Origin of the sequence: Antrihabitans spumae (assembly GCF_043944905.1) — a bacterium.
GTDB classification, from domain to species: Bacteria; Actinomycetota; Actinomycetes; order Mycobacteriales; family Mycobacteriaceae; genus Antrihabitans; species Antrihabitans spumae.
In genome coordinates this window covers 56,131-113,801 of record NZ_JBIMSN010000072.1, presented here as the reverse complement: position 1 = coordinate 113,801, position 57,671 = coordinate 56,131, and the positions used below count along the sequence as shown (strand labels likewise).

The 57,671-nt window shown below is 64.3% G+C and carries 39 protein-coding genes and 1 pseudogene (2 of these 40 only partly in view); 24 read left to right on the top strand and 16 right to left on the bottom strand.

The features are described from left to right. The 7 genes from glf to ACHIRB_RS17500 all read left to right on the top strand — a co-directional run. Positions 1-1,051, top strand: partial view of a UDP-galactopyranose mutase gene (glf, locus tag ACHIRB_RS17530; RefSeq protein ID WP_395114052.1) — the 3' portion only. The gene continues 167 nt to the left of window position 1, outside the view; 1,051 of the gene's 1,218 nt are visible here — the last part of the coding sequence; the start codon falls outside the window, past its left edge; it ends in the stop codon at positions 1,049-1,051. Beyond that, positions 1,048-2,967, top strand: a complete 1,920-nt coding sequence (locus ACHIRB_RS17525; protein ID WP_395114050.1) for a glycosyltransferase — start codon at positions 1,048-1,050, stop codon at positions 2,965-2,967. Before glf ends, ACHIRB_RS17525 begins: the two co-directional genes overlap by 4 nt. Continuing rightward, positions 2,951-3,508, top strand: a complete 558-nt coding sequence (locus tag ACHIRB_RS17520; protein WP_395114049.1) for a phosphatase PAP2 family protein — start codon at positions 2,951-2,953, stop codon at positions 3,506-3,508. The genes ACHIRB_RS17525 and ACHIRB_RS17520 overlap by 17 nt, the downstream gene beginning before the upstream one ends. Next, positions 3,505-4,431, top strand: a complete 927-nt coding sequence (locus tag ACHIRB_RS17515; protein WP_395124192.1) for a decaprenyl-phosphate phosphoribosyltransferase — start codon at positions 3,505-3,507, stop codon at positions 4,429-4,431. Before ACHIRB_RS17520 ends, ACHIRB_RS17515 begins: the two co-directional genes overlap by 4 nt. Positions 4,432-4,549: 118 nt before the next feature. After that, positions 4,550-6,415 carry an arabinofuranosyltransferase AftB family protein gene (locus tag ACHIRB_RS17510; protein ID WP_395124203.1) on the top strand — a complete coding sequence of 622 codons (1,866 nt, stop codon included), beginning with the start codon at positions 4,550-4,552 and terminating at the stop codon, positions 6,413-6,415. A gap of 233 nt (positions 6,416-6,648) precedes the next feature. Next, positions 6,649-7,722 (top strand): alpha/beta hydrolase, encoded by a 1,074-nt coding sequence (locus ACHIRB_RS17505; protein WP_395124191.1) that lies wholly within the window; start codon positions 6,649-6,651, stop codon positions 7,720-7,722. Positions 7,723-8,057: 335 nt separating this feature from the next. Then, complete coding sequence (locus ACHIRB_RS17500; RefSeq protein ID WP_395114046.1) at positions 8,058-9,083, top strand: alpha/beta hydrolase; 1,026 nt, start codon at positions 8,058-8,060, stop codon at positions 9,081-9,083. Positions 9,084-9,162: 79 nt separating this feature from the next. Here ACHIRB_RS17500 and ACHIRB_RS17495 read toward each other — a convergent pair whose 3' ends face one another. After that, entirely contained in the window at positions 9,163-9,729 is a 567-nt protein-coding gene (locus ACHIRB_RS17495) for a hypothetical protein (RefSeq protein ID WP_395124190.1), read from the bottom strand. Positions 9,730-9,944: 215 nt separating this feature from the next. On the opposite strand from ACHIRB_RS17495, the gene ACHIRB_RS17490 reads away from it, so the two are divergent. The 7 genes from ACHIRB_RS17490 to ACHIRB_RS17460 all read left to right on the top strand — a co-directional run bounded on the left by ACHIRB_RS17490 (position 9,945) and on the right by ACHIRB_RS17460 (position 23,440). Then, entirely contained in the window at positions 9,945-11,801 is a 1,857-nt protein-coding gene (locus ACHIRB_RS17490) for an alpha/beta hydrolase-fold protein (protein WP_395114044.1), read from the top strand. A gap of 158 nt (positions 11,802-11,959) precedes the next feature. Next, positions 11,960-12,487 carry a DUF732 domain-containing protein gene (locus tag ACHIRB_RS17485; protein ID WP_199704706.1) on the top strand — a complete coding sequence of 176 codons (528 nt, stop codon included), beginning with the start codon at positions 11,960-11,962 and terminating at the stop codon, positions 12,485-12,487. A gap of 6 nt (positions 12,488-12,493) precedes the next feature. Further along, complete coding sequence (locus ACHIRB_RS17480) at positions 12,494-13,468, top strand: cutinase family protein (protein ID WP_395124189.1); 975 nt, start codon at positions 12,494-12,496, stop codon at positions 13,466-13,468. 172 nt (positions 13,469-13,640) lie between these two features. Further along, the gene (locus ACHIRB_RS17475) at positions 13,641-14,642 is read left to right on the top strand and encodes an LLM class F420-dependent oxidoreductase (protein ID WP_395114042.1); all 1,002 of its coding nucleotides are present in this window, start codon (positions 13,641-13,643) and stop codon (positions 14,640-14,642) included. A gap of 202 nt (positions 14,643-14,844) precedes the next feature. Then, positions 14,845-16,743, top strand: a complete 1,899-nt coding sequence (gene fadD32, locus ACHIRB_RS17470; protein WP_395114041.1) for a long-chain-fatty-acid--AMP ligase FadD32 — start codon at positions 14,845-14,847, stop codon at positions 16,741-16,743. 144 nt (positions 16,744-16,887) lie between these two features. Further along, positions 16,888-21,891: a polyketide synthase Pks13 gene (pks13, locus tag ACHIRB_RS17465; protein ID WP_395124202.1), complete on the top strand. Its 5,004-nt coding sequence runs from the start codon at positions 16,888-16,890 to the stop codon at positions 21,889-21,891. Between the two features lie 46 nt (positions 21,892-21,937). Continuing rightward, positions 21,938-23,440: an acyl-CoA carboxylase subunit beta gene (locus ACHIRB_RS17460; RefSeq protein WP_395124201.1), complete on the top strand. Its 1,503-nt coding sequence runs from the start codon at positions 21,938-21,940 to the stop codon at positions 23,438-23,440. A 57-nt stretch (positions 23,441-23,497) separates the two neighbouring features. Here ACHIRB_RS17460 and ACHIRB_RS17455 read toward each other — a convergent pair whose 3' ends face one another. Both ACHIRB_RS17455 and ACHIRB_RS17450 read right to left on the bottom strand, forming a co-directional pair. After that, on the bottom strand, positions 23,498-24,451 hold the full coding sequence (locus tag ACHIRB_RS17455) for a hypothetical protein (protein ID WP_395114040.1): 954 nt from the start codon (positions 24,449-24,451) through the stop codon (positions 23,498-23,500). 149 nt (positions 24,452-24,600) lie between these two features. Continuing rightward, a complete protein-coding gene (locus ACHIRB_RS17450) occupies positions 24,601-25,251 on the bottom strand; it encodes a TetR/AcrR family transcriptional regulator (protein WP_395114039.1) in 651 nt (216 codons plus the stop codon). 66 nt (positions 25,252-25,317) lie between these two features. On the opposite strand from ACHIRB_RS17450, the gene ACHIRB_RS17445 reads away from it, so the two are divergent. Further along, positions 25,318-26,619 (top strand): glycosyltransferase, encoded by a 1,302-nt coding sequence (locus ACHIRB_RS17445; protein ID WP_395114038.1) that lies wholly within the window; start codon positions 25,318-25,320, stop codon positions 26,617-26,619. Between the two features lie 61 nt (positions 26,620-26,680). On the opposite strand, the gene ACHIRB_RS17440 is transcribed toward ACHIRB_RS17445, so the two are convergent. Both ACHIRB_RS17440 and ACHIRB_RS17435 read right to left on the bottom strand, forming a co-directional pair. Further along, positions 26,681-29,986 carry an arabinosyltransferase domain-containing protein gene (locus ACHIRB_RS17440; RefSeq protein WP_395124188.1) on the bottom strand — a complete coding sequence of 1,102 codons (3,306 nt, stop codon included), beginning with the start codon at positions 29,984-29,986 and terminating at the stop codon, positions 26,681-26,683. A gap of 22 nt (positions 29,987-30,008) precedes the next feature. After that, entirely contained in the window at positions 30,009-33,281 is a 3,273-nt protein-coding gene (locus ACHIRB_RS17435; protein ID WP_395124200.1) for an arabinosyltransferase domain-containing protein, read from the bottom strand. 229 nt (positions 33,282-33,510) lie between these two features. Here ACHIRB_RS17435 and ACHIRB_RS17430 point away from each other — a divergent pair, with 229 nt between their 5' ends. Both ACHIRB_RS17430 and ACHIRB_RS17425 read left to right on the top strand, forming a co-directional pair. Continuing rightward, positions 33,511-35,250, top strand: a complete 1,740-nt coding sequence (locus ACHIRB_RS17430) for a sensor histidine kinase (RefSeq protein WP_395124187.1) — start codon at positions 33,511-33,513, stop codon at positions 35,248-35,250. Positions 35,251-35,323: 73 nt separating this feature from the next. Continuing rightward, complete coding sequence (locus tag ACHIRB_RS17425; RefSeq protein WP_395124186.1) at positions 35,324-36,955, top strand: protein kinase domain-containing protein; 1,632 nt, start codon at positions 35,324-35,326, stop codon at positions 36,953-36,955. Here the strand turns inward: ACHIRB_RS17425 and ligD are convergent. The 3 genes from ligD to ACHIRB_RS17410 all read right to left on the bottom strand — a co-directional run bounded on the left by ligD (position 36,930) and on the right by ACHIRB_RS17410 (position 40,002). Continuing rightward, the gene (ligD, locus tag ACHIRB_RS17420; RefSeq protein WP_395124185.1) at positions 36,930-37,904 is read right to left on the bottom strand and encodes a non-homologous end-joining DNA ligase; all 975 of its coding nucleotides are present in this window, start codon (positions 37,902-37,904) and stop codon (positions 36,930-36,932) included. The genes ACHIRB_RS17425 and ligD overlap by 26 nt on opposite strands. A gap of 28 nt (positions 37,905-37,932) precedes the next feature. After that, complete coding sequence (locus ACHIRB_RS17415) at positions 37,933-38,205, bottom strand: DUF4242 domain-containing protein (RefSeq protein WP_395114034.1); 273 nt, start codon at positions 38,203-38,205, stop codon at positions 37,933-37,935. 129 nt (positions 38,206-38,334) lie between these two features. Next, positions 38,335-40,002, bottom strand: a complete 1,668-nt coding sequence (locus tag ACHIRB_RS17410) for a LuxR C-terminal-related transcriptional regulator (protein ID WP_395114032.1) — start codon at positions 40,000-40,002, stop codon at positions 38,335-38,337. A 266-nt stretch (positions 40,003-40,268) separates the two neighbouring features. On the opposite strand from ACHIRB_RS17410, the gene ACHIRB_RS17405 reads away from it, so the two are divergent. The 3 genes from ACHIRB_RS17405 (at position 40,269) to ACHIRB_RS17395 (ending at position 41,498) form a co-directional block, all read left to right on the top strand. Continuing rightward, positions 40,269-40,820, top strand: a complete 552-nt coding sequence (locus ACHIRB_RS17405) for an HNH endonuclease (protein WP_395114031.1) — start codon at positions 40,269-40,271, stop codon at positions 40,818-40,820. A 66-nt stretch (positions 40,821-40,886) separates the two neighbouring features. Beyond that, the gene (locus tag ACHIRB_RS17400; RefSeq protein ID WP_395114030.1) at positions 40,887-41,141 is read left to right on the top strand and encodes a WhiB family transcriptional regulator; all 255 of its coding nucleotides are present in this window, start codon (positions 40,887-40,889) and stop codon (positions 41,139-41,141) included. Between the two features lie 66 nt (positions 41,142-41,207). Beyond that, positions 41,208-41,498, top strand: a complete 291-nt coding sequence (locus ACHIRB_RS17395; protein WP_395124184.1) for a DUF1905 domain-containing protein — start codon at positions 41,208-41,210, stop codon at positions 41,496-41,498. Here the strand turns inward: ACHIRB_RS17395 and ACHIRB_RS17390 are convergent. Beyond that, on the bottom strand, positions 41,491-43,692 hold the full coding sequence (locus tag ACHIRB_RS17390) for an MMPL family transporter (protein ID WP_395124183.1): 2,202 nt from the start codon (positions 43,690-43,692) through the stop codon (positions 41,491-41,493). The two genes, ACHIRB_RS17395 and ACHIRB_RS17390, sit on opposite strands and share 8 nt — an antisense overlap. A 91-nt stretch (positions 43,693-43,783) precedes the next feature. Between ACHIRB_RS17390 and ACHIRB_RS17385 the strand changes: the two genes are divergently transcribed. Continuing rightward, a complete protein-coding gene (locus ACHIRB_RS17385; RefSeq protein WP_395124182.1) occupies positions 43,784-44,713 on the top strand; it encodes an SGNH/GDSL hydrolase family protein in 930 nt (309 codons plus the stop codon). 51 nt (positions 44,714-44,764) lie between these two features. Here ACHIRB_RS17385 and ACHIRB_RS17380 read toward each other — a convergent pair whose 3' ends face one another. Genes ACHIRB_RS17380 through ACHIRB_RS17370 form a run of 3 tightly spaced genes read right to left on the bottom strand, consistent with a single transcriptional unit; the run spans position 44,765 to position 48,896 of the window. Continuing rightward, positions 44,765-46,675: a galactan 5-O-arabinofuranosyltransferase gene (locus ACHIRB_RS17380; protein WP_395114024.1), complete on the bottom strand. Its 1,911-nt coding sequence runs from the start codon at positions 46,673-46,675 to the stop codon at positions 44,765-44,767. A gap of 4 nt (positions 46,676-46,679) precedes the next feature. Then, entirely contained in the window at positions 46,680-47,441 is a 762-nt protein-coding gene (locus tag ACHIRB_RS17375; RefSeq protein ID WP_199704725.1) for a decaprenylphospho-beta-D-erythro-pentofuranosid-2-ulose 2-reductase, read from the bottom strand. A gap of 15 nt (positions 47,442-47,456) precedes the next feature. Then, the gene (locus ACHIRB_RS17370; RefSeq protein ID WP_395124181.1) at positions 47,457-48,896 is read right to left on the bottom strand and encodes an FAD-binding protein; all 1,440 of its coding nucleotides are present in this window, start codon (positions 48,894-48,896) and stop codon (positions 47,457-47,459) included. 39 nt (positions 48,897-48,935) lie between these two features. On the opposite strand from ACHIRB_RS17370, the gene ACHIRB_RS17365 reads away from it, so the two are divergent. Next, on the top strand, positions 48,936-49,397 hold the full coding sequence (locus ACHIRB_RS17365; protein WP_307829645.1) for a GtrA family protein: 462 nt from the start codon (positions 48,936-48,938) through the stop codon (positions 49,395-49,397). Here the strand turns inward: ACHIRB_RS17365 and ACHIRB_RS17360 are convergent. The 4 genes from ACHIRB_RS17360 to ACHIRB_RS17345 are packed head-to-tail and all read right to left on the bottom strand — an operon-like array spanning position 49,390 to position 54,884. Beyond that, on the bottom strand, positions 49,390-50,010 hold the full coding sequence (locus ACHIRB_RS17360) for a pyridoxamine 5'-phosphate oxidase family protein (RefSeq protein ID WP_395124180.1): 621 nt from the start codon (positions 50,008-50,010) through the stop codon (positions 49,390-49,392). The two genes, ACHIRB_RS17365 and ACHIRB_RS17360, sit on opposite strands and share 8 nt — an antisense overlap. A gap of 45 nt (positions 50,011-50,055) precedes the next feature. After that, on the bottom strand, positions 50,056-50,712 hold the full coding sequence (locus ACHIRB_RS17355; protein WP_199704728.1) for a Crp/Fnr family transcriptional regulator: 657 nt from the start codon (positions 50,710-50,712) through the stop codon (positions 50,056-50,058). After that, positions 50,709-52,697 (bottom strand): adenylate/guanylate cyclase domain-containing protein, encoded by a 1,989-nt coding sequence (locus ACHIRB_RS17350; RefSeq protein ID WP_395127733.1) that lies wholly within the window; start codon positions 52,695-52,697, stop codon positions 50,709-50,711. Before ACHIRB_RS17350 ends, ACHIRB_RS17355 begins: the two co-directional genes overlap by 4 nt. Positions 52,698-52,703: 6 nt before the next feature. Further along, positions 52,704-54,884 (bottom strand): molybdopterin-dependent oxidoreductase, encoded by a 2,181-nt coding sequence (locus ACHIRB_RS17345; protein ID WP_395124178.1) that lies wholly within the window; start codon positions 54,882-54,884, stop codon positions 52,704-52,706. Between the two features lie 171 nt (positions 54,885-55,055). Here ACHIRB_RS17345 and ACHIRB_RS17340 point away from each other — a divergent pair. After that, positions 55,056-55,343: pseudogene (locus ACHIRB_RS17340) on the top strand (AAA family ATPase); the annotation flags it as partial. Positions 55,344-55,495: 152 nt separating this feature from the next. Beyond that, on the top strand, positions 55,496-57,671 hold the 5' portion of the coding sequence (locus ACHIRB_RS17335) for a LuxR C-terminal-related transcriptional regulator (RefSeq protein WP_395124177.1). 2 nt of this gene lie beyond the right edge of the window; 2,176 of the gene's 2,178 nt are visible here — the first part of the coding sequence; the start codon lies at positions 55,496-55,498; its stop codon straddles the right edge of the window (only 1 of its three bases is visible, at position 57,671).

Here is a 57,671-nt window from a genome sequence, read left to right as displayed (position 1 = left end):
GGCCGAACCACAAACCGGCATCGAGGTCCACAAGTACGGCGCGCACCTTTTCCACACGTCGAACAAGCGGGTCTGGGACTACGTCACCCAGTTCACCGAATTCACCGGCTACCAGCACCGCGTCTACGCGATGCACAAGGGCCAGTCCTATCAGTTCCCCATGGGCCTCGGCCTGATCTCGCAGTTCTTCGGCCGCTACTACTCGCCTGAGGAAGCCCGCACGCTGATCGCCGAACAGGCTGCCGAATTCGACACCAAGGACGCGGCGAACCTGGAAGAGAAAGCGATCTCGCTCATCGGCCGCCCGCTCTACGAGGCGTTCATCCGGGACTACACCGCCAAGCAGTGGCAGACCGACCCGAAGGAACTGCCCGCAGGCAACATCACGCGACTGCCGGTGCGCTACAACTTCGACAACCGCTACTTCAACGACACCTACGAGGGTCTGCCCGTCGACGGCTACACCAAGTGGCTGGAAAACATGGCCGCCGACGAGAAGATCGAGGTTCGCCTCGACACCGACTTCTTCGACATCCGCGACCAGTTGATCGCCGAGAGCCCGGATGCACCGATCGTCTACACCGGACCGCTCGACCGCTACTTCGACTTCAGCGAGGGCGAGCTCGGGTGGCGCACCCTCGACTTCGAAACCGAAGTGCTGGAGACGGGTGACTTCCAGGGCACCCCGGTGATGAACTACAACGACGCCGACGCGCGCTTCACCCGTATTCACGAGTTCCGGCACTTCCATCCCGAACGGGAATACCCGAAGGACAAGACGGTCATCATGCGGGAGTACTCCCGCTTCGCCGAGAGTGGTGACGAGCCGTACTACCCGATCAACACCGCGGAGGACCGCGCGAAGGTGAACGCCTACCGCGCACTTGCCAAGCAGGAGATGGCAACTCGCAAGGTGCTGTTCGGCGGTCGCCTCGGTACCTATCAATACCTCGACATGCACATGGCGATCGCCAGCGCGCTTTCGATGTTCGAGAACACACTGCGCCCGCATTTCGAAACCGGGGAAGCGCTGCACGGAGAAGACGTATGAGCCCGAAGCACGAGTTGATCGCGACGGTCGATTCGCCGTTGTTCGAGGCTGCGGCCGATTCCAAAGGCAAGTCGCTCCTGCAGCGAATCCTGCTGCCGCGACCGGGTGAGCCGCTCGACGTACGGACCCTCTACTTGGAGGAGGCGACGACGAATGCCCGTCGCGCACATGCCACGTCGCGGACCTCGCTGACCATCGGTCTCGAATCGGAAGTGTCGTTCTGTACGTACTTCAACGCGTTCCCTGCCAGCTACTGGCGGCGCTACAGCGTCCTGAAGTCGGTGGTGCTTCGCATCGAGCTCACCGGCCACTGCCGCGTCGACGTCTACCGCTCCAAGGCCGACTCGTCTCGAATTCATGTGCAGGGCAACGAAAGTGCAGGCGGTCTCCTCGAATTCGAGATCGAGCTCGCGCCGTTCGAAGACGGTGGCTGGATCTGGTTCGACATCACTTCCGACACCGAGGTCCAGTTGCTGTCGGCAGGCTGGTTCGCGCCGATCGAAGCGCCGGGTGAGGCGAGTATCGCGGTCGGTATCCCGACCTTCAACCGCCCGACCGACTGCGTCAAAGCCCTTGTGGCACTTGGCTCCGACCCGGCGGTCCTCGACAAGATCAAGGCCGTGATCATCCCGGATCAGGGCACCCGTAAGGCACGCGACGAGCCGGGGTTCGCCGAAGCCGCTGCAGCCCTTGGTGATCGGCTTGCCGTGCACGACCAGCCGAACCTCGGCGGGTCCGGCGGCTACAGCCGCATCATGTACGAGGCGCTGAAAACAACCGACTGCCAATTCATTCTCTTTATGGACGACGACATCGAGATCGAACCCGACTCGATTCTGCGAGCGTTGGCCTTGTCCCGGTTCGCGAAGAAGCCGACCCTCGTCGGCGGCCAGATGCTCAACCTCCAGGAGCGCTCGCACCTGCACTCCATGGGTGAAGCCGTCAACCGCGGCATCTTCATGTGGACCTCTGCGCCCAACGTCGAATACGACCACGACTTCGCGAAGTACCCGCTCAGCGACCGCGAGAACTCGAAACTGCTGCACCGCCGCATCGACGTCGACTTCAACGGCTGGTGGATGTGCATGATTCCGCGCGTCGTCGCCGAGGAACTGGGTCAGCCGCTGCCACTGTTCATCAAGTGGGACGACGTCGAGTACGGACTGCGGGCCAGGGCAGCCGGCTACCCGACCGTCACGATGCCGGGTGCCGCGATCTGGCACATGGCGTGGAGTGACAAGGACGACGCGATCGACTGGCAGGCGTATTTCCACCTGCGCAACCGCCTTGTCGTTGCATCGCTGCACATGCCGGGCAACGGTCGCGGGCTTGTCGTCAACACCGTCAAGGCCACCCTCAAGCACCTGCTCTGCCTCGAATACTCGACGGTCGCGATCCAGAACCTCGCGATCGCCGACTTCATGGCCGGCCCCGACCGGTTGTTCGAGCTTTTACCGACGGCTCTCGGAACGGTCCACGACCTGCGCAAGCAGTTCCCGGATGCCGTCGTCGTGCCGTCGTCGACGGACCTGCCGCTGGCATCGGGAGCCGGCGTCGGCGCTGTCGGTGAACCGGGCAATGCCGTCGCGAAGGTCGCGCGCCTCGGCAAGGGGATCGCGCACAACCTCAAGCCAGCCGACCCCGAACATCACGATCGTCCGCAGCTCAACGTGCCGACGCTCGATGCACGCTGGTACCTGCTTTCCCAGGTCGACGGCGTCACCGTCACAACCGCGGACGGCCGTGGCGTCGTGTTCCGAAAGCGCAGTCCACGCAAGGCGCTCGAGCTGTTCAAGGAAGCGATGCGGCTACGTAAGGAACTGGCCAAACGTTTCCCCGAACTCAAAGCCGAGTACCAGGCAGCGCACCCCGAACTGACGAGCAGGAAGCGGTGGGCCGATGTCTTCGGAATCTGACATCTCCGGGTTCGACAGCCAACCGGTTCCGCGCGAAGTCGCGGTCCTGCAAGCCGTGCAATCAGGCATCGGTGGCAACCCGTCGGTCATCTCGGCTGCCCGCGGCATGTCGCATTTCGGCGAGCACGCACTCGGCTGGGTCGGGCTTGCCGCGATCGGCTGGGTCGCCGACAAACCTCGCCGCCGCCAGTGGGCAGGCGTCGCCGTCGGAGCGGTCGGTGCGCACGCTGCGTCGATCGTCATCAAAAGGGTTGTGCGCAGGCCGCGCCCGAACCATCCCAGCGTTGCCGTGAACGTCTCGACGCCGAGCAAGTTGAGCTTTCCGTCATCGCACGCCACGTCCACCACCGCGGCTGCTGTGCTGATGGGTCGCCTCACCGGGCTACCCTTGCCAGCGTTGCTGGTTCCGCCGATGTTGCTGTCGCGGGTGGTGCTCGGCGTGCACTATCCGACCGATGTGCTCGCAGGCTCCGCACTGGGCGCGGCGTCGGCTGCGGCAGTTCTCGCTGCCGACAAGAAGTTTGGAGACAGACCCCGATGAGCGAAGAGCCCACAGGCCACGATCTCGAAGAAGGCGTGACCAAGGGCCCGCCGAAGACGCTGGCAGGCGGCATCGTCAAGGCCGTCCGCCCACGGCAGTGGGTGAAGAACGTCCTGGTGCTTGCCGCACCGCTCGCAGCTGGTTCGGCGACCCAACTCGACGTGCTCGGCCCTGTCGCCATCGCGTTCGTCGCGTTCTGCATGGCAGCGTCGGGCATCTACCTCGTCAACGACGCGCTCGACGTCGAGGCCGACCGCGCACACCCGACCAAACGTTTCCGCCCGATCGCCGCAGGTGTCCTTCCGGTCAATCTGGCGTATGCGATGTCGGTCGTGCTGCTGGTCGGGTCGATCGCACTGTCTTTCGTCGCGAACTGGCATCTCGCCGTCGTGATGGCCGTCTACATCGTCGTTCAGATCGCGTACTGCCTCGGCCTGAAGCATCAACACGTCATCGACATCTGCATCGTGTCGTCGGGGTTCCTGCTGCGCGCCATCGCAGGTGGCGCTGCCGCGGATATCCCACTGTCGCAGTGGTTCCTGCTGATCATGGCGTTCGGTTCGCTGTTCATGGCAGCGGGCAAGCGCTATGCAGAAATTCAGATCGCGATCAACACGGGCGCAAAGATCAGGAAGTCGCTCGAGTCCTACACGCCGACCTACCTGCGCTTCGTGTGGACGCTGGCGGCGACGGCTGTCGTCGTGTTCTACGGTCTGTGGGCCTTCGAGCAGGACCGTCTGATGGACACCAACTGGTTCGCAATTTCGATGGTTCCGTTTACCATCGCTATTTTGCGTTACGCGGTCGACGTCGATGGGGGCGAGGCCGGCGAACCCGAGGAGATCGCATTGGGCGACCGCGTCCTGCAGCTCCTCGCGATTGCTTGGATCGGAGTGGTTGGTGTCGCTGTCTACCTCGTCTGACGACGTGTCGGAAGCAGGCACGACGCGTCGGCACAGTCGCCGCGCGGACCGTCGCACAGTCGGCGATACGGCAGCGGCCGACAACGGGTCGGTCGGCGCGAAGGCCGGTCGCAGCACACTGGCCCGCGGAGTGTTCTACGCAGGCATCGTTGTCACCGGCCTGATCTTCCTGACCGGCGCTTGGCAGCGACGTTGGATCGCCGACGACGGGCTGATCGTGCTGCGTACGGTCCGCAATCTGCTCGCAGGCAACGGACCCGTCTTCAATGCAGGCGAGCGGGTCGAGACCAACACGAGTGCCGCGTGGACCTACATCGTCTACACCTTCAGCTGGCTGTCCGATGCGAGGCTCGAGTACGTCGTCCTGACGATCTCGCTGACGCTGTCGGTGGCTGCGATCGCGCTTGCGATGCTCGGCGCTGGTCGGCTGTGGGGTCGCTCGGCAATCGGTTCGGGTTCTGTACTTCTGCTCCCCGCGGGCGCTCTCGTCTACATCGCGGTGCCGCCTGCTCGTGACTACGCGTCCTCCGGGCTGGAAAGCTGCCTCGTCATCTTCTGGCTGGCGCTGCTGTGGGTGCTGCTGCTGCGCTGGGCCACTGCAGATCGGCCGAGTCTGACGTCGATTCTCGTCGTATCGTTCGTCGCCGGGCTCGGTCCGCTGGTTCGGCCCGAGATGGTGCTCGTGTCCGTCCTCGTGCTCGCGCTTGTGTTCCTCGCGCCGCAGCGGAAGTGGACCGTTCGCGCGGCAATGGTCGCCGTCGCAGGAATCCTGCCGGTGGGTTACCAGATCTGGCGGATGGGCTACTACGCGCTGCCCTATCCGAACACTGCCGTCGCGAAGGACGCCGCAGGGGCCAAGTGGGGCCAGGGCTTCGCCTACCTCTGGAACCTCGCGGGTCCGTATGTGTTGTGGCTGCCGTTGGCGATCCTGCTCGTCGGCGCAATCGTGCTTGCCAGGCTGACTGCTGCGAAGGCTGTCAAGCCGGTCAAGGCCAAAGATCGCTCCCCTCGCGGGGTGTGGACTCGTGTGCAGGCCGAGCTGCGCTCACCGAGGTTCGTGGTCGGCCTGTTCCTGTTCAGCGGGTTGCTCCTCACCGTGTACGCGTTGCGCGTCGGTGGCGACTTCATGCACGGCCGCATGCTGCTGCCGCAACTGTTCATCTTCCTGCTCCCCGTCGCCGTCGTTCCGGTACCCGTGCCGACCGCATTTCGGGCGTCCGCGGACACGAGGTCCGGCAATATGGCGATCTTCGGGGTCGCCGTCGTCGTCTGGCTGTCGACGGTCGTCTGGGCGAGCCTGGTTGCCTTCACAGGCGGATCCGCGGCCGGCACCACGATCGGCAAGTCCGGAATTGTCGACGAGCGGGCGTTCTACGCCCTCAATACCGGCCATGAACATCCGATCCGGGCTTCGGACTACCTCGACTACCCGCGAATGCGTGCGATGATCAGGACGATCGACGACAACCCCAACGGCGGTCTGCTGATCAACACCCCGTCGTTTATGTATTGGGATCTCGTTCCGCCTCCCGAACCGATTCCGCCGGGCGGCGCCGGACACACCGTGTACTTCCTGAATCTGGGCATGACGAGCATGAACGTCGGCCTGGACGTCCGTGTGCTCGACCAGATGGGGCTTGCCTATCCGTTGGCTGCGCATACCGATCGACTCGAGGACGGCCGAATCGGGCACGACAAGAACCTGTACGCCGACTGGGTGATCGCCGACCTCGCGATGGTCGACATGCATCCATGGATGCCTGCCTACTTCGACGAGGAGTGGGTCGACGAGGCTCAGGTCGCCGTCATGTGTCCGGAGACCCAGGCGCTGATCACGTCGTACCGATCGGAGCTGACCTTCGACCGCTGGAAGCAGAATTTCAAGCGTGCGCTCGAATTCGCGGACTACCGGATCGACAGGGTGCCGAAATACGAGATCCAACGGTGCCATCTGACCCCACCGGTTGCTACGAATGGAAACTGATGGAACTGTCATCACGGGATTTATCTCCGAGGCGCAGCGGTTCGGTATCGTTCGCGGTACTTTGAGTCTCGGTTCGATAACGCATGATGTCTTTTCGACGATGTACCTAAAAGATGTTGCCAGACGCAACATCAGTCACTCTGGCACCGGGGGCCACACGGGCTGATGTGAATCTCCCGGCGCGAAGAACTTCGCGGCCTCAGTTGGTCGCGTGAATTGAAAGGGCGAAGTAGATGCGAGTATTCGCACACCGCACCAGGGAGCCCGGCGCCCGCCGGACTTCTCGATCATGGTTGAGGCGGTCCGCCGCGGCACTGTCGCTGGCCCTCCTGTCACCGCTCGCCGTGGCCGTGGTCGGTACGACCGCCCCAACTGCGCAAGCTGCGTTCAATCCGTCGGGCATCGACTTCTGGGTCGACTCCTCGATGGGACCGATCAAGTCGCGCGTCTTCCGCGCGAACGACGGCAACACCAACCGCGTCGTGTACGCCCTCGACGGCCTGCGTGCGCGTGACGATCTGAACGGCTGGGAGATCGACACCAACGTCGTCGTCGAGCTGCAGAAGTGGAATATCAACGTCGTCATGCCCGTCGGCGGTCAGTGCAGCTTCTACTCCGACTGGATCGCACCGAGCAACTTCTTCGGCATCGGCACCGGATCGTCCTCCGGCTCCGCAACCGGATCCTCGGGCGCCGTCGGTCAGCGCAACACCTACACGTGGGAAACCTTCCTCACCCAGAACCTGCGCTTCGCTCTGCGCGACCGGCTCGGCTTCAACCCGAACCGCAACGGCATCTTCGGCCTCTCTATGGGCGGCAGTGCGGCCCTGACGATGGCTGCCTACCACCCGGACCAGTTCTCGTACGCGGGATCGTTCTCCGGCTACCTCAACGTGTCCGCCCCCGGCATGAAGGAAGCGATGCGCCTCGCGTTCCTTACCCAGAACGGGTTCAACATCGACGCGATGTGGGGTCCGCCGTGGGATCCGCGTTGGTTGCGTAACGACCCCTTCGTGTTCGCACCGCGCCTGAAGGCTCAGAACACGCGTCTCTACATTGCGGCAGGCAGCGGCATTCCCGGCGTCTACGATCAGCCGCGGTCGTTCGTCGATCTGTACAACACCGCCAACGGCATGGGCTTGGAAGCTATCTCCCTGGCCAACACCAAGGCGTTCCAGCTCCGTATGGCATCCCTCGGCTACGGAAACGTCGTCTACGACTTCCCGCCGGTTGGTACACACAGCTGGCCGTGGTGGGCGGACAACGTCTACCGCATGATTCCGGACCTCAGCAACTTCATCGGCTGATGCCGACCCGGTAAGCGATTTCGAAACCGGCCCTGCCACTCGGCAGGGCCGGTTTTGTTTTGTCCGGCCGTGTCAGGCCATGGTTATCAAGTCGTGACCGAAAGTGGTTGTCGCAACACGGGAAGGACAAGCTAGGGTCACCAACCAATAACGGACAAATGCGTCTGGACCGCCGGGGGCTCGGTTGCCTCGGCGGGCAATGTCGAATATTGTCACCGAGAGAGTGTGACCGGAACGTTATTGCACTACCCGCCTGCGTAATGGCGGTCGTGTCCGTTGGAAGTTGGTAGAGCCGCCCTGGCGGACACCGCAGTAGCAGAAAGAGAGCTCTATTCATGCGTCTTGGCAACGCGACGTCGTCCGGAAGTCGGGGCGTTTCCCGCAGTTGGAAACAGCGGGTCCTCGGCCTGACTGCCGCAGCGCTCGTGCTGCCGGTGACGGCTGGTATCGCCGGTGGCGTCGCCACCGCGTCGCCGATCCATGGCGCACCGGTTCTCAGCGCGCCCTCGGGCGGCTTCGAAGAGCTGATCGTCCCGTCGGGCATGGGTCCGATCAAGGTGCAGGTCCAGTGGGCGGCTCGCGGTGGCAACGCGGCGCTCTACCTGCTCGACGGACTCCGCGCTCGCAACGATCGCAACGCCTGGTCGTTCGAGACGAACGCACTGCAGCAGTTCGCGGGCGACAACGTCACCCTCGTCATGCCCGTCGGTGGACAGTCGAGCTTCTACAGCGACTGGTACGCGCCAAGCAACTTCAACGGTCAGAAGACGACCTACAAGTGGGAGACGTTCCTCACCAAGGAACTCCCCGCATTCCTTGCCAACTACGGCGTTTCGCCGACCAACAACGCGATCGCCGGCCTTTCGATGGGTGGCAGTGCAGCGCTGACCCTCGCCGCGTACCACCGCGATCAGTTCAAGGCGGCTGCCGCGTACTCCGGCTACCTGAACATCTCGGCACCGGGTATGCGTGAAGCGATTCGAATCGCGATGCTCGACGCAGGTCGTTTCAACGTCGACTCCATGTGGGGTCCGCCGTGGAGCCCGAACTGGCTGCGCAACGACCCGTTCGTTTTCGCACCGAAGCTCAAGGGCCTCCCGCTCTACATCTCCGCTGCAAGCGGTCTCCCGGGTCCCTACGACCGTCCGACATCCGCGCTCGGCGTCTACAACACGGCCAACGGCATGGCGCTCGAAGCGCTCGCACTCGTGAACACCCGCGCCTTCCAGATCCGTCTCGCGACGCTCGGTGTCCCGGCCCGCTTCGAATTCCCTGCTGCCGGCACGCACTCATGGAAGTACTGGGAAGCGGAGCTGTTCAAGTCCCGCGACATGTTCCTGGACGTTCTCAACGCACGCTGACCGAAACGGTCGAACCGAACGCCGAACCGCCCCGCGCAATCTCGACGATTGCGCGGGGCGGTTGTTTGTGTCGGGGGTGTCAGCTCACGACGAAGGCAAGCAACAGTGGCGAGATTGCTGGATCACGCCACCAGGAAAGCCCGAACCAGACACCGGGTGAGACTTCCCGAATCTCGTCGAGGAGTGGCGGCGTCGGTGAGGGTGCGTAGTTCAGTATCCAGGCCGGTTCGTTATCCACCTTCGAGGTTCCGAGGTAGACGTCTGCGACCCAGCCTTCGATGCCGGCACCGGTGATGCGGTTCTGCAGGTGCCCGCCGTTGCTTCCGGTGTAGAACGTCTTGCCGATCCACAGTGGCGGCGCCATTGCGGCCATGATTGCAGGCCGAGTGACCCAACCACTCGTCACACCGCTGGGTGTGGAACCGGCGGCAGCGGACACGTAGATCTCGTCCTGCTGCTCGACGCTGCATTTGAACCGCAGCGCGTCGATGGTGGCAGCCCGGTCGTGGGGGTACACCGCACAGCCGTTGCCGTAGTCGGTGGGTTCCGCGCTCGCATTGCCGACCGCTGTGAACGGGGCAAGCGCCACAACGGTTCCGAGCGCAAACGCAAGACTTCGAAATCGGTATCTTGGCTGTTCGGTCATGTCCTTCGTATCGTTACCGAGACGAACTTTGTCACTACCTATTACGTTCGATGTGGTCCGAGCCATAGTTTCATGCACCAATTGCAACATCCGTCACATTGGAAACTACCCGTCCCCTGCGCGTCGTCCCCGGAATGGCCTCTTTCGACGTGTAGAACAGAGCTTGCATGCGGGTGCCGAAGGGTGCCCATTGGACGGAAAGTGAGGCCACGCCGATGCGACGCGCACCCGGTTTACGCTCTCGAGCCTTTGGGATGTGTGCGGCGGTGCTGGTCCTGCCACTCGCCGCCGGACTCACCTCCGCGACGGCGTCGGCGACGCCACTCGCTCCCGCATACGAAGCCCCGCCGCTTGCGAAAGCACCTGGCGCTGCGGCGATCACCAACGTCACGTGGTTCACGGATCGTCGCGTTTCGCTCTGGGTCGAATCACCGTCGATGGCAGCTCCGGTCCAAGTGCAGCTGCTGCTGGCCCGTGATTGGAACGCCCGCCCCGAGTCGAAGTTCCCCGCGCTGTTCATGCTCGACGGCCTCCGCGCGCAGGACGGCGAGAACGGCTGGACGCTCGACGCGAAGGCGGAGACCTTCTTCGCCGACAAGAACGTCAACGTCGTACTTCCCATCGGTGGCCAGTCCAGCTTCTACTCCGACTGGCTCGAACCCGACAACGGCAAGAACTACCAGTGGGAGACGTTCCTGACGAAGGAACTCCCGCCCCTGCTCGAAAGCCAGTGGCGCACAACCAATGTCCGCGGTGTGCAGGGCTTGTCGATGGGTGGCACATCCGCGATGTTCCTCGCAGCGCGCAACCCCGACTTCGTGAAATACGCGGCGTCCTACTCCGGCTTCCTTACGACCACGTCGCTCGGCATGCCGCAGGCCATTCAATACGCGATGAACGACGCGGGTGGCTTCAACTCCGGAGCGATGTGGGGTCCGCCGAACAGCGCGGACTGGACCGGCCACGATCCCTACATGCTCGCCGACAAACTCAAAGGCATCAGCCTCTACGTCTCCAGCGGCAGCGGCATGACCGGACCGTTCGACCAGCCGTCCGGAATCCCAGGGGTCAGTACCAACTTCGCGGGTATGGGCCTGGAAATTCTGGCACGCCTCACGTCGCAGAACTTCGCGACGAAGCTCAATCAGCTCGGAATTCCGGCACAGGTCAACTACCGCCCGTCGGGCACGCACTCCTGGCCGTACTGGGATTTCGAGATGCGACAGTCGTGGCCGCAGGCGGCGAGCGCACTCGGCGTCGAGGCCGACAAGCCGGCCTGCAACCCGGCGGGCGCGATCGCGGGCTTGGCATCGGCCAACAACTGGCTCGGTGACTGCCTCACCGGCGAATACAACGTCGCGGGTGGCGTCGCACAGGACTTCCGCTTCGGCCGGATCTTCTACTCGTCGACCGGTGGGACCCAGGTTGTCGCAGGCCGAATCGGTGGCGACTACGAGGCCAACGGTGGCGCAGGCGGACCGCTCGGGTTGCCGATCAGCGAAGAGCGCGGCGCACCGGACGGCCGTGGCCGCTACCAACTCTTCGAGCGCGGCAGCATCTACTTCACGCCGCAGACCGGCGCGCACGCGATCCGCGGATCGATCCTCGACGAGTGGTCGAAGCAGGGTTACGAAGGCGGACCGCTCGGCTACCCGGTGGCAGAAGAAGTGAAGACGCCCAACAAGGACGGAGTCGTCCAGGGCTTCGAAATCGGTGCCATGTATTACAGCCCCAATAACGGCACACACCGGGTGCAGGGCATGATCATGGGCAAATACGGCGCCCTCGGTTACGAGGACAGCTGGCTCGGCTTCCCGAAGGGCAGCGAGCAGTCGGTCAAGGACTTCGGCAAATTCAACGAGTTCGAGGGCGGCAACATCTACTGGAGTCCGTTGTCGGGTGCATGGGCCATCAAGAACGGACCCATCTTCGACGCCTGGAAGAGCGTCGGCTACGAGAACGGCAAGCTCGGGTTCCCGACCGGCGATCAGTTCGACATACCGGGCGGAACGCAACAGAACTTCCAACTCGGCTACATCACGGTCAAGGACGACAAGGCGGAGATTCACTAGCAGGGCGCTTCGCGCCTCGTGAGTCTTTTCGGAGGGTGGAGCCTCCTGAAAGACTCACGAGTCTCGAATCACTGCCAGAGTTTCGTCAATTTCGCTCTGTAGCCTGTACGAAAGCCTGTACGAAACTGACCAGCCACGACTGCTTAGGAAACGAAAGAATGCCGCGCTTCTCCCTTGTCCGTTCCATGTCCGCTGTTGCGGTTGCCGCCGCTGCGTGTGGGTTGTTGGCCGGTTGCGGCGGAGACGATTCGACGGCTACGGGCAATCCGACGCCGACCACGCAGGCCGTACCGACGAGTGCGGAAACGTCGGCACCCGAAGCGTCGGGAGCCCAGCCGTCGTCGGCACCGGTGACGAGCCCGGGTGCAGCCGCAACGGCACCACCCGAGGAACCGCAGCCGGTACCGAGCGGATTCCCCGGACCGACGGAGGCTCCGAAGCCGGTCGCGCGTGACGAGGCGATGCTGGCCGAGCTGAAGAAGGGTGGCATCACGACGTCGCAGGAGAGCGCGACCGTCATGGCCAACTACGTCTGCCAGTCGCAGCAGGAGAACGGCGACCCGGCAACCGTCAAGGCGACCGTCGTCGCCTACGTCGGCGGCGACCCCGCAACCGAGACGACGCTGACGCCCGAGGACGCCGCCCAGGTGTTCATCGATGCCGCGAAGACGTCGTACTGCAAGTAGTCCGTGATGGCGTCGCGAACAACTCGTAAACGGTCGAGAGGCAAGCTCTTCGGTCTGATAGGCGTGCTTGCCGTCGGGTTGCTGATCCTGCTCGTCATCCTGTTGGTCTGGTATCTGCTCGCGGGTCGGTTGCCGAGTCCTACGCCGGGGCCAACCGAACCACCGCGACCGGACACGCAATCAGCGGACTGCCCCGATGTGCGGGTACTTGTCATTCCAGGCACCTGGGAATCGAACGCCGCAGACGACCCGTTCAACCCGGCCGCGAACCCGATCTCGTTGATGCTCAACGTAAGTCGGCCCCTGCAGCAGCAGTTTCCGGTGTCTCGCACCGATGTCTTCACGGTGCCCTACGTCGCGCAGTTCTCGAACCCGATCGCGTTGCCACCGGACGGTCAGCAGTCCTACAACAACAGTCGAACGCAGGGCGCTCAGAAGGCGACCGAAGCCCTCGTCGACATGCATGCCAGATGTCCGCTGTCGAGCTTCGTGTTAGCCGGATTTTCGCAGGGTGCCGTGATCGCAGGCGATCTTGCGGCGCAGATCGGTGCAGGCAACGGACCCGTACCCGCTGACCTGGTTCTCGGTGTGACCCTTATCGCAGACGGCCGTCGCGATCCTGCGCAGTCGATTCCGATCGGACCCAATCCGGCGGGTGTCGGTGCCGAAGTGTCCTTGCGCGGCATCGAAGTTCCCGGTATCTCGATGACAGGAGCCCGACCCGGCGGCTTCGGACAGCTGTCCGACCGCACGTTCTCCATTTGTGCACCGGGAGATCTGATCTGCGACGCACCCCGAGCTGCGTTGAATCCCTTCAACATTCTGCCGAGTCTCGCAGCTCTGGCAGGTGCGGCAGGCAATCCCGTCCACACGCTCTACAACGGCTTCGTCGTCGATCCAGCGGGCACGACAGCGACGCAGTGGACGACCCAGTGGGCGATCGATTTGGTGAACAACGCCCCGAAGCCGGCGCATTCGTGATCGGCTCGGATCAGCGTGTTCGAAGTCACGGACCGCCGATTCGGCGTAACAGTATGTGTGACGGAGCGGAAATAGGTTCGAGAGCGCGCACCCGCTAGAGTGGCGCACTGGCTGGCTGCCACCGTGGCCGTGCCTACTGACCAGCACCAATAGTCGAGGAGAGCGTGAATCGATGACCTCCGCCGTCGAGCCGGGTAGCCCGCCGTTGCGAAAGTTCCGTTTCGCTGCGGGTGGCGAAGGCAACGCCGAAGAGGGCGGTGCACGCAAGTTCATCAAACTCGCGCAGCAGGCCGAAGAATACGGTTACGACAGCTTCATGATTCCCGATCACCTCGGCAATCAGGTCGGACCGATCGCGGCTCTCGGCGCTCTCGCTGTTGCCACGGACAAGATCCGGCTCGGCACAGCTGTGCTGGCAAACGGCTTCAGGCATCCGGCAGTACTCGCCAAGGATGCTGCGACGATCGACGTTCTTTCGCGTGGCCGCCTCGAACTCGGTATCGGCGCGGGCTGGATGAAGGAAGAGTTCGACAAGGGTGGCATTACGTACGACAAGCCGTCGGTGCGCATAGAGAAGCTCGACGAAACACTCACCATTCTCGATGTGCTGCTGCGTGGCCAGGAGTGCAACTTCGAGGGCAAGCACTATCAGATCAAGGGTTTGAAGGGCAGTCCTCGTCCGCGTCAGGGTCCTCGTCCGCCGATCGCGGTCGGCGGCGGCGGACCCAAGATGCTCGCTCTGGCTGCCAAGCATGCCGACATCGTCTCCGTTGTCCCCGTTACGACGAAGGAAGGCAAACTCCTGCTTTCCGGAATCACGATGGAGAAGACGATCGAGCGCGTCGACCTGATTCGTCAGGCCGCAGGCGACCGTTTCGCTGACATCGAGCTCAACTGGGCGATCACCACGATCGTCATCACAGACGACCGCGAGCAGATCGCCGAGATGGCACTGCAGGCGTTGGACAAGGGCTTCCCGCCCAACATGGAAGTCGACGTGAAGCTCGGTGTCGAAGACATTCTGACGTCGCCCTACATCGCTATCGGGACGTTCGAAGAGATCGCGGATCAAATCCGAAACACCCGTGCCAAAACGACGATGTCCTACGTGGGTGTGTTCCCGACCCAGATGGATGCCTTCGCACCAGTCATTCCGTTGCTACGCGGTGAGTAGCGCCGGGGTTTGCAGTGTTCCGCGCGTTTCACCGACGCGGACGTCTGTAACATATTTCTGGTTTCCAAACATGTAGCCGATACGGTGAACGCCGCGTTCGATTGCCAATAACCTTGCACGACGAGAGAACACCCGCGGGCGAAGCAAGTCGGGGTGCACCACGCCAGTGACGTGAGTGCGCAGGCGCTTCGGAGGAGAAGGAATGGACGAGACTTTCGATGACTACCTCGACGACAACGGGAATATTTTCATTCCCGAGGGTCGTACGCTGGTAGACCACGTCGAGAAGCACACCCGCGCCGACGCACACGATTTGGCGTACCGGTACATCGACTATTCCCGTGAACGCGACGGGGAAGCGCACGAGCTGACCTGGGTTCAATTCGGCACCCGTCTGCGTGCGGTGGCCGCTCGTTTGCAGCAGGTGACCAAGCCTGGCGACCGTGTCGCCGTGCTCGCACCGCAGGGACTCGACTACGTCATCTCTTTCTTCGCCGCTATCTATGCCGGAACGATCGCCGTGCCGCTGTTCGATCCGGACGAGCCGGGTCACACCGACCGCCTGCATGCCGTTCTCGGTGACTGCGAACCAGCGGCGATCCTCACGGCTACCTCCTCGGCCGCAGGAGTTCGCCAGTTCTTCCGTGCTCTGCCTGCCGCGCAGCGTCCGCGCATCATCGCGGTCGACGCGATCCCCGACAGTGTCGGTGAAACGTGGGTTCGCCCCGACATCAAGGTCGACGACATCGCGTACCTGCAGTACACGTCGGGGTCGACGCGAACGCCTGCAGGCGTGGAGATCACGCACCGGGCCGTCGGTACGAACTTGCTGCAGATGATCGACGCACTCGAACTCACCGAAGACTCCCGCGGTGTCACCTGGTTGCCCCTGTTCCACGACATGGGCCTGCTGACCGTGATCATCCCCGCGGTCGGTGGCAAATACATCACGATCATGTCGCCGAGCGCGTTCGTGCGCCGGCCTTACCGCTGGATCAAGGAACTGGCCGCCGCGAACGACGGCGCCGGAACGTTTGCCGCCGCGCCGAACTTCGCATTCGAGCACGCCGCTGTCCGCGGACTTCCGAAGCCGGGCGAAACCCTCGACCTCAGCAACGTGATCGGCCTCATCAACGGCAGCGAGCCGGTGACGACGTCGTCGATGCGCAAGTTCAACGACGCATTTGCGCCGTACGGGCTGCCGAAGACCGCAATCAAGCCGTGCTACGGCATGGCCGAGGCAACCCTGTTCGTCTCCGCAACCAAGCACGAGGACGAAGCCAAGGTCATCTATGTCGACCGCGGCGAACTCAACGCCGGCGTCATCGTCAAGGTTGAACCGGGCACGGAGAACGCGATACCGCAGGTCTCGTGCGGCTATGTCGGACGCAGTCAGTGGGCTGTGATCGTCGACCCGGAAACAGGCGCCGAACAAGCCGACGACCATGTCGGCGAAATCTGGTTGCACGGCGCCAACATGGGCATCGGTTACTGGGGTCGCACCGAAGAGACGGTCGAAACCTTCAAGAACACGATCGCAACCCCGCTCGCCGAGGGCAGCCATTCAGACGGCGCGCCCGACGACGCGACATGGATGCGGACCGGCGACTTCGGCGTGTACGTGGACGGCGAGCTGTACATCACCGGTCGCGTCAAGGACCTGGTGATTGTCGACGGTCGCAATCACTACCCGCAGGACCTCGAGTACTCCGCACAGGAGGCGAGCACAGCACTACGCCCAGGCTTCATCGCGGCGTTCGCTGTCCCTGCCAACCAGCTGCCGCCTGTCGTGTTCGAACACAGCAGCCATTCGGGCTTGAAGTTCGATCCGGACGACAGCTCGGAACAGCTCGTCGTCGTCGCCGAACGTGGACCGGGCGCTGGCAAAGCCGATCCGCAGCCGATCGCGGACACCGTCCGCGCGGCCATTGCGACTCGGCACGGTGTCACCGTGCGTGACGTTCTGTTGGTGCCCGCGGGAAGCATTCCTCGCACATCCAGCGGAAAGATTGCGCGTCGCGCATGCAAATCGGCGTACCTCGAAGGAACTCTCCGCGGTGGATACACCCAGACAGCCTTCCCGGACGCCGCTAACGATTAGCTTCTACGGGCGGGTAACTTGGTGGATCTGATGACTGAACAAGAACACACGCCCTCAGACAGTGTTGGCGCTAGCTCGGACGGCGCGGTTGCGAAAGGCTCGGCTGCACAGAGCCTGGAAGTACACGGTTCGGACGGCGCAGAGCTGACCGTCGCCGAACTGCGCACCTGGCTACGCAACTGGGTCGCACAGGCGACCGGGCAACCAGCGGAGAACATTGCCGACGACCGGCCGATGGAAGAATTCGGCCTGTCCTCGCGTGACGCCATCGCGTTGGGTGGTGAAGTCGAAGACCTGACCGGTGTGATGCTGACCGCGACGGTTGTGTACCAGCACCCGACGATCGCGTCGCTCGCGTCGCGCATCATCGAGGGCGAGCCGGATGCGCCGGAAGAGTCGAACGACGACTCCGTCTACACGTCTGCGGTCCCGGCCGGAGAGTCGCACGATATCGCGATCGTCGGCCTGTCGACCCGCTTCCCACACGCGGGCACGACGCCCGAGCAGACGTGGGAGTTTTTGATCAACGGCGGTGACGCAATCACCGAACTGCCGGAGGGTCGGTGGCAGGAGTTCACGTCCGATCCCGAGGTCGCGGCGCAGGTTGCGAAGGCGAACACCCGCGGCGGCTACCTCGACGACATCAAGGGCTTCGATGCGGAGTTCTTCGCCATGTCGCCCACCGAGGTCGAGAAGGTCGATCCGCAGCAACGCCTCGCGCTCGAACTGACGTGGGAGGCCTTGGAGCACGCGCGGATTCCCGCAAGCAGCCTCAAGGGCACACCCGTCGGTGTGTTCATCGGCAGTTCGTCGCACGACTTCACGATGCTTGCCGCGATCGACCCCAACAACGGGTCGACGCCGTACGGACTGACCGGCGCAGCGTCGTCGATCATCGCGAACCGTGTCTCCTACTTCTACGACTTTCGCGGCCCGTCCGTCGCGGTCGACACCGCATGCTCGTCGACGCTGGTTGCCGTTCATCAGGCGGTCCGTGCGTTGCGCAGCGGTGACGCCGATCTCGCGCTCGCGGGCGGCACCAACACTCTGCTCGCCCCGCTCGTCACCCTCGGGTTCGATTCGGTCGGCGCGGTCGCCAAAGACGGCAAGATCAAGGCCTTCTCGTCGGACGCCGACGGCATGGTTCGCTCCGAAGGTGGCGGACTCGTCGTACTCAAACGGCTCGAAGACGCCGAGCGTGACGGCGACCCGATTCTCGCGGTGATTGCAGGTTCCGCGGTCAACTCCGACGGCCGCTCCAACGGCCTGCTCGCGCCGAACCCGGACGCCCAGGCCGATGTGCTGCGTCGCGCCTACCGTGATGCCGGTATCGCGCCGTCGGGCGTCGACTATGTCGATGCGCACGGCACCGGCACCATCCTCGGCGACCCGATCGAGGCGGACGCCCTTGCACGCGTCGTCGGTCGTGGTCGTGACGACGACAAGCCGATGTTGCTCGGCTCGGCGAAGACCAACTTCGGGCATCTCGAGTCCGCAGCCGGCGCCGCAAGCCTGACGAAGGTTGTCATGGCGATGCAGGAGAACAAGATTCCTGCCTCGATCAACTACGCGGGTCCGAACCCGTACATCCCGTTCGAGAAGGCCCACCTCGAGGTTGTCACCGAACCGACCGATTGGCCGCGTTACACGGGCACTGCCGTCGCAGGGGTATCGGGCTTCGGGTTCGGTGGCACCAACGCGCACGTCGTGCTCAAGGAGTACATCCCGGCTGTCGTGGACGCCGAGGTCTCGGACGAGGGTGCCCCCGACGCCATCGAGGAGGGTCAAGGTGCCCCCGACGCCGCGGTCGATGACGTTCGCGAGCCGTTGCCGGTCGTTCTCGTGCTGTCCGCTTACCTGCCGTCACGTCGCCGTCGCGCGGCTGCCGACCTTGCCGACTGGCTCGAATCCGACGCCGGTGCGAACACCCCGCTCGAAGATGTCGGCCGCGCGCTCGCAAAACGTAATCACGGTCGTACCAGGGCCGTTGTGCTCGCGCGGACCCACGCCGAGGCGGTCACGGGCTTCCGGGCAGTCGCTGCTGGCAAGCTCGCGCAGGGCGTCTATTCGGCCGACTCACCCGCGACACAGGGTGCGGTCTGGGTGCTGTCCGGCTTCGGTGCGCAGCACCGCAAGATGGCCAAGGACCTCTACCTCGCCAACGCCGTGTTCGCGAAGGCGATCGACGAGGTCGACGAACTGATCCTCGACGAGGCCGGCTACTCCGTGAAGGAGATGTACCTCGACGACGCACAGGACTGGGACGTCGGCACGTCGCAGGTCGGCATCTTCGGTATCCAGATCGGCCTCGCCGCACTGCTTCGCCATCACGGTGCCGAGCCGTCAGCGGTCGTCGGGCATTCGCTCGGTGAGGTCGCGGGTGCGTACATCGCCGGTGGGCTCGCGCTCGAAGACGCCGTCCGCGTGATCTGCGCGCGGTCGCGACTGATGGGCGAAGGCGAGTCGATGCTGTCTGGCGACGCAATTCGCCGAATGGCTCTGGTCGAATACAGCGCCGAGGAGATCGTCGGCGTGCTCAGCGAGTACCCGGACCTCGAGGTTGCCGTCTACGCGGCCCCGACCCATACGGTCATCGGTGGTCCGGAGCCGCAGGTCGAGGCCATCATGGCCCAGGCCGAGGCCGCCGGAAAGATGAACCGTCTGCTGCAGACGAAGGGCGCCGGTCACACGTCGCAGATGGACCCGCTGCTCGGTGAGCTCGCCGCCGAACTGGCAGGCATCGAGCCGACCAAGCTGAAGCACGGCGTCTATTCGACCGTCGACAAGGAGACGTACTACCGTCCCGGTCACGAGGCGATTCACGGAGTCGACTACTGGGTCAAGAACATGCGCCACAGCGTGTACTTCACCAATGCGGTCAAGCAGGCCGTCGACACCGGACACACCACGTTCCTCGAGCTTGCGCCCAATCCTGTCGCGCTGATGCAGGTTGCGGCAACAACGTTTGCCGCAGGACTGCACAATCCGCAGCTGATCGGCACGCTCAAGCGCAAGGAAGACGAACAACTCGGTGTGCTGATGGCACTCGCTCAGCTCTACGTACACGGGCACAACGTCGACATCGACACGCTGTTCACTCCAGGCGACTACGCGGACATCCCACGGACGGCATTCATCCGCAAGCCGTACTGGATCGATGCGCGCCTGAACAGCAGTGGCAACTCTCGGATCCCAGGTGCGCACGTCGCGCTGCCCGATGGTCGTCACGTCTGGGAGATCGATGCGACTGCCGCGACCGACCTCGCCGCGCTGGTGACAGCCGCTGCGAAACAGGTACTTTCGGACGTAGCACTCGGTGCCTCGATCGCGCACGGTGTCGTCCCGACCGTGGGAACCCTGACGACGACGCTCAACCCGCACCCCGGTGGCGCATCGATTCAGGTGCACGCCAAGCAGGGTTCGGCGTTCACGCTGCTGTTCGACGCGGTCGTCACCTCCGGTGCGGAGTTGCCGCAGCCGGTTGTCGCCGCACCCGTTGCCGTTGTGGAAGAGGCAGACCCGGAAGCTCTGCCCGAGGTCGTCGAAACCTTTGGTGAGCGTTGGGATCCCAACGGCACCCAGACGTTGGAAGACCGGCTTGCGTTCATCGTCGCGGAGTCGATGGGCTATGCGCCCGAAGACATTCCGGTCGAGATTCCGCTGATCGAGCTCGGCCTCGACTCCCTGATGGGTGTTCGCATCAAGAACCGCGTCGAGTACGAATTCGACATCCCGCAGTTGCAACTGCAGGTGGTCCGCGACGCGAACCTCATGGAGGTCGCGAAGTACCTGCGTTACGCGGTCGACAACCGCGAAGAGGTCCAGGCGCTCGCCGACAAGCAGGCAGCGGAGAAGGCGGCGGCGGATGCTGCGGCCGACGGTGCCGTGGTCGAGGGTGCTGTGGTCGAGAGTGCTGAAGCCGAGGGTCCGGTCGTCCTGGATGCGGCTGGCGAACCCGTGCTCGCCGTCGAGGACACCACGGTCCTCGCCGAAGCCGAGGCGATCGTCAAGGACGCTGCCCCGGAACCTGCTGCGCCTGCGGCAGCGCTCGGTGGCAAGCAGGCGACGGCGGACGCAGCCGGTTCTGACGTGCCGCCGCGCGATGCTGCCGAACGGTTGGCCTACGCGACCTGGGCCGTTGTCACGGGCGAGTCCGCCAAGGGCATCTTCAACACCTTGCCGGTGCTCGACGACGAGACGGGCGAAAAGCTCGCCGCCCGGTTGTCCGAGCGGGCGAAGGGCGAGATCACCCTCGACGACGTTCTCGACGCCGAGAACATCGAAGCACTTGCCGACGTGATTCGACCGCACCTCGAAGGTGGCATCGACGGGATCGTGCGCACTCTCCGGGCTCGTCCCGAAGGTGCGACGACCACACCGGTGTTCGTGTTCCACCCGTCCGGCGGATCGACGGTCGCCTACGAGCCATTGCTCAAGCGGTTGCCTGCCGACACCCCGATGTACGGCTTCGAACGTGTCGAAGGTGAGATCGAAGACCGTGCGCGGCAGTACATTCCGGAGCTGCGCAAGATTCAGGGTGACGGTCCGTACGTGCTGTACGGCTGGTCGCTCGGAGCCGTGCTTGCCTTCGCGGTCGCCAAGCTGCTGCGCGCAGAAGGTGCCGACGTCCGCTTGGTCGGCATGATCGACCTCGCGCTGCCCGCCAACCCGCCCGCAGACGGTCCCGAAGAGTCGAAGGCCCGGCTGGAGCGGTACACGGCATTCGCGAAGACGACCTACGGCGTCGACGCTCCGTTGCCGATGGACAAACTCGCCGGTGCCAGCGAAGAAGAGCAGATCCGGATCGTCATGGATCTGGTCAAGGTCAGTGGCGTCAAGATTCCAGGCGGCGTAATCGAACATCAGCGGACGTCGTTCATCGACAGCCGAGCGCTCGCCAACGCACAACCGTCGAACTACGACGGCGACGTTGTTCTCTACCTCGCCGAGCGCTACCACGACGGCATGATCGAGCTCGAGCCCGCGTACAAGCATCGTGCACCTCAGGGCGGTTGGGGTCCGTACTTGCCGAAGCTGGAGGTCGTCGAGGTCGGCGGCGATCACATCCAGATCATCGACGAGCCGTACATCGCGAAGATCGGTAAGCACCTCACCGACAAGCTCGTCACCATCTCGAAGGGGAACTGACTCAGTGAGCACTACGGCCGAGAAGCTCGCCGAACTGCGTAGACGGATGGCTCTCTCCCAGGAGCCCGCCGGTGAGGCCGGTGCCGCCAAGCGCGCCAAGAAGGGCATCCCCAGCGCGCGTGAGCGCATCAACATGCTGATGGATCCGGGCACGTTCGTCGAGATCGGCGCACTGGTCCGGCAGTCGAGCGACCCGAAGGCGCTGTACGGCGACGGCGTCGTCACCGGTCACGGACTCGTCGAGGGTCGTCCCGTTGCCGTCTTCTCCCACGATCAGACGGTGTTCGGCGGTTCGGTCGGCGAGATGTTCGGTCGCAAGGTCTCTGCGATCCTCGAGTTCGCAGCGAAGATCGGTTGCCCTGTTGTCGGTATCAACGACTCCGGCGGCGCGCGCATCCAGGACGCCGTGACATCGCTCGCCTGGTACGCCGAGATGAGCCGTAGGCACGAACCGCTGCTCGGCGTCGTTCCGCAGGTCTCGATGATTCTCGGCAAATGCGCAGGTGGCGCTGTGTATGCGCCGATCACCGGTACCGAGACGCTCGTCGCGACCGAAGACTCGTACATGTTCGTCACCGGCCCCAACGTCATTCGTGACGTCATGGGTGAGGACGTCACTCTCGAAGAACTCGGCGGCGCTCGGAATCAGATGGAGTACGGCAACCTGCACCACGTTGCTGTCGACGAGAAGGCCGCATTCGAGTGGGTGCGCGCCTACCTCGGCTTCCTGCCGTCGAGCTGCCAGGAGCAGGCACCGATCGTCAATCCCGGCCTGGAGCCTGAGGTGACGGCGAGCGACCTCGAACTCGACTCGATCATCCCGGATGCAGACAACGCCGGGTACGACATGCACGACATCCTGCTCCGCATCTTCGACGACGGCGACTTCCACGAGGTCGGCGCAGACGTTGCACGGAACATGATCACCGGCTTCTCGCGGGTGGACGGTCGTACGGTCGGCGTCGTTGCGAGCCAGCCGCTTGTCCTCAGTGGTGCGATCGATGCGCGGTGCTCGGACAAGGCCGCTCGCTTCGTCCGCATCTGCGATGCCTACGAGATCCCGCTTGTCTTCGTCGTCGATACGCCAGGTGTGCTGCCCGGCGTCGAAGAAGAGAAGATTGGCGTCATCCGTCGTGGCGGCCGCTTCTTCTTCGCGGTCGTCGAGTCGACGGTCCCGAAGGTGACGATCATCGTGCGCAAGGCCTACGGCGGCGCGTACGCGGTGATGGGTTCGAAGCAACTCGGCACCGACCTCAACTTCGCCTGGCCGACGGCTCGCATCGCGGTGATGGGCGCCGAGAGTGCGGTCAGCATCCTCTTCCGTCGCCAGGTCCAGGAGGCGGGCGAAAACGGTCCGACCGTGCGCAAGAACTTGATCGACTACTACAACGCCACCATCCCGACCCCATGGGTTGCGGCCGAACGTGGCTACATCGATGCCGTCATCGAGCCGTCGCAGACACGTCTGGAACTGCGTAAGGCGCTGAAGTTGCTGCGCGACAAGCAGGTTGCGCGGATGCCGCGCAAGCATCGTTTGATGCCGATCTAGCAGCAACCCCCGGAGCGAGGGGCACCTTCACGTCGTCCTGCGGCGTGAATGGTCCCCTCATCCGCTGAGGCGGACGTCCGGACGTGGACGTTGCGTGCCGAGACGATAGTTCGCGGTTAGGTCGCTGATCACGAGTCGAGGATTGGTTCGCAGCTGATTCGGCAGGGTCTCGACGACGATGATGCCGAGCTTCTGCATTCGAGCCCTTCGCAATATCGTCTTCTCGTGGTCCTGCACCGTCAGATGGTGCTGCAGGGAGTCGATCTCCCAGGCCAGACCGACATCGTCGAGCCAACCGTCCGGGCACGCGACGAAGTTGCCGTTCGAGTCCTCGATCGGCCGATTGAACACCATCGGTGGCAGGCCGGAGGTCGAGTAGACACGTTGCGCCAACAGTTCTGCCACGGAGTGCGCACCTCCGCCGAGCTCTTCGATGACTCGTCGAGGTAGGGCGGTGCCGCGTGTCGTGGATTCTGCAAGCTCGATCGCCAGTTCCTCGACGGACACGTCGCCGCGCTGCACTACTTCGGCGAGCAAGGAACGACAACCGTCGAGCTTCGTCGTTCGCCGGCCCGCATCGACGGCACACCTGACGAGGGTCGCCGTGCGCAAACCACCCCTCGCCACAACTGCAGGCATTCGGCGGGTCCGCTCCACCGCGACGAACGAAGTCGAGGAACGGCGTTCGTCGTGCGGTATCAGCACGTCCACCGTGCCAGTCGAGCTCCAGCGGGCGAAACCGTGCGCAGCCAGTCCCGCGTGAGCAGTGAGTACGGCGTGGTCGCGCGCGTACAGGATTGCGCCGACTGACCTCTCGCGGTTGCTCGGAATCGAATTGTGCAGCAGAACGATGCCGGGGAGCAGGCGCTGCCACGGACCGCCCGGCGCGCATCTGCGCCCGACCGCTCCGTCTCCGACTCCGATCGCAGCCAGCTGCCCGACTGTGATGACCCCGTTTGTGCTTGCCTGCGCGACCAGCGTGTGATCGTGTGCCCATGTTCCCCGCCGCATCAGGTCACTGTGCCGTATGCAAGGAGTGGCCCTGCCCGCGCGACCTGGGGAGACGGTGAGCCTGTGGATAACTTTTGAACCAGATTCCGCGGAGTGAATGTGCCCCTGACCTCATTCGATGGCGGCAGTGGCCCCCTCGCACCGCCAGGTCACGCCAGAATTGCGCTACACAGCGATTGACCCAACCACGCTTCGTAATCGTCCGCGGACCAACCCCGGCGACCGGTCAGCAGCTCCCATACCTCGACGCTGTTGAGGGTCCAGACGATGTCCGCTGCTCGCTCGATGCTCAGCTCGCTGCGTAGCGCTCCCAACTCGTTCATGCGGCGGGCGACCATCGTTGCGCCGACGAGCCGTTCGCCGTCGATGGTCTTCAGGTGTGCGACGAGGTCGGCGTCTCCAGCGCCTGCACCGGCGGTCACGGCGACCAACAACGGACCCAAGCGCTCCATCAACTCGACACCGAGTCGGGCGTAGGCATGGAGAAACCGGGCGGGATCGGGGTCGGCGTACATGGCGACGACGTGTGGACGCTCGGCGAGCGGGATCGGCAAATCGTCGCCGACGAGACGCACGTCGTAGATCCGCTTGAGCAACGCGGCCTTCGAGCCGAACGTGTTGTAGACGGTCTGCGTCGACACCTGCGCGGCCTTCGCGATCTGCGCCATTGTCGTTGCACCGTAACCACATTCGATGAACATCCTGTAGCCGGCTTCGATGATTCGGCGCTGCGTCAACGCCGTTTGTTCGGCGCGCAGTGGGCTGACGTAGGAGCGGGCGTCGGACTCGGGCGAATTCATTTGAACCACACTCAATCGATTTGCGTATGTCTCCAAGAGAGTACGAGCCCCAGAGGAGACAACACAATGGCAACCTTTCTGTTCGCATCCGTTCCGATCCAGGCCCACACCATGAACCCGCTCCCGATCGCTGCACGACTGATCGAACGCGGCCACGGAGTGCTCTGGTATTCCGGCAAGACATTCCACGATCGCATCGCCGCAATCGGGGCCACGCCACTGCCCTACGTCGAGGCGGAGGACTTCAGCGGCCACGACATCTTCGAGTACTTCCCGGAATTCATCGGCATGTCGGGGGCGAAGCAGATCGGCCTCGCATTCGACCGGATCTTCGTCGGACAGGCACCGCACCGTGTCGCCGACCTCCGAGCGATCATCGCAGCGGAACGCAATGAAGGACGATCGGTCGACGCGATGCTGACCGAAGGCCTCAGCTACGGCGTCGGCATGGTGTCCGAGCTCGAAGGGATCCCGTGGGCCACCTTCGCCGACGGACCCCTTCCGTACGCCGACGCAGACACGCCACCGTTCGGACCCGGCATGATGCCGATGGCCGGGCCGATCGGACGACTACGCAACCGACTCGTCCGCACGGTCACCGCAAAGGTGATCTTCAAGAACGCCCAACGGACCTACGACGCCATCCGCGCCGACCTCGGTCTGCCACGTGACCCCAACTCCGCGTTGGACTCCGTCGCGTCGCCGATGCTGCACATGCAGGGCTGCACACCGGGATTCGAGTATCCCCACGCCGACCTGCCCTCGCACATCCACTGGATCGGTGCACTGAAGCCGGACCCGACCAAGGGCTGGGTCGAGCCGAATTGGTGGTCCGACCTCGGGGCCGACCACAAACCAGTCGTGCACGTGACCCAGGGCAGTCTGCGACCCGATATGTCCGAGCTCGTTGTTCCTGCCCTCCGCGCGCTCGCGGAAGAGAACGTTCGTGTGATCGTGACGACGGGTGGACCGAGCCGGGCAGCAGTGGAGACCGCCTACGGCCAAGCGCTGCCCGCCAACTGCATTGTCGAGCAATGGATTCCGTACGACGAGATCCTGAACAAGGCCGACGTCTTCGTCACCAACGGTGGCTACACGGGCGTCACGTTGGCGTTGTCGCACGGTGTCCCGATCGTGCAGGCGGGCACAACCGAGGAGAAGGCGGAGATCGCCGCGCGCATCCAGTGGTCCGGTGTCGGGTTGCGCCTCGGCAAGACGGGCCCGGCGCCGGAGAAGGTACGCGTCGCGGTCCGCAGAGTGCTGGACGAGCCAGGATTCCGCGACGCAGCCCGAAAAGTGCAGGCCGAGATGGCAACCCACGATTCGAGCAGGGAAGCCGCCGACCTGCTCGAGAAACTGGCGAGCTGAACGGAGCGAGGGCGCCCCTGACGCCGCTCGATAGCGTCAGGGGCGCCCTCACGCCACCAAATCAGAACACCCGCAACCTGCCCGGCGACCAGAAGCCGGACCGTGTCGCCTCACCCGTATCGAGTTGGGCGGGTTGCGAAGTCGGGTAGTAGCGGTCGTAGCGCTCGAGTGAACCCCAGTCCCTGCTCCAGTCGTCGCGCAGGTACGTCGGCATCGTCACGGCCATGGCCAGCATCTCGGTGAACCCGAGCGGACCGCCGTTCTCCGCGGCTTGCCACGTGTCGGTCGAACTGACCGCCAGCGGACGGTCGGGCAGGATGCGGTAGCCGGGAACCTCCGCGACGCCGTTCTTGTGATAGTACGGCCGCTGGCACGGGAACTGCAGACCGACCGCCCAGTCGAGCAGTACGGGCTGCTCGGACCCGATGACGTCGTTGAGCGAAGCCAACTTCGGCACCCGCGGCGGCGTGAATGCCAGCCACTGGTCGCCGATCAGGATCGGGTCGTTTGCGACGATGCGGACCACGTCGGCGTCGGCTGGCAGTTCGTCGAGCGGGACCCGCAGGTTGCGCCACGACGGTGCCGGACCGATGTCTTTAGGCAGGTACTCGCCCTGCAGCTGGACCGTGCCGTCCGGCAACCGGTGACCGTACTCGACCTTCAGCGACTGGCCGTAGTTCATGGCTCCGGTCGCGTCGATCGAGAAGATGCGACCCGCGGCGGATATGACGACGAGCGGAGCGTCGTCCGAGCGTGCGGGTAGTTGGTACCAGCTGGAGACGACGGACGCAGGCTCCTGTACGCCGGCCTGGTAGCTACCGAGTACCGGCGTGGTCGCGGGGTTGAGGCCGAACGGCAGCTTCGCCGTACCGCCGTTGACGCCGCGAGCTCCCGTACCACCACCGGTGCCTGCACCTTCGCCGGTCTCGAACGCCGGACCCACACTTTGGGTGTCCGTGTTACCCATGCCGGGCTTGACCTCGACGAAGTCGGCGGAGAGGTCCTCGGGAATGCCGTTGGGCGAGAACCCGACCGGGAGTCCGCCCGCGAGTGGATCGCTCGGATCCTTCGGTGGATTGGCAGGGTCGACGAGCGGGGTGAGGTTGCCGGAGTTGGGGTCGGATTCGACGAGGACGTCGTTGGCGAGTCCGCAGGAGTTGCCGATGATCGCGTCGTAGTTGGATCTGGCGATCGAGTACGCAGGGTATTGCGCGACAGCACCTTTCGCGAGCGAAAGCACTTCGAACAGCACCATCGCACCGGCGAGAACGGTCAGTGGAGCGGCAGCGAACTTTCTGATCCGCCGACCACGTGCAGTCGCTGCGGAAGCCTGCGGTTTCGCGAAGCCTTCGCGCAGGTAGTGCCAGGCGACGAGGACCAACGCGAGACCGAACAGGCCGAGGAACGCGGTGTTGGATTCTTGCCCGCCGAGTTGGACGCGCTTGTCGAACCACGGGACGCCGTAGGAGGACACGTACCAGTAGGCATTCCAGCCGGAGAACGACAGTGCCATCACGAACAGCAGACCTGCGGTGAACACTGTGCGATTTCTGCGCGAGCGCAGCGCACTTGCACCGACCGCAACGGCGGTCAGCGCGGCAAGCGAACCGGCAATGCCCGCGTAGGCGCCGAAGTGGTGGGTCCACTTGGTCGGGTTGAACATCATGAAGAAGATGGTTCCGAAGACGACGCCCATCAGACGCCACGCCGGACCGTTCGCGACGCCGGGAATTCGCTTGCGACGCAACAGGATGAACAGCGTCGTGAACAGGCAGAGCAGCATCACGAGGAACGCAAAGCGCCGAGACAAGGAACCGTCGGCTGTTTCGACGAAGAGGTAGTAGTAGCGAAGGAAGTCCTTGTACCACTCGAGGTTAGGGCCGATCGCCTGGCGAACTCGGTTGGCTTCCTGGATGCCTGCGAAGGTCTGGTCGTTGTAGACGACTGTGAGTACGAGCAGTCCGGCGGCAGCCATCGGCGCGAGCAGCGGCAGCGTGCCGACCTGCCGATGCCGTTTGACGATGATCCGGGTGATCGGGCGAATACCTGCGAGCAGTGCAGCCACACACATCAGGCCGGTCGGGGCGGCGGCCAGGGTGAACGCACCGACGAGGCAGGCGACAGCAGCGGGTAGCAGTCGACCGGTCGCGATCGCACGTTCGACCGAGCACCACGTCAGCAGTGCGCCGAGGGCGACGATCGGCTCCGACCGCAGACCGTTGTCGTAGGGCAGCCAGAAGGCGAGGAAGACGAAACCGCCGGTCCAGAGCGCGACGCGGTTCTGCCTGACCGCACGACCGAGGCGGGGGACCACCTCGCGGCTGATGACGAGCCAGCACAGAATGGCGGCGATCAAGGCAGGCAGACGCATCCACGGGCTCGCGGTGGAGATCTTCGCGAACATCTCGAGGACGTCGTAGTACCAGCCGAACGGTGCTTCGGGGACGCCGAACCAGCGGAAGTAGTTGGCCATGTAACCGGCATGTTCGGCGACGCGGGCCATGTTGAGCAGATAGCCGTCGTCGGAGGTGTTCGCGCCGATGAAGTGCCAGACCAGCAATACGCCGACGACGACACCATCCACAGGGGTCGGGCGCAACCAGTGCGACGGGAAGAGTCGGCGATGGCCGCGACCGTCGGTGCTGTCGAGGCGGGCGAGAGCGCCGAGTGCGATCAACGTCAGCAACGCCGCCGCGATCATCGCGAAGATCTTGAGAAACGTCGGAGTGGAGGAATAGCGCGAGTCGACGGTCATCGTGAACGACAACCCCTCCGGCGCAGCACCCGAGCGCAGGTCGGAGTAGACGCCGACCACCTGCGGCCGGAGGTCGCCCTTCAGTTCACCCTTCACCGGATCGCCCGTCGGGGTCGTCAGCCCGACGAATTCGGCCGAGGTGACGTCGATGTTCGACGAGATGGTGATGGTCGAGCACTTCGCCATGTCGGAACGCAGGGCGGACGCGACGACCGCATTTCGGTCGAGCACGTCGACGGTGGCTTCGTTGACGCGCACGAACATCGCGTTGAGCGCGGCGCCGTCACCCTGCGGAGGTGCGGTCGCCAGCAGGAATCCACCACGTTCGGGTAACTGCGCCACCGTCGAGCACGGCAGCGCCGCTTCGACGTCGATCGGCACCTGCGCCATCAGCGGTGCGTCGACGTTGCCGATGACACCGTCCTGCGGCCAGTTCAGTACTGCTGTCGTCTGGGTGACCGGCAGAAACGGTGTGGCAAGGGCGAACAAAGCGCCGAGTAGACCGGTCACCAGAGCGATCAGACGCGCGGTCCGGAAGTTGGACCGCACGTCCGTCCCCCTGGAAATGGGGGCTGGTCTTTCGGCCTGCGGGGCTTTCACGAGGTCGGGCACGGTTGCAAATGCTATACGGGCGTCAGCGAACTCGGATCGGTCCCGGCGTCCAGGTTCCGCTTCGCGTTGTCACTGTCACGCCGACCTGCGCGGGTACCGCATCCTTGTCGAACGGCGTCAACCGTTCCAGCGATCCCCAGTCCCGTCGCCAGTCGTCGTCCAGGTACGTCGGCACCGATTCGGCGGTGAGCAGCAACCCCGTCCAGCCGAGTGGACCGCCGCCGATGTTGTCCTGCCACGCGTTGGTGGAATCGGCGCCGACCCGGTCGGGCAGGATTCGGTAGTCGGGTACCTCGGCGACGCCGTCGTGGTGGTCGAACGGTCGTTGGCAGGGGAACGCCAAGCCGACCGACCAGTCGAGCAGGACCGGCTGCGACCGTCCGACGACCTCGTCGAGCGTCTGCAGATGCGGAATTCGCGGCGGGGTGACCGCAAGCCACTGATCGCTGGTGATGTCGTTGTCGACTGCGACGATCCGAACGACGTTCGCCGCGTCCGGGATCTCTGCGAGCGGCACCCGCAGGTTTCGCCACGACGGGGACGGACCGATGTCCAGCGGTGTGAGCACGCCGGTGTCGGTGACCTGACCGTCGGGGCTCCTCGTGCCGAACTCGACGAGCAGGGTCTGGCCGTAAGACAGCACGCCGTCCGCGTCGAAGGACAGAATTCGGCCCGCTGCGGTGATGACGAGGATCTTGTCGAGGCTGTTCTCGGGTGCTGGTCGGTCGAGTCCGTACCACTGCGATGTCAGCGTCGACGGCTTCTGCTCGCCCGTCTGGTAGCTACCGAGGACGGGCGTCTTCTTCGCGTCGAGGCCGAACGGCAAGCTCACACTGCTTCCGTTGATGCCTGCGTTCTCCTCGGTACCGCCACCGGTACCTGCTGCGGTCGTGTCGGTCGTCCGGCCTGGGTCGTCGGTGCGGATCGAGTTTGCAGACCCGACCGCCTTCTCCTCTTCATCCGCGGTGAGGTCGGAGGCGACGCCGTTCGGAGTGAAACCGTCACCGGTGGCACGCAGACCGTCGGCGACCGAACCGGTGACGGGTGTGAGCATCGAGGAGTTCGGATCGCTTTCGACGAGCACGTCGTCGGCCAGCCCACACGTGTTGCCTGCGAGTGAATCGAGGTTCGACTGTGCGATCGAGTACGCGGGGTACTGCGAGACAGCACCCTTCGCGAACGATGCGACCTCGAACAGGACCACGAAACCTGCAGCTATCGTCAACGGCGCCGGAGCGAATCGACGGGTCCGCGTCGTGGAGGCGGTCACGTACGGCTCCCTGAAGTGATGCCAGATCGCCAGTAGCAATAGCAGGATCGTCAAACCGAGCATGACCGTCGCAAATCCCTTGCCCGCGATGGACGGTGGCTTGTCCCACCACGGGATGCCGTAGCTCGACACGTACCACCAGCCGTTGGAGCTGGTGAAGGCAAGCGCGGTCACGAACATCACCGCAGCGGCGAACAGCGACCTGTTGCGCGGGGAGCGCATGTTCTGCGCACCGACGGCTATCGCTGCCAGTGCTGCGAGCGAACCGGCAAGACCGGCGTAGACGCCGAAATGGTGGGTCCACTTGGTCGGGGTGAACATCATGAGCAGCAGCGCGCCGAAGATGATGCCGAGGACACGCGTCGACGGTCCGCGTGCTGTGCCGGGAATGCGGCCGCCCTTACGTAGAACCTGCATGACGCAGACGATCAGGCAGAGCAGCATCACGAACATGCCGAAGCGGCGGGCGAGCGATCCGTCGGGGGAGATCGCCAGCAGCGAATCCCAGCGGTAATGTTCGTCGAACCATTTGACGTTCGGCCCGACGGCAGTGCGCACGCTCGTCGATTCGAGGACCGAGGCGAGGGTCTGGTCGGCGAACATCGCGACCAGCACGAGCGTGCCAGCGGCGAGACCCGGCGCGAGCAGGGACGCGTAGCTGCGCAGCTTTCCTATATCGGTCGCCGCACCGGCACGCTTGACGATGATCTGCAGTACCGGACGTGATCCCGCGATCAGCGCGGCAATACAGATGAGTCCCGACGGACCCGCCGCGAGCGAGAAGGCCGCGATCAGGACGGCGAACGCGCCGGGAAGCAGACGTCCGGTCGCGATTGCGCGTTCGATCGAGCACCACGTCAGCAGCGCGCCCAAGGCGATGATCGGTTCCGGACGGAGACCGTTGTTGTAGGGCAGCCAGAACGCGAGAAAGACGAGACCCGCGGTCCACAGTGCGACCTGGCTGCGTCGCACGTGGCGACCCAGCCTCGGCAGGACCTCGCGGCTGATCACCATCCAGCACAGGACACCGGCGATCAGGGCAGGCAAACGCATCCACGGGCTCGCGGTCGACACTTTCGCGAACGTCGCGAGGACGTCGTAGTACCAGCCGAACGGTGCCTCGGGGACACCGAACCAGCGGAAATAGTTGGCCATGTAACCCGAGTTGTCGGACACCCTGGCCATGTTGAGCAGGTAACCGTCGTCGGAGGTGTTGGCGCCGATGAAGTGCCACAGGCCCAGCGTGCCGATGACGACGAGGTCGACGGGCGAGACCTTCCACCACGACGAGGGCAGGAAGCGGCGCGGTTTGCGGCGGTCGGTGCCGTCGAGAACGTGTAGCGCGATCAGGGATGCGATCGTCGCGAGCACGGCGACGATCATCGCGGCGAACTTGAGAGTCGACGGGCTGGAGGAGAAGCGGGAATCGAGGTCGAGATGCATGCCGAGGCCTGCGCCCGCGGCGCTACGGACCGCATCCGGATCGAGATCGGTGAAGATGCCGACCACCTGCGGCCGGATGTCGCGTCGAACATCGGCTTTGATCGGCGGCTCGATGTTGGAAACCTCGGCGATCGCACCCGCTGGATCCGCACTGATAGTGATCGTCGACGAGTCGGGTAGTTCGGGAAGGGGCAGCGAGACGAGCGGATTGTCGCGCAGCAGTACTTCGAGCACAGGTTCCGCACCCTGCTCGCCCTTGACAACCTTGACGACGAGACCTTCGGCAGCAGCCCGACTCGACTCGTCGGGGATGGTCGAGACGACCGTTCCGCCCTCCGCGCCGAGATCTTTGACTGCCGCGGCGGGAATGGTGGCGTCGAACCGCAGTGGGGTGTACGAAATGAGCGGCGCGTCAACACTTTCCGCGCTGGCCTGGGGCCAGTCGATGCTCGCGGTGTCTTGGTCGACCGGGAGCAGGGGAGTGGCTAGGGCAAGCAGAAAGCCCAGCAGACCCGTCACGATTGCGATCAGACGGGCTGTACGAAGGCGCTTGGCATCAGGTGGCACAAGGTCAGATGGTATCGGCGGACCCTGTGCGAGCACGCAGCCCACGCTTGCAAGCCCGTGCTGGCACCGCAGCGGACCTCCGTGTTAGCACGGAAGCGCCTGGTGCAACGTTGTGCAGCCCTGTGTTCGACCGATCCCAGCGACACGAGTTCGTCAGTGGCAGCACGGTAGCGGTGACGGGGTTGCGACGAGGATGCTGAACTCCACACCAGGACGAAGCGACACCAGGACAGGAGGTCGGGCCGTGAGTCGGCTGAGCGTAATTGCGGTCGCTCTTGCCACCGCCGGATTGACCACCGTGATGGTTGTCGCTGTCGATTGGGACGCTTTCCGGGCGGTGAAGAATCCGCTCGAACTGGTGATGTTCGTCCTGGTCGGGTGGGCGTTCGTCGGAGCGGGCATCGCGAGTTGGCGCATCCGTCCGCACGACAACACCGGTAAGCTGATGATCGGCGCCGGATTGCTCTGGCTCGCTCGCGGGTTCAACTTCTCCAGCCAGCCGTTGCTCTTCACCATCGGCTGGGCACTGATCGTCGCGTACTTCGCGGTGCTCATCCAGGTGGTGCTCGGCTTTCCGCTCGGTCGGCTGCGTAAATCGTGGGAGCGGTGGTTCGTTGCCGGTTGCTACACCTATTACCTCGGCTCCGCGATGCTGGAGTTGGCGTTCGCCGATCCAGGTCGCGTCGCCGGTCAGACCTCTGGCGAACCGATAAACCTGCTGCTGATTCGCGACGACCCCGACGTTTTCGATGCGTTGCAGCTTGTTTTCGGCCTCATCGACGTGTCCATCGCGGTCGTCATGATCGTCGTGCTGTACCGCCGCTGGCGGCGCGGGTCCGCGGCGTACCGTTCCGCTTTCGCGCCGCTGTGGATCGTGGCGTTGATCGGAACGGCCGTCGTCTTGACGCTGTACGCGATCGACGCGACGTCGCCGGGTGCACTCGACGAAGCCGGTGCAATCATCGGTTATGCCGCGACCATCCTGTCGCCGCTGTCGATCGCGTTGGGGCTGTGGCGCTTCCGAGTTGCGCGCGGTGCCGTCAGCGACGTGATGGTCGAGGTCGGGGCCGCCCCGCTCGGCGAAGATTTCTCTAGGGCACTGCGGCGTGCGGTCCGTGATCCGAGCCTGGTGCTGTGGTCGTGGTCGGCCGCTCGGCGTTGTTATGTCGATGCGGAGGGTCTCGGGCATCGACTGCCCGACGACGACGGTCCGCGAGCGGCGACGGTCCTCGAACGGGACGGGGTGCCCGTCGGTGCTCTCGTCTACGACCAGTCGCTTCGTGATCAGCCGCAACTGATCGCAGCGGTCCGCAGCGCCGCAACCGTTGCGCTGGACAATCATCGGCTGCAAGCCGAACTCGAGGCGCAGCTCGAGGAGGTCCGGCAATCCCGCGGTCGGATCGTCGCTGCCGGTGACCAGCAACGTCGCCGGCTCGAGCGCGACCTGCACGACGGTGCCCAGCAGCGGCTTGTCGCCGCGTCGATCCTGCTGCGCCGCGCACAACGGTCGCAGCACGACCCCCAGATGCGCGACCTGCTCGTTCAGGGTGCGGCAGAACTGGATTCGGCGTTGAAGGAGCTGCGTGATCTCGCCCGCGGTGTCTATCCGCCAGTGCTGCAGGAGCGTGGGCTCGGAGCCGCGCTGGACGGACTCGCCGAGCGGTCACCGCTGCCGCTGGAGATAGTCGACGACCTGGCCGAACGTCCAGCGGCGGCCGTCGAACTCGCCGCCTACTTCATCGCGGCCGAAGCGGTGACGAACGCGATCAAGCACAGCACGGCCACCCACGTCGAGATCGCGATGAGCGCGGCGGACGGCGAACTGAAGCTCGTTGTTGCCGACGACGGCTGTGGCGGCGCGACATTCGGCCCGGGTGGCGGTTTGAGCGGACTGCTCGATCGCGCCTCCGCGCTCGGTGGGCGGCTGTCCGTGCTCAGCCCCGAGGGCGGCGGAACGACGGTGACGGTCCACCTGCCGCTGTAGATCGTCCTACTCTGGGGTTGAATGAGTGTCCTTGCCGATTGCAGCGAGGACACCAGCGAAACAGGGTGAAGACATGGGTGGATACGACCTCTCACCGGGTGCCGTGTTCGCCGGCTACACGATCGAAAATGGCATCGGTGTCGGCGGGATGGGATCTGTCTATGTCGCGCGCCATCCGAACCTGCCGCGCCGCGTCGCATTGAAGTTGCTGCACAAGAATCTGACGTCGGACGACTACGTCCGTGCGCGGTTCGAATTCGAAGCCGACCACGCCGCCAGGCTCGAACACCCCAACATCGTCGCAGTCTACGACCGCGGCAGGCACCGCAATCAGCTGTGGATATCGATGCAGTACGTCGCGGGAACCGATGTCGCGCAACTGGTTCGGGATCAGGTGCTGCCACCGGAACGGGCGTTGCACATCGCGTACGAGGTCGCCCGCGGACTCGACTACGCCCACAGCGCCGGTGTGTTCCACCGCGACGTGAAGCCCGCGAACATCCTGCTTGCCGATGCACCGTATCCGGGTGAATCGGAGCGAGTGTTGTTGACCGACTTCGGTATTGCGAAGGCACTCGACGACACCGTGCACCTCACCGAGACGGGAATGTTGGTCGCAACGCTGCGATATGCGGCGCCGGAGCAGATCGATGGTGCCGAGGTCGATCATCGGACCGATCAATACTCGTTGGCGTGCACACTGTTTCATCTGGTGACGGGTGCACCGCCCTATCCGGGACCCAATCCGTCGGCAATCATGAACGGGCACTTGAACGCTCCGGTGCCCCGGGCGAGTGCTTTCCGGCCCGGGCTGCCCGCAGCGTTCGATCAGGTGCTGGCGAAAGGGCTCGCAAAGAAGCGGGAGGGTCGCTACGACTCGTGTGTCGAAATGGTCGACGCGGCGAGGGCTGCGTTGGCTGCTGCCGAGCCGGATCAGACTGTGCCACATCGGGTCCCGCGGCCACTCGATTTGGATGCGACCGACCCCGACGTCACCGCATTCGCCGCGAACTCACAGGCGTTGCGAGTTGTGCTGACCGACGATTCGGTGTTGTTGCGCGAAGGAATCGCTCGGCTGCTGCAGGACGAGGGCATCGACGTCGTCGGGCAAGCGGGCGACGCGGCGGGGTTGCTCGAACTGGTGGAGGAGCACCGTCCTGATGTCGCCGTCGTCGACATTCGAATGCCTCCGACGCACACGGTCGAAGGTATCGAGGCGGCGATCACGATCCGTCGTGACTACCCAGACACCGGGGTGCTGCTGCTGTCGCAGTACGTTGAAACCGAGAACGTGATGAACCTGCTCGACGGGGGAGCGGGCAGTCTCGGCTACCTGCTCAAGGATCGTGTCGCCGATATCGACGAGTTCGTTGACGCCCTCAACCGTGTCGCCGCCGGTGGTTCCGCGATCGATCCGGATCTGGTCGGGAGGCTCGTTTCCCGACCGCACCGGGGGCATCGACCGCTCGACGAACTGTCGGCCCGTGAGCGAGAAGTGTTGCAGCTTATGGCCGAAGGTCGTTCCAACAAAGCGATCAGTGCGTCGTTGTTTCTCGGCGAGCGGACCGTGGAAGCTCATGTTCGGAGCATCTTCGTCAAACTCGAACTTGCTCCCGAACCAGAGGATCACCGGCGGGTGCTTGCGGTGCTGACGCATTTGCGGTCAGCGCCGCCACCTGTCAGTCGTCCCCACCCGGATCTGTGACACCCTCGGTTTCGTCGCGTTCGGCCCACTCCAGCAGCCGTGAAATATCGAAAACCGCGTCGTCCATTCCGGCGTGGAGGTCGCCGAGTTCGGCGAAACGTGCTGGGACGGTTTGCATCGTGAAGTCCTGTGGGTCGGCGTCGTCGATCTCGTCCCACGTGATCGGCGTCGAGACGGTTCCGCGAGGATTGCCCCGCACGGAGTAGGCGCTGGCGATCGTGTGATCGCGCGCGTTCTGGTTGTAGTCGACGAACAATGCAGCGGGGTCGCGATCTTTCCGCCACCACGTCGTCGTCACCTCGGACGGTGCCCGACGCTCGACTTCACGCGCAAACGCGAGCGCTGCCCGCCGGACGTCTTTGAAGCCGTAGTCGGGAGCGATGCGGACATAGATGTGTAAACCCTTGCCGCCGCTGGTTTTCGGCCAACCGATCGCACCGAGGTCGTCGAGCACCTCGTGTGCGACGTGCGCAACACGACGCACGCGGTCGAAACTGCAGTCCGGCATCGGATCGAGATCGATGCGCCACTCGTCGGGGAATTCGACGGCTGCACTGCGTGTGTTCCACGGATGAAATTCCACGGTCGACATCTGGACCGCCCAGATCACGTGCGCCAACTCGGTCACACACAGCTCGTCGGCGTTGCGGTTGTAGCGAGGGAAGTGCACCCGAACCGTGTTCAACCAGGGCGGAGCCCCGTTCGGTACGCGTTTCTGGTGCACTTTCTCGCCGCTCAAGCCTGTCGGAAAGCGATGCAGCATGCACGGCCGCTCGTAGAGCGCATTGACGATGCCGTCGCCGACCGATAGGTAGTACTCGACGAGATCGAGTTTGGTGGCACCGGTCTCCGGAAAATAGATGCGATCCGGATTGCTGATCCGCACCACCTTGTCGTCGATCTCGAGCTCGACGGCAGGAGATTTCGACTTACCGGAACTGGTGGCCATACCTGCCAAGATAGCTGTCCGGCGCGGATCAGTCGGCGGTTGTCGGATCGATGACGCCGCCGATGCGGCTGACCCTGTTCGCCGGAAAGCCGGACAGTTCAGCATGTTCGCGCACAGCATCCTCGTCGTCGGCGACGTAGATGCAGTAGATCTTGTCGTCGGTCACGTAACTCTGCTGCCACTGTGCGCGGCCTTCCATCTTTGCCAGCGCGGCGTTCGAGGTCTGGGCTGCACCCTGCAGTTCTGCCTGCGTGAGATTGCCAACGCTGGGCATGTCGCGTTCGATAACGTATTTCGGCATCGGATTCTCCTTCGAGAGTGTCCCCGGTGTTGGGGTGGCGATACCAAAGTTACGGTCGGCGGCGTGCTTCGGGCATCGGCATCAGCCGCCGTGTTGGACTTCCCAGGTGGGCATTTATACCCAGAGCGGTCAGTGGCGTCGCGGGTCCACGATGCCGTTCTCGAATGCGTAAGCCGTTGCGGCGGAACGCGACGTCACCCCGAGCTTGGTGAAGACGTTCGCGACGTGCCGGTGCACGGTCCGCTCGCTGAGGAACAGCGCGGATGCGATTTCACGATTGCTGTTGCCGGCCGAGACGAGTCGCAGCACCTCGGTCTCCCGGGTGCTCAGCCCGCCCAGCGCGGTCGACTTGCCCCGTAGTGTCGCGACCCGCTGGATGCTCGGGAGTGCGCCGAGCCGTTCGAAAACTGTTGCTGCTGAATCGAGTTCGAGACCGACGGCGTCGTCGTCGCCCAGTGCACGAAAAGTCTCGGCGAGCAGAAGTCGCGTCCGGGCCGTCTCGTAGGGTGCCTCCAGCTGCTGCCACTGCTTGCACGCTGTGCGTAATACCGGAAGTGCCGTGACCGCCTTTCCTTCCGCGAGGAAGATTGCGCCACGCGCACGGGTGGCCGCAGCGGCGAGCCCGGAACCGCAATGGGTCTCGGCGGTCTCTGAAAGCTCGACCGATGCCTGCCTGGCGGTGTCGAGATCACCTGCCGCGAGGGCGATCTCGACCTGCGCGACACGGAAGCGAGTTCGGGCGAGAGGCGTGCGCCGGTCGTCGGCGAGAGCCGCACGGATCGACGAAGCCGCAGCGTCGATTTTCCCCTGCGCCAAGCGGACCAGCGCCAGCCCGGGTTGGGGATCGGCGCCGAGTTCGTGGGCAGCGCGCAGTGCCGCCTCGGCGCCCGTCAGATCGCCTCTCAGCCTGCGGATCTCGGCGATTTCGTAATGAGCCTCGGCGGCAACGTTGGCATTGATGTTCACGGTTTCGGCGTGAGCGCGGATCGCTTCGGCCTCGGCGTCGTCCCAATTGCCGTGCAGTTGCAGAACCTGGGCGCGGTGCACGCGACAGATCCCTGGATAAAGGTTGGCGTCGGGCAAAGGGCTGCACCACTGGGTCGCAGACTTGGTCACCTCGGTCGCGCGTCGCAGATCGACCAACTCGTGGCATACCGACATCACGTGGCAGTAGACCGCTCCGGACCAGAACGGCGTCACCTCGCCGGACGACACCATCAACATCGCCTCGTCTAGGAGCGCGAGTCCCTCGTCGACCTGTCCGAGCGCAACGAGGGATTTGCCTTCGCCGAGGACACCCACCGCAACGAGGTCCACGTCGGCATAAGCCCGGCCGAGTGCCTGCATCCGCAGTGCGGCGGCCATCGCCGCATCGGTATTGCTGCGATGTAAGGCCCGGCTGGTTTCTATGTAGAGGGGATAGCCGTGCGCGCGTTGCTCGGGGATGGTGTCGAGCAGTTGGTAGCAGCGGCGCAGCCAGCCTGCGCCCTTCGACAGGTCGCCGCGCAACCCGGTGTGCAGCCCAAGGTAGAAGGCGGCCATAGCGGCGTCGGCAGCACATCCCGCGTCGACATAGAGGCGATGCGCCTGTGTGTACGCGTCGAGTGACTCGTCGATTCTTCCGAGCCACCACGCGGCCTCGGCGAAGGCAACGAGGTTGTCACTCGACAGTGCGACGACCGTTCGCGCGGCCGTGAAGCAGTCGAACGCCACCAGCCAGTCTCCGGCCGCATGGGCGTCGCGTGCCGTGTCGAGGTGGCCTTGATCCAACGTCGGCGAACCGACGATTTCCGCCATCGTTCCAGGGTAAGCCTGCAAAATAACTCGCTCTACAATCTCGAGCCGATCTGTCAGCATTGACAGGACAAACGTTGCCGCACGGGTAATGGTTCATGTGAAGAAGGAGCAGAAGGGAGTAGCAGTGCACACGCCGAAGAGTGTCGAAATTCGATTTGCGTGGCGAGTGGGCATCGGTCTTTTGCGCTGCTACCTGGATTCGGCGCAACCGGTCCAGTCCTGATTTCTCTACCTTCCGCACGACCATTCCAAGACGGTGATAACCCATGCGCATTCGCAACCAACCTGCAGTACTCACTGCCGACAACTGGATACGCACGTCCGTACTCGTGTTGAACGTGACGTTCGAGGCTCTCACCGAGATCCCCGCCGACCGCGCGGTGGTTTTGGTGAGCGTCGGTGCCGCCGAGTCGGTCGCCGACCGCGATCCGGTGTTCCCGATTCGGTCGCAGCACACCGAAATGCCTCTGCCGCAGACGATTCGGCTACTCCGCTACGTCTACATCGAACACCACGTGCTCGTCGACGACGGGACCCGAGCAACCTTTGCGGGTGTGCTGCGGCGTGACGGGTACAGGTGCGGCTACTGCGATGCGTCGTTCGCGGGCACGGTCGACCACATCCTGCCGCGCAGCCGCGGTGGACCCGACACGTGGGGAAATCTGATCGCCTGCTGCGCCGAGTGCAATTGCTACAAGAGCGACCGCACGCCGGAGGAGGCAGGCATGCGTCTGCTTTGGGAGCCGAAAGCCCCACGGCACGAGGAGAAGACGCAGCAGCGGATCTGGAAGGAAATGAGGGCGCTCCGCGCCTCGTGAGTCCTTCCGGAGGGCCCGACCTCCGAAAAGACTCACGAGTGGCGCAGCCGCCTGGAAAGGAATTCGATGACCGAAGTACTGGATATCAGGACGCTCGCCGACCTGCTGCCGATCTCGGACGCGCCCGATTGGCTCCGGGCTGCGTGCCGCGGTGACGCCAACCCCGAGGCCTGGTTTCCTTTCCCGACGCAGGACTACGGGTATGCACTTTCGGTGTGTGCCCGTTGCCCGATCCTGCTGCAGTGCGGCGAGTTCGGACGGGCAACAGGCCAGTCCGGGGTGTGGGGCGGCCGCGACCTCGACCGAGGTCGCGTGCAGTAGCGATGATTCCGGGACGGTTCGACAGTCATAGCTGTCGAACCGTCCCAGCCTCGAAAGCGAGTTGCCATGTCGACTGCCAAGATCGCACATCCGATCGACCTCGAATTCACCGCCCCGATCGAAAAGAACGGAGCCTTCGCCACCTTCCTGACCGTGCCGAATTCCGCGGAGTATTTCGGCACGCGACGTGCGATCAAAGTGTCCGGCACCGTCGACGGGCACCCGTTCGACGCGACGCTGATGCCATCCGGTTCGGGTCCGCACTGGATGCCGATGCGAGCCGCGATGTGCAAACAAATCGGCAAAGCAGAGGCAGGCGTGGAGGTGACCGTTCGGTTGCAGCAGCGACTCAGCTGAGCGCAGCCACGTCGGCGCCGTGTTCCGCTGCGAGCCGCTGCTCCAACTTCTCACCCTCGATATCGGGATCGGGGACGTGTTTGGCGAACCACAACGGGTGGTACCAGAGCGTGCCCTTGACGATCGCCATCACAGCGGGCACCAACGTCAGCCGGACGACGAAGGCATCGAGGAAGACGCCGACCGCGAAACTGAAACCGATCGCCTTGATCGTGGGGTCGTCGTTGACCATAAACGCCAGGAAGATCGAGAACATGATCAGCGCGGCGGCGGTGACAACACGCGCCGACAGTCCGGTGCCGCGTTCGACGGCGCCACGTGCGTCGCCGGTCTTGGTGTAGTCCTCCTTGATGCGCGACACGACGAATACTTCGTAATCGCTCGAGAGGCCGAAGATGATGGCCAGCATGATGATCGGCAGGAAGCTGACGGTTTCGCTCGGTGTGATGCCGAGCAATTCCTGGCCCCAGCCCCACTGGAACACCGCTACCTGTGCGCCGAACGCTGCGGATACCGACAGCAGGAAACCGATGATCGACTTGATCGGGACGAGGATCGTCCGGAACGCGAAGGTCAGCAGCAGAAACGCAAGGCCGATGACGATGAAGAGGAACACCGGCAGCGCGTCCGAAAGCTTCTTGGAGACATCGATATTGGACGCCGTGCCACCTCCGACGAGTAGCGTCGCGCCCGTCGTCCCTTCGATGCGAGTGCGGTCGCTGCGGATGCGGTCCACCAGTTTCGCTGTCTCAGGGTCGTTCGGTCCGGTGGTCGGTATGACGCTGATGATGACGACACCGTTGTCGGCGCCTGCCAATGTCGCAGCAGCGACACCTTCTTCCTTGCTCAAGGCTTCGACGATCGGCGCCGCGGCAGCCGGATCGGCGAGATTCTCCGCGACGACGAGCAGCGGGCCGTTGAAGCCGACACCGAAGCCTTCGGTGGTGAGGTCGTAGGCGATGCGCGCGGTATCGCCCTCCGGCTTGGATGCGCCGGTCGGCAGGCCGAGCTTCATCTGAGTCGCGGGAATCGCTAGCACGATCAACGTCAGGACCCCGATGACAAGCACCGGTACCCGGAATCTGACTACGAACCGCGCCCACGCAGCGCCAGCCGTCTTCTCGGGCGTGTACGCGGCTTCGAGCGCGATCTTTTCGTGGTGTCCCGGCCGAAGTGGGGTCGCGAGGAACTTCGCGACCTTGCCACCGGCGAATCCCATCATCGCGGGCAGCAACGTCAACGCGATCAACAGGGCTACGAAAACCGCAGCGGCAGCGGCCAATCCCATGACGGTCAGGAACGGTATGCCGACGACGGCGAGTCCGCACAACGCCACGATCACCGTAAGTCCAGCGAACACAACCGAACTCCCGGCCGTGCCGACGGACAGCGCGACGGACTCTTCGGTGTCCATCCCCTGCAGCAGGTTGTTTCGATGCCGCGACAGGATGAACAGCCCGTAGTCGATGCCGCACGAGAGGCCGAGCATCAGCGCAACGGTCGTCGATGCCGAGGCGATGTCGACGACCGACGCAAGCGCGGTGACACCCATCAGGGTGGTGACGACACCGATGATCGCAGTCACGATCGGCAGACCCGCTGCGACGAACGCGCCGAACGTGATCAGCAGAATGACGAAAGCCATTATCAGGCCGACGATCTCGGGCAGTTCGGACACTTCGGTCAGCCAGCCGGGATAGACGCTGCCCGAGTAGGCGACGTCGACGCCGACGTCTTCGGCAGGCACGACCGCAGCTTGGATCGCTGCCAACGTCGATTCGGGAACATCGACTGGGGAGGCAAGGAATTGAACCGAGGCGATGGCTACATCGGAGTTCGGCGCGATCGATCCCGGCGCGAACGGATCGGAAACCGACACCACGCCGGGAAGCGTCTTCAGCTTGGCGACCGACGACTCGATCGCGGCCTTCGCGGCCGAATCCGTCAGCTTCGCAGCACCGTTGGTTGCAAACACAACTTGGGTTTGCCCGCCGTTGATCGCAGGCATCTTCGATGCGAGCAGGTCAGCGGTCTCCTGGGATTCGGTCCCTGGGATGGTGAAGTTGTCGTTTGTCTTGCCGCCGCTGGCATTTGCCAGCACGATCATTCCGATAGCGAGCGCCAACCACACCGCAAGAACCCAGCGGCGTCGCCGAAAGGTGAACCGCGCCAGCCGATACAGATAGGTCGACATTGCAGAGCCTCCGATGTTCGGCGGAACCGACGAGGAGCAAATTGGTGCAGTGTGACACAGCGGGCTGTGCAGCGAGGGCACAACGAAGGCGGTGAACGGGCTTTCGCTGCGGCAACGAGCGAGTGGCGATCACGCTGTGAGCCCACTCGCCGCGGGTAAGGTCTGCACGATGATGCTGGCATGGCGTGTACGAGCAATCGCGGTCACCGCAAGCCTGCTGTGCGCGAGCGTGTTTGCGGGCGGTGTCGCTGCAGCGGCGCCAGGACACAACACCGTCGCAGACAGCCAGTACTACGTCGCCCTGGGTGATTCGGGTGCTGCGACAACGGGTGTGCAAAGCTTCGATGTCGAGGCGCCGCTGCGGTGCGCGCAATCGACCGCCAACACCCCGAAGCTGCTCGCCCGCACCCTCGGCGTCCAGCTCGACGACCGAACCTGCAGCTCGGCGAAGATTCCGGACCTCTACGGTTCGCAGGGTCCCGGGGTCGCACCGCAGTTCGATGCGCTCGGCCCCAACACGAAGCTCGTGACTCTCCATATCGGCGCGAACGATGCGCGGTTCACCGATTTCATCCTTTCCTGCGTCGCGGAGAATCTCGTTGGCCGCACCTGCGCGCGCGGCGAGGAATGGAGCGCGGCGATCCAAGCCATTCGTCCGGCCTATGCAGCCGCGCTGGAGGAGATCCACCGCCGTTCACCTGACGCCAACGTCGTCGTCGACGGTTGGCCGATCTACTTGCGTCCGCAAGGGTGCGCCGATGCTCTGTTGACCGGGCCGAATGCCGCCTACGTGCAGTCGAAGTTCGACGAGCTGAGCTCCGTTGTCTCGAGCGAAGCCGCTGCTCACGGCGCCGTCTATGTAGAAACTCGGACTGCGGGCCTAGGTCACGATGCGTGCGCGCCACGTAGTGAACGCTGGATCGAACCGGTCCTCGCAGATCAGACGCTGGTGCCCTTCCATCTGACGCTGCGGGGGATGAGCGACATCGCCGCCGAACTAAAGGCCGCAAGCGGCTCGTGAGCACTTTCGGAGGGCGGAACCACCAAAAGGACTCACGAGCCGCGGAGCGGCCTAGGTCCTGACAACGAGTACGAAGGGCCCGATCTCGGTCACCTGGAAGCGAGGATCGGCGAACAGTTCCTCGGGAAAAGTAACCGTGTAGCGGCGAACGTTCGGATCGTTCGGGTATACGTCCTCGGCCAGACGCAGGCTGTAGCCGTCGGGTCCGTAGCGGAACAGGATCGCGTCCGGCGCGCGCCACGGTGCCGCGTCCATTGCCGCAATCAGCTGGTCGGGGGTTTCGAGTTTGCTCCACTCGGCGATCGCCGCAGCCCGACCGTCGAAGTCGGCGAGCGGGTTCGCGTAATGCGAGGTCAGCGCCTGGAAACCGAAGTACGGGTAGTAGCTGAGGAAGCTGGTGTCTGCCGTCAAGACAACCGTGTCGGCACGCGGACGTTGCAGTTGCGTCGAGAGCGCGTCGTCGATCTCGCGGTAGTACGCGGCACCACCGGGCGGCCGCTTGTCGGCGCGGACGCCGTTACCGTCGGTGTCGCTGTAGGCGGTGTTGATCTCGGGCTCGAGGTGTTGTGGGATGTCCTGCGCGAACGACATCGCACCGGCGAGACCTACAGCGAGCACGGCATAGCGGAAACCGGCTGGACTCCCGATGTTGTCGTAGACCGAGCGGGTCGCTTCGAGAAATCCGAAAACCCCCGCCGCAGCCAGCAAGCCGATCAAGATCGGTTCCAAGCGGAACGACAACAACGTGCTGCCGAGGGCAGTGAACGCCATCGACGCAAGCGACCAGACGTAGATCGCGAGAACACCACAGCCGAGCGCGCGGGCCCGACGCGACGAACCGAACCGCACCGCGAGCCAGATCGTGCCGATCAGGCAGAGACCGCCGATAGCGGAGAAATGCAGCATCGGAAAGGCCAGCCGAGCCCCACCCTCTGGCAGGTAATGAAACGCCGTCCCCGATCCGGCCGGCCGGCCGTGGCGAAGTTCCAGCAGATAGGGCGCCCACACGATGAGTGCGATCACGATCGCGATGGCGCCGCAGACTCCCAAGCGAACAACGACTGGTACCGCGGCACGCCACGTATTGCCCGCCCGCACTGCGAGCACGGCTGCCAGGACGGCCATCGCTGTCACTGCAAACGCGGCAAGGCCGAGATAGAGCGTGTAGAACGTTGCGGCGACACCGAGGAACAATCCCGTCCCGATGACCGCGCCCCAACCGCCCGTGCCGGTGCTGTCGGGACGATGCAAACCTCCCCACGCGAGGATGAGCACCGGCGGAATCAGGACGGCGATGGTCGCGCCGTACGGTTCGGGAGAGGCGTAGGCAACGGTGACCGCAGCGACCGCGAGCCCGACCACTACCGCCCAGTCACCGCGAATCAGCTTGCTCCACAACACAAGTGCGACGACGGATGCTACAGCCAGCGAGGCGATCGCATACGGCTTGTATGCCTCCCAGCCGGCCATGCCGGTCAGGTTCGCGACACGACCGCCGATCCAGAACCAGCCTGCCGGGTAGAACGGCGGGACGTCGGCATAGGTCATGTCGCGCAGTGCAGCGGAATCGGTCAGTCGCGTGAGGTATTCGGTTCGAAACTCTTGATCGACCGAAATGCCGAACAGGTAGAGCTTGGTAGCACCTAGCGGCATGCCGAGTGTGACGGTGACGAATGCCGAAAGTCCGCCCCAGGAAAGCGCTTTCGCGACCAGCGGCCAGCGCTGGACCCGCAGCATCCAGATCGAGACGCCGAGCACCGCGATCGAGGCCACCTGCCCGACGGTCGTGAGCGCGCGCGTCACGTTCGACGAACTGAACGCGGGCCACTGAACCTGGGCGAACGCGAACAACCCGATTGCTGAGACGAGGGCAGCGACAACGATCGCCGCCGCCATCTCGGCGAGTGTCGACAGTGCGCGTCGCGCCGGGGCGGTGCCTGGCGCGATTTCGTCCACCGTCATCGAACTAGATCGGCAGCTTGCGGAAGATCGGCCGCGGAATGTGACGCAGGATCATCATCACGTAGCGGAACTGCCCGGGCGCCCAGACCAGCTCCTTGCCCTTGTCCGAGGCCCGAACAGCAAGTGCCGCAACAAATTCCTTGTCGACGGTCAGCGGTGCTTCCTTCACGTGCGCGCTGAACTTGGTCCGGACCATGCCGGGACGGATCACCAGAACGCGGACGCCGTACTCGCGAAGCGCTTCGCCGAGGCCGAGGTAGAAGCCGTCGAGTCCTGCCTTGGTGGAGCCGTAGACGAAGTTGGTGCGCTTGACACGCTCACCTGCGGCCGACGACATGGCGATGATCCGACCGAAGCCCTGACCGCGCATCTTCTCGCCGACGAGCACGCCGACCGACACCGCTGCGGTGTAGTTGACCTCGGCTATCTGCACGGCTTTGCGCTGGTTCTGCCAGAGTTCCTCGGGATCACCGTCGAGACCGAATGCGACGATCGCGACGTCCACATCACCGCCTGACCAGGCCTGATCGATCACGGCGGGATGGCTCGCTGTGTCGATGCCGTCGAAGTCGATGACATCGACCTTGGATGCACCGGCAGCCTGCACCTGCGCGACGGCTGCGTCGCGACCCGGATCGTTGGGCAGCGCAGCGAGGACGACGCGCGCAGGCCCCTTCTTCAGGTATTCCTCGACGATCGCGAGCCCGATCTCGGACGTGCCACCGAGAAGTAGCAGCGCCTGCGGATTGCCAACGGCATTGATCAATTTAGTAGCTCCAACTCACTGTAGTTCTAGCCTGCGAGCCATATCCGACATGAATACGCCCGTTGGATCGACCGTGCGGCGGACCTTGATCCACTCGTCGATCCGTGGGTACATCGCATGGAAAGTTTCGGCGGTCGTCCGCGAATCCTTGGCCGTGTAGAGCCTGCCGCCGAACTCGAGGACCCGACGGTCCAGCTCGGTGACGAACTCGTTGAGTCCGGCCTTGATCGGGAAGTCGACGCAGATGTTCCAGCCCGGGATCGGGAAGCTCAGCGGCGCTTGGTTGCCCGGCCCGAACAGCTTGAACACGTTGAGGAAGGAGTAGTGCCCGCTGGACTGGATGTCGACGATGATGCGTTTGAACTCCTCGACCGCTTCCGGCGGAACGACGAACTGGTACTGCAGAAACCCGTTCGAGCCGTAGGCCCGGTTCCACTCGCTCATCATGTCGAGTGGGTGGTAGAACGCCGTCAAACTCTGTGGCTGGTTCCGGTAGCTCTTCGCCTTGCGGTACCAAACTTCGGTCGCGAGGGTGAAGCTCGCCTTGTTCAGCAACCCGTTCGGGAAGAGGTCGGGGAAGGTGAACAGCGGCTTCGCGTCGAAGCGCAGCGGGTCCTTCTGCAGCTTCGCGGGCAGCTGATCGAACGTCGCGAGCGAGCCTCGCGAAATTGCCGCACGACCCAGCTTCGGCGGCGCGCTGATCGCGTCGAACCAGCCGGAACTGTAGGTGTAGTTCTCTTCGCTGCCGTCGCTGTGAATGGCGATGGTCTCGTCGAGGCTGGTCGTCACGTCGCCGTCGGCGATGAAGTACGCCGTCTCGGTCGGCGTCATCTCGATCGCCGCGCGCAGGATGATGCCGGTGAGGCCGTTGCCGCCGACAGTCGCCCAGAACAGCTTGGACGTCGGACCCTTCGGTGTCAGATGCCGAACCTTGCCATCGGCGGTCAGCAACTCCATCGAGCGAACGTGGTTACCGAAACTGCCCGCGCTGTGGTGATTCTTGCCGTGAATGTCGCAACCGATCGCGCCACCGACGGTGACCTGACGCGTGCCCGGAAGCACCGGAACCCACAGGCCGAACGGCAGAGCTGCCCGCATCAGCTGATCGAGGGTGACGCCACCGTCCACGTCGACGAGCCGAGTGTCGGCATCGATCTTGTGAATACGCCGCAACGGCGTCATATCGACGACGAGCCCGCCGCCGTTCTGAGCGTTGTCACCGTACGAACGACCGAGACCGCGAGCGACGACGCCACGCTTGAGGTGGCTCGGCTTGCTGTCGTTCTGCTCGGCGACCTGCGCGACCGCCTTAGCGATCAGCTCGATATCGGGGGTCGAAAGCACCTGCGCCGTCGTGGGGGCGGTTCGGCCCCAACCGGTGAGCGTGCGGGGCTGCGTGGGCAACGGCTGGGCTTCGTCGGGCGCCGCTGCCGTCTCCGTTGTTGTGGTGGACATCGGAGTAGAGGCTACCTGGCGCCGGATAGGCTCGTCAGCGTGTCCGGAACCGACCCGCAGCCCCATCTGCCTTTGCCCGTCGAGTTACCACTCGTCGACGAGCCCGGCGGCACCGACGTCGACCTCAAGACGCAGATCATCCGATTCGGGTTGACCGGCGGGCTCTCTGCGATCGTCGACTTCGGGCTCTACGTGCTCGGGTTGGCGATCGGGCTGCCCGTTAACGTTGCGAAATCGATCAGTTTCATCGCAGGCACAACCACTGCGTACCTGATCAACCGACGTTGGACGTTCAAAGCGCCGCCGAGTCGTGCGCGCTTCGTGGCAGTGGTCGCCTTGTATGCCGTGACGTTCGCGGTTCAGGTCGGTATCAACTGGGCGATCTACCACGCGCTCGACGACGAGTGGTGGCGTGTTCCTGTTGCCTTCGTCATCGCGCAGGGAACCGCGACGGTGATCAACTTCATCGTCCAGCGGGTCGTGATCTTCAAGATCAGCTGAGTTTGACGGGACGTGGCTCGGCCTTCGCGCCGAAGTAGTCGCCACCCTTGGATCGCATGTTGTCGGTGCCCCACGCCCGCACCCGGGACTCGGGGACCATTCGCGGAATGTGTTTGCGGCAATGGATGTAGGCCTCTTCGACATCGACGACGACCCAGCGTTCCGGCAGCCGCCCCTTCGCACGTTCGGTGGGTAGGCCGCGGACCGTTGCGCGAATCACGTCGTCAGCGACGATCCGGGCGCTGCCGTTGATGTGGAGACCGATGAGATCTTCGACGAAGTCGATCAGCAAGATGCCGATGTGCGGGTTCTCGGAAATGTTGCCGAGACTTGCCAGCACACCGTTGCCTCGAAACTCCGGGTAGGCGACCGTGCGTTCGTCGATCACGTGGATGAAGCCGGGGGTGCCCGCCCGGAAACTCGAGTCACACTCGCCGTTGGCGTCGGACGTTGCGATGAAGGCCATGTCCATCCGACCGACGAACTCGATCATCGTCTCGTTGAGACGGTCGAGTACCTGATCGGAGTAGAACTTGTCGGCGCGATCCTGGGTGCCGAAGCGCTCCTGTAGCCGGTGCTCGCCGCTACTGCCAGGCCGGTTATCGTCGGACATCGGATCCTCTCCACAATTTCGAGCAATCGTATCCGGTTTAAGCCTTCAGCGTGCGGCTCTGTCGAGACCCGCACGGTCGATCACAGTGATCGTCCCCCGGCCGAGCGTCACTATTCGCTTGTCCTCCAATTCACGCAGAACTTTGTTCGCAGTCGCGCGTGTTGTTCCCGCCATCGAGGCAAGATCATCCTGCGTCAAGCGGATTTCCGCTAACGCATTTGCACCGCCGTAGACCCGCGCGAGATGAGCGAGCCGTCGTACCACCCGCTCGTCGACCGGTAGATACAACGCCTCGAGCACCATCGCCGACAATCGTCGCACCTGAGCGGCCAGGGTGTCGGTGAGAAATCGGTCGATCTGTGGCTGCTGTCGCCGCAGCCGGGCAAGTTGCTCGCGGCTCAGCGTCAGAGTCTCGGTGTCCTCGATCGCCACGACGGTCGCAGTTCGCCTCGCATGTGGACTCAGCAAAGCCTGTTCACCCCACGAGTCGCCGGGCCCGAGCAGCGACAACGTCGCCGTGTGACCGAGCGGTGTCGTCACCCGAACGATCTGCCTGCCGGACTGGATCAGATGAACGCAATCGCCCGGATCGCCTTCGTGACAGAGGATGTCGCGCCTGCGAAACCGGCGTCGAGTGCAGGTCGAGAGCACGTGTCTGCGCTCGTCGTCCGACAGGCTGCGAAGCAGATCGAAGTCGGTCATCGCATACCTTCGAGGACGTAGACCGCGACAGGCTCGCGGCGACCTTTGACCTGCAATTCACCTCGGCTGCTCACCACCGCATTGTCGCCGAGTTGGGCCCTCGTCAGTGGCCCAATGACAACAGTCCCAGGCTCGGCCAATCCTTCGAGCCGCGCTGCGAGGTTCGTCGTGTCGCCGATCGCGGTGAAGTTGCGCATTTGTGCGGCCCCCACATTGCCAACAAGCGCTGGTCCGGTGTTCACCCCGACTCGAAACCGTGGCCAATCCGGATGCCCGTCGGCCACGCCCTCGATCGCGCGATGCAGATCGAGCCCGGCTCGCGCTGCACGATGGGCGTGGTCGGGTTGGCGGGTCGGCGCATTGAACAGTGCCATGACGGCGTCGCCGACGAATTGCACGACGGTCCCGCCCTCGTCCAGGATGACCGGCACGATCGCGCCGTAGTAGGTGTTGAGCATGTCGACCACCTGATCGGGTGACGACTGCTCCGAGAACGGCGTGAAGCCCCGCAGGTCGGCGAACAACACACTCACCTCGGCGATTTCGCCACCGAGACCAGCCTGCGTCGGATCCGCGATGAGTGCCGTCGCGACCGCAGGGGACATGTACGAGCGGAACAGTCCGTCGAGTTGCTGATACAACCGCGCATTCTCCAGGGCGACCGAGGTCTGCGATGCGAACGAGCGCAGCAGTGCGATATCGGAGTCGGAGAACTCGCCATCGCGGGCAACCTCGAGAACGCCTGCCGGTGTCCCCTTCACTGTCAGCGGCAGGGTCAACGCCGTCGAGTCCGCGCTGCCACCGTCCGCGAACTGCAGCTGCCCGCCGCGAATCAGGCCGAGCCGCAACCTGTCTCGATCGAACGCCGAGGCCGCGAGGCCGACCACCTCGTCCAGCAGTTCGGCCTCGCTTCTGATCACGCTGGAGCGCTCACCGACAGCTGCAAGCGCGCCGAGCCTGCGGACCTGCTCACGTTCGTTGCCGAGCGCGTGCGCGCCCTGTTGCAGGACGGCGATCTGACGTTCGGTCAGGCCGAAGCGACGCGACAGTTCCACTCCGACCGACCCGAGGGGTTCGGTCGCCGCGACGCCGCCGTCGGCGCGTTGGCGTAGCGCATTCACCATCTCCTCGAGCGCTCGCGCGTAGTCGCGTTCCATCGCCGCCATCGTCTGGCGCAGCGTGACCGAGTCGAACAACCCGTGCGCCGACCCCTCGCGCCGAAACTGCAGATGAGCGCTGAACACGATGAGCACGAACGCCGCGACCATCAGCAGGTGCCATTCCCACCACGATGCTCGCCAGCTGCGCCCGAACCCGACGGCGAACAGTGCCTCCGACAGCAGCACGAACGCGGTCAGGACACTGAGCAGCACAACTCCGCGAGTGCGCAGATATTTCAGGAGGTACCGGATCGCTGCGGTGAGGTAGAACGCCGAACCCACGAACGCCGCGGCGACCAGTGGACCGTGCGCCTCGGACGGGTCGGGCGCCCGATCCAGGGGTGGTAACCCGGCAAGGGACACGATGGCCCAGACGGCGAGCAGGACGAGTGGCAATGCGGCGAGCAGCGGCTCGAAGCGTCTGATCCGCGCGGCGCCCGACGGCCCGTAGTCGATCGACGACGCCAACGCCGCCACCCCGCCGAGAACGAGGCCCACCGGGGTAGCGGCGACGAAACCCGCGTTGGGACTCGACAGGATCACCCCCGGCGTCGCGAGCGCGTGCAGGCCGAGAAACCCTGCGTTGAACTGGAATACGAGCGACACCAAAATCAACCGTGCGTCACTGCGCTGTCGCGCCGCGCGAAGCAGAACCAACCCGAGTGCCATCGCGGTCGACGCCGTCGCAAGGACGAGCCAGAAGTGCGCGCCGTGATGTTCGTAGTGAACGTCGAGGTGTGGCTTCGATACCAGCAACCACAACCCGAACGCGGGTATGGAGACGTGGATCAGCCACACGGCGACCCGAACGGGCGACGGCACCATTCGGGCCTAGCCGACCGGCGAAACTGTCACGGGCACACCGTTGAACACAGCGTTGCCCGACGGGACGTCGACCACGGCGTCGTCGGTCAATGCGTTTGCATTGACGCCCGCGTGCGCTGCCGCCACGCGCTGAGTACTGCCGCTGTGGCCCCATCCGTGCGGGAGGCTGACGACCCCCGGCATGATCGTGTCCGTCGGTTCCAGCGGCACGATCAGTTCGCCCGCCGCGGATTTGACCGTCGCCGAGTCCGTCAGTCCCAGCCGTTCCATGTCGAGCGGGTTGATCTGCAGCGTGCACTTGTTGGAGCCGCCGACCAGCGTCGACACGTTGTGCATCCAACTGTTGTTCGACCGGAGTTGCCGCCGCCCGATGAGAACGATGTCGGCAGGTGCACGCTCGAGACTTTCCCGAAGGCGGGTGACGTCGTCGAGCATCTTGGCGGGTGCCAGTTCGACCCTTCCCGATTCGGTGAGGAGCCGGCCGGGTAGTTGCGATTCCAGCGGCCCCAGATCCAGTCCGTGTGGGTTGTCGAGCAGGGTCTGCAACGACAGGTTGCCGCCACCCGACCACTCGCCGTACGGCCCGAGTCGCAGCATCATGTCCAACCGCAGTTCGACGCCGGAGTTGCCCTGCAGGTCGGCGCGTAGATCGCCGACCTCCCGACCTTCGACACCCGAGCCTTTGGCACCTACCGCCGCGCGCAACGTCTGATCGATGATCATCTCGTCGAGCAGCATCGGGTCGCCATCTTGCCCTGCGGCGATCATCGAGAGTCGAGCGAGAATGTCAGCCTCCGACGGCCGATCTCCGAGCGGCAACATCGGCGGCGAGTAGCGCGCGTAGTTGCGGACCGCAAAACCGAGCAGAGCGAAGTCGTAATGGCTCGACTGCGTCGACGGCGGCGGCGGAAGTATCACGTTTGCATGTTCGGTGGTCTCGTTGAGGTACCTGTCGACGCTGACCATGAATTCGACATTCGACAGCGCGGACCCGATCCGTGGACCGCTCGGTGCGGAGAGCACCGGATTGCCTGCGACGGTGACCAACCCGCGTACCTGACCGTCGCCGGGGGTCTCCAATTCGTCGGCAAGGGTCGCGACCGGGAGTTCGCCGAACGCCTCGGGTAGTTGTCTGGCCCGGCTCGTCCAGCGACCGGTGGTGAAGGCGCGGGTTCTGCGGGGCCCTGGTGCCGCGGGATTGGCGAACATCACGCCGCCAGGACGGTCCATGTTGCCGGTGAGAACGTTGATCACGTCGACGAGCCACTGTGCGAGCGTGCCGAATTCGGCTGTGCACGTACCGATTCTGGCGTACACGGCGGCGGTGGGAGCTGCAGCGAGTTCGTGGGCGATCCGCACGATGACGTCCGCTGGCACACCGGTTCGCGCTGCGACCGCCTCCGGTGTGAAAGGTGTTGCAGCGCTGCGTACCTCGTCGAGACCGTTGCTTGCAACGTCGACGGCGGTGAGGCCTTCGGTGAACAACGTATGCACGATCGCGAAGAGCAGGTAGGCATCTGTGCCCGGCTTCACGAAGATGTGTTCGTCCGCGAGCTTGGCCGTTCGCGTCAGGCGGGGGTCGACGACAACGACCTTGCCGCCACGTTTGCGAATCGCCTTCAACCTGCCCGGAAAGTCCGGAGCGGTGCACAGCGAACCGTTCGATTCGAGCGGATTCGCGCCCAGCATCAGCAGATAATCGGTTCGATCCAGGTCGGGTACCGGGATGGCGACCGGATCGCCGAACATCAAGCCGCTCGACACGTGCTTGGGCATCTGATCGGCAGTGCTCGCAGAGAAGATGTTGCGAGTTCCGAGTGCCCGAATCAGCGGCGTGTTGTACAGGGCACCAGCGACGGTGTGCGCGTTCGGATTGCCGACGTAGAGGGCAAGTGACTTACGTCCGTGCTCGGCAATGACTTTGCCCAATCCTGCTGCCACTGCGGCGAAGGCTTCGTCCCAGCTGACCGTCACCCATTCGTCGCCGCGGCGAATCAGGGGAGCGGAGAGCCGATCCGGGTCCTCGTCGAGGTGGCCGAAGCTGGCACCTTTCGGGCAGATGAACCCCTTGCTGAACGGATCGTCACGATCACCTTTCACGGAGGTGATGTGGTTGTCGTCGTCAAGGGTCAGCGTCAGACCACACACTGCTTCACATAGCGGACACGTTCGTAGCGCTGTCTTCATCGTCTCATCTTGTCCTCTGCGGATCGTCGTGGAAACCCTCGAACTGTCGGCAGGCCGACACTGGCAGCGTCGCGTCCGCGACAGACGGGTGCGCCACGTTCCGGCACCCTTGTCCAAGACAGATAAAAGTTGCGCCGAACTGCATGAACGAGTTCGATTGACCCGAGAAGGATGCGAGCCCACGTGACCGACCCGATGACCCGACCGAGCAGATTGCTGGAGCGAACGCAGATCCTCGGCGCGCTTGCGAGCAAGTGGCAGGATGCCGTGCGCGGCAACGGGTCCGTCGTATTGGTGACGGGTGAGGCAGGAATCGGCAAGACCAGCGTGGTTCGCGCGTTTCGGGAGTCGCTTGGAGCGGTACGAATTCTGTCCGGCGCATGTGACGATCTGCAGACCGCTCGTGCGTTCGGACCGTTGCGGCAGCGTCGTGCGGGCCGCTCGAAGACGCCCTTGCAGGTGGGGCGGGCGAGGAAGTCTTCGACGGCGCTCTCACCGAACTGCGGACCCAGCCACCGACCCTGCTCATCATCGAAGACCTCCACTGGTCCGACGACGCCACCCTCGACGTCCTCGCTTTTCTCGCGCGTCGCATCGACTCCGTCGCCGCCATGGTGCTGGTCACGATCCGCGACGGTGGCGCCGCACCCGGTCATCCGCTGCATCGGTGGCTCGGCTCTCTCGCAGGCCTGCCTGTGCAGCGAATTGTGTTGCCGTCGTTGTCTACCGGGGCGGTTGCCGAGTTGGCCGACCAAACCGATTGGGACGCAGCAACGCTGCACGAACTGACCGGCGGCAACCCGTTCTACGTCACCGAAGCACTCGCGGCACCACCCGACGACGCTGTCCCCGCAACCGTCGCCGACGCCGTGCTGGCGAGAGTGCGGCAACTGGACAGCGCGTCCATCGACGCGGTCGAACGCTTGTCGGTCGTACCGAAGCTTGTCGAGTTCGAACTCGCTGACGTACTGCTCGGAGACCGCATCGATCACCTGACCAGTGCCGAGGACAGCGGAATCGTGCAGGTTCGCAGCGACGGCATCGCGTTCCGACACGAGCTCGCGCGCAGGGCGGTCGAAGCGAGCCTGTCGGGTCTGCGGCGCCGCACGTTGCATCGCAATGTGATCGGGGCGCTCGGGGCAATGCCGCGTCCCGATCTCGCCAGGTTGGTCCACCATGGTTTGGCTGCCAACGATTCCGCCACCGTGATCCGCTATGCCGCTCGCGCTGGAAGGGAATCGGCCGCAGTGGGTTCGCATCGGCAGGCGCTCGCGCATTTCGAGGCAGCGCTGCGCTACGCGGATGCGTTGTCGACTGTCGATCGTGCGCGACTGCTCGACGACTACGCATGGGAGTTGTACAACGCCCACCGCTTCTCCGATGCCGTCGACGTGGGTGAGCGCGCCGCTGCGCGTTACCTCGAGGTCGGCGACCCGGTGCTCCTCGGTGAGGCCCGCGTCCGGTTGTCGCGGCACCACTACATGATCGGCGACACCCGTCGTGCGGTCGAAACATCGCGAGCAGCATTGGAAGGCTTGGAGCGGACCTCGTCGCTCGGGGCGACGGCCTACGCGGCGACCTCGTATGGCGCTGTTCTCGCGCTCGCCGGCGACACCGACGAAGCCGCACCCGTCCTCGATCGCGCGCTCCAACTCGCTACGGAATCCGAACGAGTGGACCTGATCGAGCTGTGCCTGAACTACCAAAGTCTCGTCCGTCGCGACGTCGACCAGGACGGGCGGATCGCCTTGCTCCGAAAGAGTTTGGCGCTTGCGCTCGAACACGGCCACCACGAACACGCTGCGAGGGCGTACACCAATCTCGGTGAAATTCTTTACCGCAGTGCCAAGTTCGATGATTTGGACGTGTGCTTGCGAAGCGCGCTGCGTTTCACCGCCGAGCGTGGATTCGGTTCGCACGCATTCAATCTCGAGGTCCACCAAGCGCTGCTGCGGATACGGCGGGGCGATTGGCAGGCAGGCGAGGACGCGCTGGCGGCCATCATCGATCGCGCAGAGGACCCAGGGATGTTGCGTGTCTACAGCGTCCCGACCTACGCTCGCCTGCTCGCTCGCAAGAACCTCGACACCGACCTCACCGCAACGCTTCTCGGCGCCTGGCACACCGCGGTCGAACAAGGTTCCCTGCTTGCTCTCTCGTTCGCCGGGCCCGCATTGGCCGAGTACGCCTGGATCAGCGGCCGCACCGACCTCGCGACCATTGTGTTCGAACAGTGGCAGACGGTGTGCGACCGGCCCGGCGCCGGACCGGTGTGGGGTGAAGTTCTCCGCTACTGCGCCCGAGCGGGCGTCGACATCGGCGCAGCACCTCTCGACGACGTACCCGAGCGATGGGCCGCGGGCCTGCGACGCGACGCGGCGGCTGCCGTTGCACAATGGGAGACAATCGGCGATCCATACGAGCGCGCGCTCGAGCTTGTCGAAGCCGGTACTCCCGAGCAGACCCGAGAGGCGTTGTCAATACTCGACGGACTCGGTGCTGCCGCCACCGCGGCGACGGTACGCCGGCAGCTGAAAAGTCATGGCATGCAAGTAGTTCCACGCGGACCACACTCGTCCACCAAAGCCCACCCAGCAGGCCTCACCGCGCGCCAGGCCGATGTCCTCGATCTCGTCGCACAGGGACTGACAAACGCCGAGATCGCCGACCGACTCTTTCTCTCCGTGCGGACCGTCGACCATCACGTCTCCTCGATTCTCGGCAAACTCGGGGTCTCGACACGCCGCGACGCCGGCGCAGTCGCGCGGTCGATGGCGGCTGTGCGGT

What these genes read in the sequence shown, in the direction of transcription:
- ACHIRB_RS17515 (WP_395124192.1), top strand. Translation starts at nt 3,505, where the DNA reads ATGAGCGAAGAGCCCACAGGCCACGATCTCGAAGAAGGCGTGACCAAG.
- ligD (WP_395124185.1), bottom strand. Translation starts at nt 37,904, where the DNA reads ATGGCCACCAGTTCCGGTAAGTCGAAATCTCCTGCCGTCGAGCTCGAG.
- ACHIRB_RS17475 (WP_395114042.1), top strand. Translation starts at nt 13,641, where the DNA reads ATGACCTCCGCCGTCGAGCCGGGTAGCCCGCCGTTGCGAAAGTTCCGT.
- ACHIRB_RS17520 (WP_395114049.1), top strand. Translation starts at nt 2,951, where the DNA reads ATGTCTTCGGAATCTGACATCTCCGGGTTCGACAGCCAACCGGTTCCG.
- ACHIRB_RS17380 (WP_395114024.1), bottom strand. Translation starts at nt 46,675, where the DNA reads ATGACGGTGGACGAAATCGCGCCAGGCACCGCCCCGGCGCGACGCGCA.
- ACHIRB_RS17450 (WP_395114039.1), bottom strand. Translation starts at nt 25,251, where the DNA reads ATGAATTCGCCCGAGTCCGACGCCCGCTCCTACGTCAGCCCACTGCGC.
- ACHIRB_RS17480 (WP_395124189.1), top strand. Translation starts at nt 12,494, where the DNA reads ATGGCGTCGCGAACAACTCGTAAACGGTCGAGAGGCAAGCTCTTCGGT.
- ACHIRB_RS17355 (WP_199704728.1), bottom strand. Translation starts at nt 50,712, where the DNA reads ATGACCGACTTCGATCTGCTTCGCAGCCTGTCGGACGACGAGCGCAGA.
- ACHIRB_RS17405 (WP_395114031.1), top strand. Translation starts at nt 40,269, where the DNA reads ATGCGCATTCGCAACCAACCTGCAGTACTCACTGCCGACAACTGGATA.
- ACHIRB_RS17490 (WP_395114044.1), top strand. Translation starts at nt 9,945, where the DNA reads ATGCGACGCGCACCCGGTTTACGCTCTCGAGCCTTTGGGATGTGTGCG.
- ACHIRB_RS17425 (WP_395124186.1), top strand. Translation starts at nt 35,324, where the DNA reads ATGGGTGGATACGACCTCTCACCGGGTGCCGTGTTCGCCGGCTACACG.
- ACHIRB_RS17525 (WP_395114050.1), top strand. Translation starts at nt 1,048, where the DNA reads ATGAGCCCGAAGCACGAGTTGATCGCGACGGTCGATTCGCCGTTGTTC.
- ACHIRB_RS17390 (WP_395124183.1), bottom strand. Translation starts at nt 43,692, where the DNA reads ATGTCGACCTATCTGTATCGGCTGGCGCGGTTCACCTTTCGGCGACGC.
- ACHIRB_RS17345 (WP_395124178.1), bottom strand. Translation starts at nt 54,884, where the DNA reads ATGAAGACAGCGCTACGAACGTGTCCGCTATGTGAAGCAGTGTGTGGT.
- ACHIRB_RS17395 (WP_395124184.1), top strand. Translation starts at nt 41,208, where the DNA reads ATGTCGACTGCCAAGATCGCACATCCGATCGACCTCGAATTCACCGCC.
- ACHIRB_RS17485 (WP_199704706.1), top strand. Translation starts at nt 11,960, where the DNA reads ATGCCGCGCTTCTCCCTTGTCCGTTCCATGTCCGCTGTTGCGGTTGCC.
- ACHIRB_RS17415 (WP_395114034.1), bottom strand. Translation starts at nt 38,205, where the DNA reads ATGCCGAAATACGTTATCGAACGCGACATGCCCAGCGTTGGCAATCTC.
- ACHIRB_RS17400 (WP_395114030.1), top strand. Translation starts at nt 40,887, where the DNA reads ATGACCGAAGTACTGGATATCAGGACGCTCGCCGACCTGCTGCCGATC.
- ACHIRB_RS17505 (WP_395124191.1), top strand. Translation starts at nt 6,649, where the DNA reads ATGCGAGTATTCGCACACCGCACCAGGGAGCCCGGCGCCCGCCGGACT.
- ACHIRB_RS17495 (WP_395124190.1), bottom strand. Translation starts at nt 9,729, where the DNA reads ATGACCGAACAGCCAAGATACCGATTTCGAAGTCTTGCGTTTGCGCTC.
- fadD32 (WP_395114041.1), top strand. Translation starts at nt 14,845, where the DNA reads ATGGACGAGACTTTCGATGACTACCTCGACGACAACGGGAATATTTTC.
- ACHIRB_RS17360 (WP_395124180.1), bottom strand. Translation starts at nt 50,010, where the DNA reads ATGTCCGACGATAACCGGCCTGGCAGTAGCGGCGAGCACCGGCTACAG.
- ACHIRB_RS17350 (WP_395127733.1), bottom strand. Translation starts at nt 52,697, where the DNA reads ATGGTGCCGTCGCCCGTTCGGGTCGCCGTGTGGCTGATCCACGTCTCC.
- ACHIRB_RS17410 (WP_395114032.1), bottom strand. Translation starts at nt 40,002, where the DNA reads ATGGCGGAAATCGTCGGTTCGCCGACGTTGGATCAAGGCCACCTCGAC.
- ACHIRB_RS17445 (WP_395114038.1), top strand. Translation starts at nt 25,318, where the DNA reads ATGGCAACCTTTCTGTTCGCATCCGTTCCGATCCAGGCCCACACCATG.
- ACHIRB_RS17370 (WP_395124181.1), bottom strand. Translation starts at nt 48,896, where the DNA reads ATGTCCACCACAACAACGGAGACGGCAGCGGCGCCCGACGAAGCCCAG.
- ACHIRB_RS17460 (WP_395124201.1), top strand. Translation starts at nt 21,938, where the DNA reads ATGGCTCTCTCCCAGGAGCCCGCCGGTGAGGCCGGTGCCGCCAAGCGC.
- ACHIRB_RS17500 (WP_395114046.1), top strand. Translation starts at nt 8,058, where the DNA reads ATGCGTCTTGGCAACGCGACGTCGTCCGGAAGTCGGGGCGTTTCCCGC.
- ACHIRB_RS17455 (WP_395114040.1), bottom strand. Translation starts at nt 24,451, where the DNA reads ATGCGGCGGGGAACATGGGCACACGATCACACGCTGGTCGCGCAGGCA.